39 protein-coding genes, 1 tRNA gene and 1 riboswitch (1 of these 41 running past the window's edge) are annotated in these 57,671 nt (G+C 61.5%); of the genes, 23 read left to right on the forward strand and 17 right to left on the reverse strand.

Annotation, left to right across the window (positions count from 1 at the left end; genetic code table 11):
* From KJB29_RS16465 to KJB29_RS16475, 3 genes are all read left to right on the forward strand, one after another.
* A partial coding sequence (locus KJB29_RS16465) for a PP2C family protein-serine/threonine phosphatase (RefSeq protein ID WP_246561796.1) occupies nucleotides 1–1,803 on the forward strand: 1,803 nt, incomplete at its 5' end.
* Between the two features lie 65 nt (nucleotides 1,804–1,868).
* The gene (locus KJB29_RS16470) at nucleotides 1,869–2,204 is read left to right on the forward strand and encodes an STAS domain-containing protein (RefSeq protein WP_215735438.1); all 336 of its coding nucleotides are present in this window, start codon (nucleotides 1,869–1,871) and stop codon (nucleotides 2,202–2,204) included.
* Between the two features lie 9 nt (nucleotides 2,205–2,213).
* Entirely contained in the window at nucleotides 2,214–2,648 is a 435-nt protein-coding gene (locus KJB29_RS16475; protein ID WP_004512141.1) for an ATP-binding protein, read from the forward strand.
* Between the two features lie 9 nt (nucleotides 2,649–2,657).
* Here the strand turns inward: KJB29_RS16475 and lgt are convergent, their stop codons facing one another.
* From lgt to KJB29_RS16510, 7 genes are all read right to left on the reverse strand, one after another.
* Complete coding sequence (gene lgt / locus KJB29_RS16480; RefSeq protein ID WP_215735439.1) at nucleotides 2,658–3,443, reverse strand: prolipoprotein diacylglyceryl transferase; 786 nt, start codon at nucleotides 3,441–3,443, stop codon at nucleotides 2,658–2,660.
* A 596-nt stretch (nucleotides 3,444–4,039) separates the two neighbouring features.
* Nucleotides 4,040–4,579, reverse strand: coding sequence for a DUF4124 domain-containing protein (locus tag KJB29_RS16485; RefSeq protein ID WP_215735440.1), 540 nt, complete (start codon nucleotides 4,577–4,579; stop codon nucleotides 4,040–4,042).
* 52 nt (nucleotides 4,580–4,631) lie between these two features.
* The gene (locus tag KJB29_RS16490) at nucleotides 4,632–4,976 is read right to left on the reverse strand and encodes a histidine triad nucleotide-binding protein (protein ID WP_215735441.1); all 345 of its coding nucleotides are present in this window, start codon (nucleotides 4,974–4,976) and stop codon (nucleotides 4,632–4,634) included.
* Nucleotides 4,954–7,125, reverse strand: a complete 2,172-nt coding sequence (locus KJB29_RS16495) for an ATP-binding protein (protein WP_215735442.1) — start codon at nucleotides 7,123–7,125, stop codon at nucleotides 4,954–4,956. Before KJB29_RS16495 ends, KJB29_RS16490 begins: the two co-directional genes overlap by 23 nt.
* Complete coding sequence (locus tag KJB29_RS16500; protein ID WP_215735443.1) at nucleotides 7,125–8,255, reverse strand: metallophosphoesterase family protein; 1,131 nt, start codon at nucleotides 8,253–8,255, stop codon at nucleotides 7,125–7,127. The genes KJB29_RS16495 and KJB29_RS16500 overlap by 1 nt, the downstream gene beginning before the upstream one ends.
* Nucleotides 8,256–8,277: 22 nt before the next feature.
* Entirely contained in the window at nucleotides 8,278–9,060 is a 783-nt protein-coding gene (locus KJB29_RS16505; RefSeq protein ID WP_215735444.1) for a TlyA family RNA methyltransferase, read from the reverse strand.
* 5 nt (nucleotides 9,061–9,065) lie between these two features.
* Nucleotides 9,066–9,497: a helix-turn-helix domain-containing protein gene (locus KJB29_RS16510; protein ID WP_215735445.1), complete on the reverse strand. Its 432-nt coding sequence runs from the start codon at nucleotides 9,495–9,497 to the stop codon at nucleotides 9,066–9,068.
* A 224-nt stretch (nucleotides 9,498–9,721) separates the two neighbouring features.
* On the opposite strand from KJB29_RS16510, the gene KJB29_RS16515 reads away from it, so the two are divergent.
* Together KJB29_RS16515 and KJB29_RS16520 are read left to right on the forward strand one after the other, a co-directional pair.
* Nucleotides 9,722–10,162, forward strand: coding sequence for a response regulator (locus tag KJB29_RS16515; RefSeq protein ID WP_215735446.1), 441 nt, complete (start codon nucleotides 9,722–9,724; stop codon nucleotides 10,160–10,162).
* A gap of 90 nt (nucleotides 10,163–10,252) precedes the next feature.
* Nucleotides 10,253–10,339 (forward strand) — tRNA-Leu (locus KJB29_RS16520).
* 146 nt (nucleotides 10,340–10,485) lie between these two features.
* On the opposite strand, the gene KJB29_RS16525 is transcribed toward KJB29_RS16520, so the two are convergent.
* From KJB29_RS16525 to dnaE, 6 genes are all read right to left on the reverse strand, one after another.
* Entirely contained in the window at nucleotides 10,486–11,676 is a 1,191-nt protein-coding gene (locus KJB29_RS16525) for a sensor histidine kinase (protein WP_215735447.1), read from the reverse strand.
* 1 nt (nucleotide 11,677) lies between these two features.
* Nucleotides 11,678–14,482, reverse strand: coding sequence for a PAS domain S-box protein (locus KJB29_RS16530; protein ID WP_215735448.1), 2,805 nt, complete (start codon nucleotides 14,480–14,482; stop codon nucleotides 11,678–11,680).
* Nucleotides 14,483–14,757: 275 nt separating this feature from the next.
* A complete protein-coding gene (locus tag KJB29_RS16535; protein WP_215735479.1) occupies nucleotides 14,758–14,916 on the reverse strand; it encodes a hypothetical protein in 159 nt (52 codons plus the stop codon).
* A 251-nt stretch (nucleotides 14,917–15,167) separates the two neighbouring features.
* The gene (locus tag KJB29_RS16540; protein WP_215735449.1) at nucleotides 15,168–15,944 is read right to left on the reverse strand and encodes a pseudouridine synthase; all 777 of its coding nucleotides are present in this window, start codon (nucleotides 15,942–15,944) and stop codon (nucleotides 15,168–15,170) included.
* Nucleotides 15,945–16,057: 113 nt separating this feature from the next.
* Nucleotides 16,058–17,014, reverse strand: coding sequence for an acetyl-CoA carboxylase carboxyltransferase subunit alpha (locus KJB29_RS16545; RefSeq protein ID WP_215735450.1), 957 nt, complete (start codon nucleotides 17,012–17,014; stop codon nucleotides 16,058–16,060).
* Between the two features lie 53 nt (nucleotides 17,015–17,067).
* On the reverse strand, nucleotides 17,068–20,535 hold the full coding sequence (gene dnaE, locus KJB29_RS16550; protein WP_215735451.1) for a DNA polymerase III subunit alpha: 3,468 nt from the start codon (nucleotides 20,533–20,535) through the stop codon (nucleotides 17,068–17,070).
* A 281-nt stretch (nucleotides 20,536–20,816) separates the two neighbouring features.
* On the opposite strand from dnaE, the gene KJB29_RS16555 reads away from it, so the two are divergent.
* Both KJB29_RS16555 and KJB29_RS16560 read left to right on the forward strand, forming a co-directional pair.
* Nucleotides 20,817–21,476: a hypothetical protein gene (locus KJB29_RS16555; RefSeq protein WP_215735452.1), complete on the forward strand. Its 660-nt coding sequence runs from the start codon at nucleotides 20,817–20,819 to the stop codon at nucleotides 21,474–21,476.
* Nucleotides 21,473–25,723: a DUF4062 domain-containing protein gene (locus KJB29_RS16560; protein ID WP_215735453.1), complete on the forward strand. Its 4,251-nt coding sequence runs from the start codon at nucleotides 21,473–21,475 to the stop codon at nucleotides 25,721–25,723. Before KJB29_RS16555 ends, KJB29_RS16560 begins: the two co-directional genes overlap by 4 nt.
* A gap of 114 nt (nucleotides 25,724–25,837) precedes the next feature.
* Here the strand turns inward: KJB29_RS16560 and KJB29_RS16565 are convergent, their stop codons facing one another.
* The 3 genes from KJB29_RS16565 to KJB29_RS16575 form a co-directional block, all read right to left on the reverse strand.
* Nucleotides 25,838–27,283 carry a glyceraldehyde-3-phosphate dehydrogenase gene (locus tag KJB29_RS16565; protein ID WP_215735454.1) on the reverse strand — a complete coding sequence of 482 codons (1,446 nt, stop codon included), beginning with the start codon at nucleotides 27,281–27,283 and terminating at the stop codon, nucleotides 25,838–25,840.
* 302 nt (nucleotides 27,284–27,585) lie between these two features.
* On the reverse strand, nucleotides 27,586–27,771 hold the full coding sequence (locus tag KJB29_RS16570) for a hypothetical protein (protein WP_215735455.1): 186 nt from the start codon (nucleotides 27,769–27,771) through the stop codon (nucleotides 27,586–27,588).
* Entirely contained in the window at nucleotides 27,768–29,129 is a 1,362-nt protein-coding gene (locus KJB29_RS16575) for a cytochrome-c peroxidase (protein WP_215735456.1), read from the reverse strand. The genes KJB29_RS16570 and KJB29_RS16575 overlap by 4 nt, the downstream gene beginning before the upstream one ends.
* A gap of 388 nt (nucleotides 29,130–29,517) precedes the next feature.
* Here KJB29_RS16575 and KJB29_RS16580 point away from each other — a divergent pair, with 388 nt between their 5' ends.
* The 14 genes from KJB29_RS16580 to KJB29_RS16645 all read left to right on the forward strand — a co-directional run bounded on the left by KJB29_RS16580 (nucleotide 29,518) and on the right by KJB29_RS16645 (nucleotide 51,037).
* Nucleotides 29,518–30,807, forward strand: coding sequence for a clostripain-related cysteine peptidase (locus KJB29_RS16580; protein WP_215735457.1), 1,290 nt, complete (start codon nucleotides 29,518–29,520; stop codon nucleotides 30,805–30,807).
* Between the two features lie 49 nt (nucleotides 30,808–30,856).
* The gene (locus KJB29_RS16585) at nucleotides 30,857–31,096 is read left to right on the forward strand and encodes a GlsB/YeaQ/YmgE family stress response membrane protein (RefSeq protein WP_215735458.1); all 240 of its coding nucleotides are present in this window, start codon (nucleotides 30,857–30,859) and stop codon (nucleotides 31,094–31,096) included.
* Nucleotides 31,097–31,401: 305 nt separating this feature from the next.
* Nucleotides 31,402–32,595, forward strand: a complete 1,194-nt coding sequence (locus KJB29_RS16590) for a Fic family protein (protein WP_215735459.1) — start codon at nucleotides 31,402–31,404, stop codon at nucleotides 32,593–32,595.
* A 69-nt stretch (nucleotides 32,596–32,664) separates the two neighbouring features.
* Nucleotides 32,665–33,468 (forward strand): bifunctional DNA-formamidopyrimidine glycosylase/DNA-(apurinic or apyrimidinic site) lyase, encoded by an 804-nt coding sequence (gene mutM / locus KJB29_RS16595; protein WP_215735460.1) that lies wholly within the window; start codon nucleotides 32,665–32,667, stop codon nucleotides 33,466–33,468.
* Nucleotides 33,469–33,516: 48 nt separating this feature from the next.
* Nucleotides 33,517–33,885, forward strand: coding sequence for a CidA/LrgA family protein (locus KJB29_RS16600; RefSeq protein ID WP_215735461.1), 369 nt, complete (start codon nucleotides 33,517–33,519; stop codon nucleotides 33,883–33,885).
* On the forward strand, nucleotides 33,882–34,601 hold the full coding sequence (locus KJB29_RS16605) for an LrgB family protein (RefSeq protein ID WP_215735462.1): 720 nt from the start codon (nucleotides 33,882–33,884) through the stop codon (nucleotides 34,599–34,601). Before KJB29_RS16600 ends, KJB29_RS16605 begins: the two co-directional genes overlap by 4 nt.
* A 23-nt stretch (nucleotides 34,602–34,624) precedes the next feature.
* Complete coding sequence (locus KJB29_RS16610) at nucleotides 34,625–35,308, forward strand: MPN domain-containing protein (protein WP_246561805.1); 684 nt, start codon at nucleotides 34,625–34,627, stop codon at nucleotides 35,306–35,308.
* Between the two features lie 205 nt (nucleotides 35,309–35,513).
* Nucleotides 35,514–37,061 (forward strand): pentapeptide repeat-containing protein, encoded by a 1,548-nt coding sequence (locus tag KJB29_RS16615; protein ID WP_215735464.1) that lies wholly within the window; start codon nucleotides 35,514–35,516, stop codon nucleotides 37,059–37,061.
* 30 nt (nucleotides 37,062–37,091) lie between these two features.
* Nucleotides 37,092–43,508 (forward strand): DUF7379 domain-containing protein, encoded by a 6,417-nt coding sequence (locus KJB29_RS16620; RefSeq protein ID WP_215735465.1) that lies wholly within the window; start codon nucleotides 37,092–37,094, stop codon nucleotides 43,506–43,508.
* A gap of 43 nt (nucleotides 43,509–43,551) precedes the next feature.
* The gene (locus KJB29_RS16625; RefSeq protein ID WP_215735466.1) at nucleotides 43,552–44,898 is read left to right on the forward strand and encodes a DUF3300 domain-containing protein; all 1,347 of its coding nucleotides are present in this window, start codon (nucleotides 43,552–43,554) and stop codon (nucleotides 44,896–44,898) included.
* 49 nt (nucleotides 44,899–44,947) lie between these two features.
* On the forward strand, nucleotides 44,948–45,925 hold the full coding sequence (locus KJB29_RS16630) for a DUF2950 domain-containing protein (protein ID WP_215735467.1): 978 nt from the start codon (nucleotides 44,948–44,950) through the stop codon (nucleotides 45,923–45,925).
* A gap of 290 nt (nucleotides 45,926–46,215) precedes the next feature.
* The gene (locus tag KJB29_RS16635) at nucleotides 46,216–47,397 is read left to right on the forward strand and encodes a cytochrome C (protein WP_215735468.1); all 1,182 of its coding nucleotides are present in this window, start codon (nucleotides 46,216–46,218) and stop codon (nucleotides 47,395–47,397) included.
* A gap of 166 nt (nucleotides 47,398–47,563) precedes the next feature.
* Nucleotides 47,564–49,258 carry a hypothetical protein gene (locus KJB29_RS16640; protein WP_215735469.1) on the forward strand — a complete coding sequence of 565 codons (1,695 nt, stop codon included), beginning with the start codon at nucleotides 47,564–47,566 and terminating at the stop codon, nucleotides 49,256–49,258.
* A gap of 15 nt (nucleotides 49,259–49,273) precedes the next feature.
* Nucleotides 49,274–51,037, forward strand: a complete 1,764-nt coding sequence (locus KJB29_RS16645) for a PASTA domain-containing protein (protein ID WP_215735470.1) — start codon at nucleotides 49,274–49,276, stop codon at nucleotides 51,035–51,037.
* A gap of 68 nt (nucleotides 51,038–51,105) precedes the next feature.
* Here KJB29_RS16645 and KJB29_RS16650 read toward each other — a convergent pair whose 3' ends face one another.
* Nucleotides 51,106–52,662: a S8 family peptidase gene (locus tag KJB29_RS16650; protein ID WP_246561807.1), complete on the reverse strand. Its 1,557-nt coding sequence runs from the start codon at nucleotides 52,660–52,662 to the stop codon at nucleotides 51,106–51,108.
* 91 nt (nucleotides 52,663–52,753) lie between these two features.
* Nucleotides 52,754–52,830: riboswitch (cyclic di-GMP riboswitch) on the reverse strand.
* Nucleotides 52,831–53,103: 273 nt separating this feature from the next.
* Between KJB29_RS16650 and KJB29_RS16655 the strand changes: the two genes are divergently transcribed.
* Nucleotides 53,104–57,606 (forward strand): outer membrane channel, encoded by a 4,503-nt coding sequence (locus tag KJB29_RS16655; RefSeq protein ID WP_215735472.1) that lies wholly within the window; start codon nucleotides 53,104–53,106, stop codon nucleotides 57,604–57,606.
* 12 nt (nucleotides 57,607–57,618) lie between these two features.
* Nucleotides 57,619–57,671, forward strand: partial view of a hypothetical protein gene (locus tag KJB29_RS16660; RefSeq protein WP_215735473.1) — the 5' end (the start) only. It continues 3,706 nt past the right edge of the window; 53 of the gene's 3,759 nt are visible here — the first part of the coding sequence; its start codon is at nucleotides 57,619–57,621; the stop codon falls past the right edge of the window.

Genomic DNA, 57,671 nt, shown 5'->3' on the forward strand with positions numbered 1-57,671 from the left:
CTGCTGCTGTTTCATGTTTACCTCCCTCTCGGTAGTTTACCAAGCGGGAGTGTCCATCGTCATCAGGATACCTCACTCCTCCCCCAGGGCGACAAGGAACGGGACCAGGTACGGAAGTTCGTCGACGTCTTCACTTCAGATCGAAACGGCGTCCCCTGGGAAACCAAGCGGATGTCGAAGCCGGTCACGATCATGCAGTTCGTGAACCTCATGTCAAAGTTCATTGGCGAGAAACAGGCCAACACGGCCATTGCCGAGTATTTGGGGAACCGGGAGATCACTGCGCAGGGAGGGGTGTCGGAGTTCGAACTGCCGAAACTGAAGCGCTTCACCGAAAAGACCCTGGCGGGGTCGGTGGGTGCTGCGGCTGCAGGAGCCATTGTGGAGAGCTACCTTTCGGATCTGGGATCACGGATGGAACCGGTCTACGACATCTTCAGCACGGTCCAGGCGTCGCTCGCCGAAAGCCGCGAGGCCCTCTACGTGCGCCTCAAGGCATCGGAGCTCATCAACAGGACCCTGGACCTCCAGATCATCATGGACGATCTGCTGGCGCTTATCCTCAAAGAATTCAAGCTCGATCTGGCGGTTATCAGACTTATTGACGAAAAGGGGATCCTGCGGGTCAGGAGCTACCGGGGGAAGGGAATAGCCGCAATCATCGGCAAGGACTGGGACCCCGAAAGCGAAACATACATCGGCGAGGCATTCACGGCCAACCGGATCCAGTTCGTCAACGATACCCAGTACATCACCAAACCGCTCTCACGGGACCTGATGGCGCGGGAAGGGATCAAGTCCTTCGCCCAAATCCCCATCGCCCGCAAGGGAGAACACCCGCTCGGGATTTTGTCGGTCTTCTCCAAGAACATCGTTGGTCTCTTCAACGAACCGTTCCTCGACCTCCTGGAGAGCCTGGCGGGGCAGCTGGCCCAGGCAGTGAAAATAGTCACGGAAATGGAAGCAAGGGAGCGGGAGCGCGAGGAAAAGGAACGCATTCTCCTGGAAAACGCCCGGGTTCTCAAGGAGATGGAGATTGCGAAGCAGATCCAGCTTTCGCTCCTCCCCTCCAGTCCCCCCGTTATCCAGAAAATAGAGATCGCGGGGCGCTGCAAACCGGCAACCCATGTGGGGGGGGATTACTACGACTTTTTCCTGCATGGCGCCAACAACATCGACATGGTCATCGCCGACGTGTCGGGACACAGCGTGGGAGCAGCTCTCATCATGGCTGAAACCAGGAGCGTACTCCGGGCACAGGCCCGCTCCGACAAGACTGCGGGAGCGATCCTCGCAACCCTCAACGAGCTCCTCCACGACGACCTCTCCGCCGCCGAGCTTTTCATCACCATGTTCTATGTCCGCTACGACACAGAACGCGGCGTCCTCGCCTACGCCAACGCCGGCCACAACCCTCCGCTCATCTTCCGCGAGGGACAGCGGTCCTGCGTGGAACTGGATGCCGAGGGACTCATCCTTGGCGTCAAGCGGGACGTCCAGTTCGAGGAAAAGACCATAACTCTCCGGCAAGGCGACGTGGTGCTTCTCTATACCGACGGCATCACCGAAGCCCAGACCCCGTCGGGAGAATTTTTCGGCACGGGGCGTCTCTGCGATATCCTCACCCAAAACCATGCCCGACCCGCCGAGGCCATTATCGAAAGCATCCTTGCAGAGGTAGAAAGCTTCAGCGCCACTTCGGTCATCAACGACGACATTTCCATGGTCGTCTTCAAGGTATTTCCGTCCCGACAGTTAATGAAGCAAAATCAGAGCGCAGCGGAACCAATTGGTGTACAATAACAAAAGTTGAACATCATACAATGACGGTCGTTTTTTCGAGAAAGCCTGACCTCAAGGAGTGGACCATGAACCTCAAAACGGAAGAAAAAAACGAAATCCTGATCATCTTCGTAAAGGAAGAGCGGCTCGATGCCCATAACTCCAACGACTTGAAGGGAAAGATGCAGGAACTCTTCGAACAGGGGAAGAAGAACATCCTCGTTGACCTTACCGATATCCGCTTTATCGACAGTTCGGGCCTGGGTGCCCTGGTTTCCGGATTCAAAAACGCCATATCCCACCAGGGGAGCCTCAAGCTATCGAGCTTGCAGCCCCAGGTCAAGTCCATGTTCGAACTGACCCGCCTGCACCGGGTCTTCGAGATATTCGGCTCAACGGCGGAAGCACTTGAAAACTTCTAGGGGTGAGGGATGGACAGGAAAGAGATCGAAGTTGATATCAAAGTGCCGAACCAGACCCGTTACCTGAGCCTCATCGGGAGGATCGGCGAAGACATCGCCAAGGAACTCGACCGCTACGACGGCGACCGGGACATGCTGGCCTACCATATCAACCTTGTCCTTACCGAGGCGATGGTTAACGCGATCAAGCACGCCAACGCCAACGACCCGGACAAGATGGTCCACGTCTACATCAATATCACTGACCAGGACCTTCTCATCCGGGTCTTCGACGATGGCCAGGGATTCAACATCAACAGCATCCCCCCGCCCGACTTCGACCAGCTTGAAGACCGAGGCCGGGGGATTTTTATCATCAAGCAGCTGATGGATACGGTGAAATACGAGAAGATTAACGGCGGGAATATGCTGGAGATGACCAAGTGTCTGCGCTGCTGCCCGTGAGTTCGCCTGTCATTCGGTGCGTTTCCCCTTCTTCGTGATGATCAGCACCATCGCGAGTCCGAGAAGAAACATGGGAAAACTGAGCAGTTGCCCCATGGAAAAGGGACCCATAATAAAACCCAGCTGAGAGTCGGGCTCCCGGAAAAACTCGACAAAAAAACGGAACAGCCCATAGCAGGAGACAAAGGTCCAGAAGGCCACCCCTGCCGGGCGCTCCTTCCTCCCTACTACCATCAGAATTACGAACAGCACCGGCCCTTCAAGAATCGCCTCGTAAAGTTGAGACGGATGCCTCGGCATCGGGCCTCCCTCACGGAATACCACCCCCCAGGGCATATCGGTGACACGCCCGTAGAGTTCCCCATTGATGAAATTGCCCAGCCTCCCCAGACCGAGCCCCACCGGAGCGGTAAGGACACAGAGGTCTGCCAGGGTAAAGAACCCCAGCCTCTTTTTCCGTGCCACCAAAAGCCCAGCCAGCACTACGCCGATGAGCCCCCCGTGGAACGACATTCCCCCTTCCCAGACGGCGAATATCTTCAGGGGATGTTCGAGATAGTAGGGGGCATTGTAGAAAAGGATGTATCCCAGCCGACCGCCAAGAATCACACCCACTGCCAGATAAAAGATAATATCAGCCACATCGTCCGCTGAAAGGAGAAGGGAACGCTTCCGGACCCTCCGGAGAACGATAAAATAAGCTGCAATGAACCCCAGGATGTACATCAGGCCATACCACCGGAATTCCAGGGGGCCGATGCGCAGGAAAACCGGGTCTATGTGCGGAAGCTGCATGGTCACTCCTCTCAGGGCGAAATCGATCTACCCTAGCAATAATGCTGCCCGGTGTCAATCGACGCCCGGCTGTCAGGGACAGGTGTTATCGGCAGCAAAAAAATTCTTCTCCCCCCGTTGACAGCATCATCAACGGAGATACACTTCAGCCAAAGGTGCTGCTCTTTGAAAATTGCTCTGGGAATCAGGTAACGACCGGTTGAGGGACCTGACGGTTAACCCATGACACCAATACGGGTTCAGGAGCGGTGAGCAAGCCCGCAGCACAGGGAAGCCTGAAGCGCCTTCCCGACAAAAAGTTTACCAATGGTCAGAGGGTCCAGCGGTTGTACGGTTATCCCGGAGCAACGTAACTAATTGACGTCCAGGGAATGGCGCAGTAAGCGTACGTCTCTTCCGTCAGGCGCGTAACAACCGCCACCAAAAGGGGAAACGACTGCGAAAGCCCTGGCCCGACGGTCGCAAAAGAGCGTCCTGCCTGGCTTCACGACCGCTTCTACCGACGGATACGAGAAAGCATCCCCGCTGGGCGTCAATTACAAAAAAGCCCGGAGGTTTACCCCTCCGGGCTTTTTCTTTACTGAAACTCCTTTGCCCTACTTCCGCAGTTCCAGCGGCACGCCGGCCCGTTGGGCACTCTCTTCAAGGGTGTTAAGCTTGGTATTCAGGCCGGTCAGCGTCTCCTCTATCCTCTTTGCTTCCCTCTGGACCCCCAGAAAATCGCCACGGTTCATGGTGCCGGGATTGGCCAACCGGCCACGACGCGCGGCAAGTTCTGCCTCGTTGGCTTTGATCTCACTCCTCAGCGTCCTGAACTCGGTTTTCCAGGCATCCTCATCCTTGCCGCCGTAGACCATCTTCTTTTTTTCCTGTTTCGGCGCCAGTGCGTTTTCAACTTCCTTCTGCCCGGTTTCCGGCTTCTTCTCTTTGCCTCCCCGCTCGACCGTTTCCGTCACCTCGGCCGCAGGCGCCCCACCTTCGGGAATAACCGTTACTTTCTTCCGGTATTTTTTGGGAACCTTGCCAAGGTCTTCAGTGTAGTTGACCGTCCCTCGCTGGTCCACCCACTTGTATATGTCGGCTTGGGCCGCCACGGCCAGAGCCAGGATCATCACGGTGCATACGAAGCGCGTCATGGGTTACCTCCTGCATATCTCGTTGGTTCGGCACAGACAGGACACAATGAGGCTATCCTGGCGGCCACCCCAGATGCCGTCCCGCAAGGAGATGGAAGTGGATGTGAAAGACCGACTGGCCGGCATCGGCATTGGTGTTCTGAACAATGCGGAATCCCCGCTCGTCCACCCCACGCTCCCGGGCAATGGCTGCTGCGGCCCGAAAAACGCGCCCGACAAGAGCGTCATCCCCGGCGGTCAGGTCAAGGGCGTTCACGATGTGCTTGCGGGGAATGAGCAGAAGATGGTGCGGTGCGACCGGGTTGATGTCCTCGATGGCGACGAGGTCGTCGTCTTCGTAGACCTTCCTGGCGGGAATGGTCCCGTTGATGATCTTACAGAAGATGCAGTTGTCCATCCGGTTTTCCTTTCATGTCGATTCGGATTCGATGCCAGAGGTCTGCCCCCTTGAGCCGGAGATAGCGTTCGTCATGAACAAAGAGGATGACCTGGTGACCTGAAGCAATGAGGTTAAGTGTAGCCAGAACGGCAGTTTTTCGCTCGTCATCAAAATTTACCAAAGGGTCGTCGAGAAGAAAAGGCAATTTTCTCCCCCGGGAGAGTATCCCCCCCAGGGCAAGCCGCGAGGCAAGATAGGCCTGGTCCTGGACTCCGCAGCTATAGGCCTCTGCCGGCCTGAGCTCACCGTCGGCACCGATAGTGAGGTTGAAATTGTCGTCGAGACGGGCCTCGCGATACCTGCCGGCCGTAAGGTTATAGAGCTTCCCATTGATCTCCGAGGAGAGCCGTGCCAGGTACGTGGCCCGGTATTCGTCGAGGGTTTCCCGCAGAAGCTCCACGGCGAGCCGCAACGCGCCGGTCCGCCGCACGAGTCGCTGCTCACGGGACTTGAGTTCTTCTCCCTCCTCGGCGATGGCCTCAAGGTCGAGCCCCCCCGTGCGAAGCACCGCCAACTCCTGCTCCTTGACAAGGGCGGCTCGATCCTTCTCCTTCAGCTCCCCGGCTAGCCGCTGCATCTTCGCCTCGGCGGCGGTGAACTCCTCGTGTGACATGACCGGAAATCCCTTGCCGACAACGCTTTCCATGGTTTCCCGCACCACGGCCAACTCCCGGGCAAGCTCCGCTCCCTGAGCCTTGAGATCGTCCGAAGGAGAGAGCACCTTGAGGGCGCTTGCCACCTGGTCACGCTCGGCAACGATCTCCTCGACTCCTTCCATCTCCTCAAGAATCCCCCGGGCGCTGGCCGGGTCAATGTCGCCAAGATGCTCCGCAACCGCTCCCCCGTGACGGGCTGCCTCGCTGCGTAGCCGGTCGATCTCTACAGCAAGGCCGTCGATCCTCCCCTGGCGGCGGGATGCATTGGCATTGCCCGCGCTGTTCAACCGGGCGGCATAGACAACAACGGCCAGGGTCGCCGCAAGGGCAATGCCGGTCACCACGTAGGCAGTCGCGGGCACGAGGAACCAGGCCGCAACAGCCGCCCCCCACGCGAGAATGGGTGACAGAAGCAGCCCGAGAGGCACTTTGCGAACATCATCTGACTCCGCGGTCAGCCCTGCCATCTCCTCTTCAAGCTGCTCTAGCCGCTCGCTGGCGGCGCAGTAGGCCTCGATGGTCCTGTCGAAGCCATCGGGCAATTCCGTCAGATTCCCCAGGGGGGCAAGCCGTGCCTCAATGGTCCTCCGCTGCGACTCAAGGGCCTCCACCTTTTCCCGCTCCGCCTGGATACGGTCGAACTCCTTGCGCAGCGCCGCTTCACGGACCGTGGCCTCATGGTACTTTTTCACCCGCTGGAGGTACTTCTCCCCCTTCTCCAGGTCGGCCCGGCTGGCGTCGATGAAGCCCCGTAGCTCCGCCAGCTCCGCTTCCACCCTGCCGACTTCCTCCATGGTCCGACTGGTCGAGCGCCAGGCCTCGGCCAACTCGGCCATCCGAGCGCGCACCTCTTCCAACTCGCGATCCTTGGCCCTCCCGCCGGGGCGTCTGGTCAACTCGTAGAGCTCCTTTTCGAGGCCGTCCACCACCGCGTCGTAATCCATTTCGGAGAACCCCGAGAGGAGCTGTTTGATCCGGGTGGTGAGAGCGCCGTCCCCCTCGATCTTCAGGTCCCGTTGGCCCACGAAGACCGAGTTCCGAAAGATATCCCCCTCGGCGAAGCCCCAGACCTCCTCGATCTTCGCCAGGTACTCCTCCCGCTCGCTGCTCCGCCCCGCCGGAGAGACCTTTCCCTCGAACCGCCACAGGAGCCTGTCTCCGGAACGCTCCACCGCCTGGACCCGGTCGGTCAGGAAATCGCGGACGATGGTCATTTCCCGGTCGTCATAGGCGAAGCTCACCCGGGCCTCGCAACGTTCACCACCGCCCCAGGGGACGAACCGGTCCTTTTCTCTCCGGAAGCCGAAGATGGTCCCGGCAATGGCAGCCAGGAGCGTTGACTTCCCCGCCTCGTTCTTGCCGCACACCAGGTTCATACCCCGGCGGAAGGTGAACTCCTCCCCCCCGAAACGGCCAAAGGCGGGGAGTTGCACGGAGGTTATCCAGAGCATCAGTCCCCCCCCCCTCGCATGAAGCGGCCCATGACGAGCTTCAGGGCATCGCGGCAGAGTTCCTGCTCGGCCTCGGATTCCGCTTTCTCGAACCGGGCATGGACCTTCCGGATGAAGAGCCCCCGGATCGAGTCCTCCCGTTCCATCCGCTTCACATGGTCGCTGTTGTAGATCTCGGTCTCGTCCAGAAGCTCGAGCCAGGCGTACTTCCCCTGGAGCCGGCCCGCCAGATTCGCGATGTCGAGGGGGTCCTCCACGGTGCCCGCGAGCCGGATGCGGGCAATGAGATCAGGAGAGGCGAGCCGCGCAAGTTCTCCCTCCAGGGCACCCGCCTCGGGGAAGAGGGAGGCGTCAACCGTCAACTCGTCCATGATGCGGCTCTGCACCGGCACCTTCTCGACAACTGCGCTCCCCTCCCCCACCTCGACAATGAGGACGTGGCGCTCGCCGTTCTCGCCGAACTTCTTTCCCTCGGGGGAGCCGGGATAGCAGGCAACGACCCGTCCCTGATCCTCCAGGCACCCCACGTTGTGATAGTGGCCGAGGGCGATATAGTCGAGCCCCAGTGCCGCCAGTTCCGCCGTCGTAAACGGGATATCCTTCTTCCGCATCTCCCACTCGGGGCTTCCCTTGAGAGAGCCGTGGAGGAGCCCCACGTGAATCCCCCCTCCCTCGCGGCGTCGCATCGATTCCAAGGCCTCCCGGGAGCGGTCGGAGCGGTAGGCGAACCCGTAGAAATGGACCGTCGCCCCCCGAATTTCCAGCGCGAAGGGGTCCGTCACCACAGGATCTTTCAGGATATGGGCGCCGGCGAAGGTAGTACGGTTGTAGACGCTTTCGGCTGAGACCACGTTGTCGTGGGTACCGGGGATAAGAACCACGCTGATGCCACGTCCCGAGAGGCGTTCAAAGCCGTCCTGAACGCGCCCCACGGTTTCGGCGTCCACCTGTGTGGCATCAAAGAGATCGCCAGCCACCAGGAGGCAATCGACTTCGCGCTTGATGGCGAGGTTCACGATTCGGTCGAAGGTCTTGAGAAAATCGCGCCGGCGTTCACGGGCCAATTCCCCGAAATTCTTCAGGGAAGAGCCCAAATGGAGATCGGCGGTATGGAGAATACGAATGGTCATAATCGATGTGATGGGTTTGAGGTTATGAATTAGGGGAGATGTGCCGTTTAATCAGATGGATCAGAAATTCCCGGTTCCCCTTCGGCCCGAGAATCGGCGATTCGGTTATGCCCCCCACCTGAAGATCGAGGGATTCGGCCAGGGCAACGACATTGTCAACCACCTCCCGGTGCTTCCCTTCATCCCGCACGACCCCTCCTTTCCCCACTTCGCCCTTTCCCACCTCGAACTGGGGCTTAATGAGCGCGACAACGGCGCCGCCGTCACGAATGAGGCGAAGGGTCGAGGGGAGCACCTTGTCCAGGGAGATGAACGAGGCGTCGATGACTGCCAGGTCAGGAACCTCAGGGAGTGCGTCCGGTTCCAGGTACCGGATGTTGGTCTTCTCGAGGTTCACCACGCGCGGATCCTGACGGAGTTTCCAGGCCAGCTGGCCGTACCCCACGTCAACGGCGTAGACCTTGCGGGCCCCTCGCTGGAGCAGGCAATCGGTGAAGCCGCCGGTGGAAGCCCCCACGTCGATGGCAACCATGTCCGACACGTCGAGGCCGAACTCGTCAAGTGCCCGGGCAAGCTTGAGCCCGCCCCGGCTCACAAAGGGGATATCCTCACCCTTGAGGCGGATATCGGCGTCCAAGGGCACCTGGGTTCCCGCTTTGTCCGCCAGATGGTCGTTCACCACCACCTGGCCAGCCATGATGAGGGCGCGGGCACGCTCCCGGGACTGAACGAGCCCCCGGTCCACCAGGAGCTTGTCGAGGCGCTCCCTGTTTCGGATTCCGGATGGAGATGCGGGAGAGGTCATGGAGATCAGAACTTTCTGTAGGACGGGCCATCCTCTGCCGCAAGAGGGAGCGCTTCGGTTGCAGGTTGATAGGCTCTTTTCCGTTCGGCCTTTCGATGGCGGTTCAGCACCCTGACAATGTCGACCACCAGGGGGATATCGTCAGGATGGAGCTGGCGCAACTCCTTGTGTAGCTCCATGGACTTCACGTCGGAGTCGGCCATACGAAGCGAAGAGTTCGTTGCCGGCGATTCCTCCTGAAAAAAATGACTGACAGGCACTCCGAGCGCGACGCTCAACCCCATGAGCATTTTGAGGGACGGGAGTTGCTCCCCCCGCTCGATCTTCCCGATATAGGTATAGTCGAGACCGCCATCCACCCGGGCAGCCAAATCCTTCTGCGTCAGTTCCCGGTCTTTCCTCAACCTTTTAAGTTCTCGCCCGATATCACAGCTCAACGGCAACTCCCAGGGTTTTCTTCTGCAACGCGACAAGCATCGGTAATTCCAGAGCGACGCAGGTTTGACCCAGCGCGTAAATAAGCTCATATACCCCTTTCTCCCCCCGGTGTCAACGCGATTAAAAATATGACAATTTGTCATTTTTAACGTTGACAAATATGACAAATAGTCACACATTAACACAGCACGCCACACCACCCATACGATCACAAGGAATCCCCATGAACCCGACTCAAGGACACAGGACTGCCACTGTCCGGCCAACAGACACAGAACGCATCCTCGTCGTTGACGATGACCGCGATATCCTCATTTTCATGAAACTGGCCCTGGAAAGCGAGGGGATAGACGTCACATGCGCCGAAAGGGGCGAAGATGCCCTCAGGCTGCTTGCAGAAAGATCCTACGGAGTCCTTCTCACCGACCAGATCATGCCGGGGATGGATGGATTTGAACTGGCCCAGCACGCCAGGCGCCTCCAACCGGAACTGATAATTTTCATGGGAACCGGGCACCTCTACCTGGGAATCGAAGAACGGGCAACCGCCGTCGGAATCCGTGAGGTATTTGGCAAGCCATTCAACTTCCAGCGCCTCTTTGAACAACTCCTCGAAGCGCTTTCCCACAACAAAGGCCATCAGTCTACACGTCGAGCAGAGTGACCATCACCAGAAACCCATAACCACGACGATCGGCAGCCTAAAAATTCCTTGCAATCGATTAACGACGATGCTATAGATTTAAGTCCTAGCGCCGAAGTGGTGGAATTGGTAGACACGCAAGATTCAGGTTCTTGTGCGGGCAACCGTGTGCTGGTTCGAGTCCAGTCTTCGGCACCAGAAAATCAAGGGGTTAGCAACTGCGGTTGCTGACCCCTTTTTTCATTGCCTTAATATATCTCCTTAATATATCTAAATGCCCACCTCTGTCCGTTCTCCTGCCTCGATTATCACCCTCCCCCTCCTTACACAAATGCTGCAGCAAGCTAACTTTCCACGAGGGCCCCGGTTGCTGGACGTCTGAGGCTGAAATAGAACGTCGCGCCCTTTCCCGGTTCGCCCTCGGCCCAAATCCTACCGCCGTGCCGTGAGATGATCCGTTGCACCGCAGCCAGGCCGACGCCGGTCCCTCCGTACTCGCCCATACCATGCAGCCTCTGAAACGGGATGAAAAGCTTATGGACGTAGGCCATATCGAAACCGATACCATTGTCGCTGACAAAATAGACCGTTTCGCCATTGGTGATACATGTCCCAAATTCGATTCTGGGACTGGAAACCCTGGTGGTGTATTTCCATGCATTGCCAAGGAGATTTTCCAGTGCCAGCCGGATGAGAATCGGGTCGCCTTCGTCCATAATGTTTTCGGCAATGATGACTTCAGCCTGGCGGTCTGGATCATGCTGTTGCAGATCCATAACGATACGGTGAGCAAGATGACTGAGGTCAATCTTCTCCCGATGCAATTCTCTGCGCGTAACCCGAGAAAGCTCGAGAAGGTCGTTGATCAACTGCCCCATCCTCTCGGCCGCCGCCCCCATCCGTTCGAGATAGCTCTTGCCCTCATCATCGAGCCTGTCGGAATACTCTTCAAGGAGGATGTTACTGTAGCCGTTTATTCCTCGCAGGGGAGTGCTCAGGTCGTGGGCGACCGAGTAGCAGAAAGCCTGGAGTTCGCGGTTTGAGGCCTCAAGCTCGGCGGTGCGATCCGCAACGCGCTGCTCCAGTTCTTCATTCAGTCGGCGAATCAACTCGTTCTGCGCCTTGACCTGACGTCCGTGAATGATTCGGGCGGCGCAGTCGTCGATAGCCTCAAAGAGCAGCTTGTGGTTAATGGGTTTCAGCACATACCTGTTGATCCCCATCTTGATGGCCTCCAGCAGGTAGTCCGTTTCACTGCAGGCAGAAATGATGATGACACTTACTGCCGGGTCCTCTTCCAGTATCCTGCGGGTCATCTGGATACCATCCATGACCGGCATGCGGATATCGGTCAGAATGATATCCGGCCGTTGTTCCCTGAACAGCTCCAATCCGGCCATGCCATTTTCTGCAGTCTGGATATCCACATTGGGAAATTTCCTTACCAACACACTCCTGAGAAGCTCCCTGATTTCGGGTTCATCCTCCACGTAAAGAAGTGACAGACGAACATCCGGGTATTGCTGGAATTCCATTTCAGACCTCTATCCTGAATTCCGCTCCTTCGCCGCTATTGCGCACGGTGAGCGTACCACCCATGTTCTTTTCGATAATGGTCTTCGCGATGAAGAGCCCGAGCCCTGTACCGCTGCTCGGTCCCTTTGAGGTGAAGTACGGATCGAATACCTTTCCAATGATCTCCCTATCAATACCACCACCATTGTCCGCAATGGTGACCACAGCACGGTTATCTTCCGCGAACAGGCGCACCAAGACACGCGGGGCCTCCACCTTCCGCTCCTGGAGGACATCCCGGGCATTCATGAGAATATTGAGGAGTGCTTGGGAAAATTCATTGGGATATCCGGCGATAGACATGTCCTGTGCGGAGTCGAACGAAACCACTATCCCGAGACTCCTGAAGTTATCTTCCATAAGGGAGAGAGCGTTGTTGATCGCCTGCTTCATTTCAAACCGTACCTTTTCCTTGTCGGGCCTGAAGAAATTCCTGAAGTCGTCGATGGTCTGGGACATGTGATAAATCAGCTGCATGGCCCGGTTAACTCTTTCATCAAGGTGGTCTTTCGTGAGCTCGCCCAACTCTTCACTCATGGAGAGCCCCTGAATGATGAGCCCCAGCGTATTCAACGGCTGCCGCCACTGGTGCGCGATATTGCCGATCATCTCCCCCATGGCCGCGAGACGCCCCTGATGGATGAGGAGCCGCTCCTGTTCGCGGAGCGCCTCCAGAGCCTGGATACGGTCCGAGCTCTCTTTTCGCAAGTCATTGAGCGTGGTAGCGAGCTCCCAGGTTCGCTCCGCAACCTTCTGCTCCAATTCGTTGCGGATAGACTGCAAAGCTTCCACGGCCCTCTTGGCTTCGGTGATGTCTTTGGCAATGCCGGTCGTGCCGATGACCGTGCCGTTCTGGTCAAACCGGGGTGCCTTGAACGTTTCAAACCACCTCTCCTCTCCATGCTCAACAACCTGTTGTTCTTCGATTAATTTTCTCTGGCCGCTCCTCATGACGTCCTGATCGTCGGCGCAATATGCCTCGGCCATGTGCATAGGCCAGAGGTCCATGTCCGTTTTCCCGACAACCTCTTTCGGCGATGTGTAGCCGCAGAATGTAGCGAACTGCCAATTCACCTTCACATAGCGACCTTCCGTGTCCTTGAGCCAGGCATTAAAGGGGATGTTGTCAAGGATGGCATAGGTGTCGAGCTGGCTCTTGATGACAACATCCTCCAACTCCTTGCGTTCGGTTATATCCATAAAGGCACCGACGGCCCCGCATGGCTTTCCTTCATTATCCCGCAGCGTTGCTGCGGAGCAGTACAGATTCAGACCGGTCCCATCCTCCCGTACGATGTCGAGGGTTTCTCCGGAAACGGGTTCACCGCGGGCAGCCCGTTGCATGGGCAATTGCGATGGAGCAATCGCCTCCCCATTCTTGAAAACCCGATAACCTGCCGAGTTGAACGCATTTTTGGAAAGTTCGCTGCCGGCCGTTACTCCAAGCAACTTTTCCAGGGCCGGATTCCCCCGAATCATGACGCCTTGGGGATCGTTGGCAATAGCCAGGCCGATGGGCGAGGTATCGAGGATAAGCTGCGACTCGGCTGCCCGCTGTTCCAATTGCTGGTTTAACAGTAAAATCTTTTCCTCTGCCTTCTTACTCTCGGTGATGTCTTCGGAGAAAATAACAATTCCAGCCACTTGGTCCGACGAATCGTGCCAGGGATGAATCTCCCACCGTATCCACTGCAGCGAGCCGTCGGCCCGCATGAAACGGTCCCCTTCCGAGCGCAGTTCCTCCCCGGCCAAGCCGCGACGATGGGCCTCCTTCCACCCGTTGGAGATCTCCGGAAAAACCTCGTAGTGGCTCAATCCACGGAGATCACGGTCGCCGAGCCCGTAGTCGCTCAACCAGCGCCGGCTGACATACAGATAACGCATGTCGCGATCAAACATCGCGAGGGCCGCGGGAGCGTGCTCGATGAAGAGTTGAAGCCGTTCCTCGTTTGTCCGCAATGCCTTCTCGACCTGCCTGATATCGGTGATATCGTGGAGATAGATACGCACGACAGGAAACTGGGGAGTCAGAAAAATGGTCTCCCGGAAGACCCTCGGGCCGATGGCAAGCTCGCGGATGGTGCTCGCTTCGCTTTTTCCGTCCCACCCATGGAGAATAGTGCCCAGATCAGCAGGGACAAACAGGCCGGGGTCTCCTCCGGCGCCGATACTCTCAAGAACCTTGTGCGTGGCCGGATTACAGATGGTTACCCTTCCGGCGTAATCGGTCTCGACAATCGGATTCGGGTTGAACCGGGGGAAATAGGAAAGACGACTTATCCGCTCATCGAGTCTCTTGCGCTCGGTTATGTCGGTTATGAAGGAGTAGTAATAGAGGGGGCTGCCTGCTTCATCCTTTTTGACATGGACGAGAAGTTCGACCGGGATCCGCGCGCCATCTTTCCGGATGTATTCCTTTTCATACCTAATGGACTCGCCGGTGCGGCAAATCTCCTCCCGTATCGCCCGTTCCCTGTCCAGCCATTCCGGCGGAGTGAGAGAACTGCTCCAGTTCATGGTCCGCAACTCTTCCCTGCTGTAGCCGGTAAGCCGCTCGAAAGCGCCGTTCACGTGACCGATTCTTCCGTCCGGATAACCAATGCCAAAGGGCTGATTGGAGCCTTCAAGCAAATCGGCAAGAAAGGAAATTTCCTCCTCGCTCCCCTTTACCCTGCTGCTGTGCTGTTTGTTCCGGCCCGTCGACCGGGTATCTTCACCTATCCGTAACTTTTTGCCTTCCCCCTTCAACGGCTCCCCCCTCTTCATCCGCTTATGACGTCACTAAACAGTATCGTGTAATCATTAATATTCAAGCGGAACTTATGCGGAACGGAGAGCGTTCCCGGACTATCTGATTCGAACCCCGAAAGCGGCATGCCATCGCCACGACCTGCGATCCTTAACAAAAAAAAGGACACCCATTGGGATGCCCTTTCTCTTCATCGGTCTTAGCGGCAAACGCCCCGTTCACGCCGAGGGGTCAACCTATATTTTACAGCAAGTCGGTGTCATGTCGCATCCGCCCGCAATTGAGCAGAAGGTCAGTACCTCACCACCGCCCCTTCGGGACAGGCGGTAACACTCCAGTGGTCCACAAGGTCATGCTGGCTATAGATGTGATTTCCGAGCCTCTTGGCCTCGACGCCTTCCTTGAGCGTCACTGAAAACAGGCAGATTCCATACCCATCGTAGCAGTTCACAAACATTGGCAACCTCCTTCTTCCCTTCCTGGAAAACATCTCGAAGAGCCAGCCTCTTATCAACTATCATGCAATGAACTTGCCAATGATCAAATTAAAAAATATTCTTTCAGAACCTCTCCGGATGCCTGATTTGTCGCCCGCAGGGCCTCCCTGCGTGCCGAAGCACTCTTCGTCACAGCCATGTAATGCCCACAAAATGTGCACCCCTGTCCACGAATCGTTACACTGGTTACGACGGCGCTACACAGTTATCCTTTCCGTGGCGGAGCAGAAGGCCCCCGGCGCCGCGGCGCCCCACCGCGTGCGCCGATCTTCCCGTCTGCCAGTGCGGCCACTTCTCCGGACGTGAGATGCCGATATTCGCCGATCTTCAGGTCTCCCATGGAGAGGGCGCCGTAGCGCACCCGCCGGAGCCGCACCACGGAGAGGCTGACCGCTTCGCACATCCGGCGGACCTGCCGGTAGCGCCCCTCGTGGATGGTGATGGAAACCCAGGTATTGTTGTCGCTCTGCTTGGTCACCGAAACCCGTGCCGGCGCGGCCTTGCCGTCCTCCAGCTCAATCCCCTGCTCCAGGCGGGTGATCTGCTCCCGGGCAACCGTCCCCCTCACCCGAACGAGGTACTCCTTGTCCACCTCGTGTCGCGGATGGGCAAGGCGGTTGGCCCAAGCTCCGTCGTTGGTGAGGAGAAGGAGCCCCTCGGTATTGTAGTCGAGGCGGCCCACGGGAAAGACCCGCACTCCGAGCCCCTTCAGGAGGTCGGTCACAATGGGGCGTCCCTCGGGGTCCTTGAGGGTGGTCACATACCCCACCGGCTTGTTGAGAAGGATGTAGACCCGCTTCTCGTCCACGGTGACCGGCTTGCCGTCAACAGTGATCGCGTCGCGGGAGGAGTCAGCCTTGGCGCCAAGCTCGATGACCGGCTTGCCGTTCACCGCCACGCGCCCGTCGGTGATCATCCGTTCAGCCTCCCGGCGGGAGGCGATGCCGGCCTGGGAGAGTATTTTCTGCAGCCGTTCTTCCATATTATCCTCCTGAAAAGACTGAAGGCTAAAGGCTGAAGGCTGAAGGCAAAAACCTTCCACCCAAAACCCCTAGCCTTCAGCCCCCGTCTTCAGCCTTCAGTCTTCAGCCTGCTCTATTCCGCAAACCGGCTCATCTTCCTAAACTTCTGGTACCGCCCCTCAACGAGTTGCTCCACGGAAAGTGCCTTCAGTTCCTTCAGGTGCCGGGCAAGGGCCTCGTGGAGGTTCTTGGCCATGGTCTCGTGGTCCCGGTGGGCACCACCCAGGGGCTCCTTCACGATCTCGTCGATGACGTCCAGCTCCTTGAGGTCGGGGGCGGTCAGCTTCAGGGCCTCGGCGGCCTGGGCCCCCTTGGTGCCGTCGGACCAGAGGATGGCGGCGCACCCCTCGGGGGAAATGACGGCGTAGATGGAGTATTCGAGCATCAGAACCCGGTCTCCCACGGCAATGGCCAAGGCCCCACCGGAGCCCCCTTCGCCGGTGATGACCACGATGATCGGCACGGTCAGCGCCGCCATCTCGCGGAGGTTGCGGGCAATGGCCTCGGCCTGGCCCCGCTCCTCGGCGCCGATGCCGGGGTAGGCGCCGGGGGTGTCGACGAAGGTGATGATCGGCATCCGGAACCGCTCGGCCATCTCCATGAGGCGCAGGGCCTTGCGGTAACCCTCGGGGTTGGGCATACCGAAGTTGCGGTAGACCTTCTCCTTGGTGTCGCGCCCCTTCTGGTGGCCGATGACCATGACCGGCTCGCCGTCCAGCTTGGCCATGCCGCCGACGATGGCGTGGTCGTCACCGAAAAGGCGGTCGCCATGGAGCTCCACGAAGTCGGTGAAGATGTGGGTGATGTAGTCGAGGGTGAAGGGGCGCTCGATGTGGCGGGCCACCTGGACCATCTGCCAGCGGGAGAGGTTGGCGAAGATCACCTCCCGCATCTTGTCGACCTTTTTCTCCAGCTTGGCGACTTCGGTCTTCAGTTCCACATTGTCGCCGGCAATGTCGGCCAGCTCCTGGATTTTCTGCTCCAGCTCAAACACCGGCTTTTCGAATTCAAGTTGATATTGGGAAGCCATTAACGTCTCCTTTGCACGATTCTTTCTGATGTATTGTCAACGCTGCGAGGCGGTTACTCAAAAGACACGGCATGATAGCCGAAGAGGTTCTTCACTTCAAGGGAGAGTTCCTCGGTGGGGGCCACCTGGTACGAATCGGAAAGGGCGATGGTGGCCCGGCACTGGGCCGGTATCTCGATGGCCAGAAGCGCCTTGCAGCTGCCGGGGTGGCGGCGCATGATCCCCTTAAGGGTCTCCAGGCGGCTCCGGTCGAGGCCGTCGCCCACAAGATTGAAGATCACTCGTTCCGTTTCCCGGCTGCTCACGTCTCGCAGGAGCATCACCTCATTGGCCATGATCTTGATGCTCTTCTCCCCCTTGTCGATGGTGCCCGATATGAGGAGCGGATCGTCGGATTTGAGGTACTCGGACCCGGCGGCAAAAGCCTCGGGGAAGACCACCACCTCCACGGAACCGAGCAGATCCTCCAGGGTGGCGAAGGCCATCCGGTCCCCCTTCTTGGTGATCAGCTCCTTGAGGGAGGTGACGATGCCGCAGAGCTTAACCTCGCTCTTGTCGGCGCGCTCGTCGAGGGTGGCGGTATCCACGTTGGCGAAGCGCTTGATTTCCTTCTCGTAGCGCCCCAGGGGGTGGCCGGTGATGAAGAAGCCGAGGGCCTCCTTCTCCAGACCCAGCTTCAGCTTGTCATCCCACTCGGGGATATCTGGGAGTTGCGTCTTCCCTTTGCCATTGCCGTTGGTGCGGATAATCTCTTCGACACCGAAGAGGGAGACCTGGGCGCTCTCCCGCTCCTGCTGGATCTTCTGGCCGATGGCCATGGCATCCTCCAGGGCCGACATGAGCTGGGAGCGGCGGCCACCCGTGGAGTCGAAGGCACCGCACTTGACGAGGGATTCCACCACCCGCTTGTTGACCTTGTGGAGATCGACCCGCTCGCAGAAGTCGAAGAGATCCTTGAAATTCCCCTCTTTCCGCGCTTCGATAATCGCCTCGATGGCCCCTTCGCCCACATTTTTCACGGCCCCGAGGCCGAAACGGATAGAGTTCCCCATAACCCGGAAGGAGAGATGGGAATCGTTGATGTCGGGGGGGAGGATCTCGATCCCCATCTCCCGGCAGTCGGAAATGGTCTTCACCACCTTGTCGGTGTTTCCCATGTCTTCGGTGAGTAGGGCAGCCAGAAACTCCACCGGGTAGTGGGCCTTGAGATAAGCGGTCTGGTAGGCAACCAGAGCGTAGGCGGCCGAGTGGGACTTGTTGAAGCCGTATTCGGCAAACTTGGCCATGAGGTCGAAGATTGCCCCCGCCTTCTGGAGATCAACCCCACCGTTCTTGGCCCCTTCCAGGAAGATGTCCCGCTGCTTGGCCATCTCAGCCGGGTCCTTCTTACCCATGGCGCGGCGCAGCAGGTCGGCGCCACCCAGGGAGTAGCCCGCCAGGGTCCGGGCGATCTGCATAACCTGCTCCTGGTAGACGATTACCCCGTAGGTGTCCTTGAGGATCGGCTCCAGTTGCGGCAGGTCGTAGACCACCTTCTTGCGGCCGTGCTTGCGGTCGATGAAGTCGTCCACCATCCCCGAGCCGAGGGGGCCCGGCCGGTAGAGGGCGCAGGCGGCGATGACGTCCTCGAAGCAGGAAGGCTTCAGCTTTACGAGCATATCCTTCATGCCGCTGGATTCCAGCTGGAACACGCCGGTGGTATTGCCGGCGGAGATGAGGTCGTAGCTGGCCCGGTCGTCGTCCCGCAGGGCCGCGATGTCGAAGTCGGGGTCCTTGCCGGCCCGGATGATCTTCACCGCGTTATGGATGACCGTCAGGTTCTTGAGTCCCAGGAAGTCGAACTTCACGAGGCCGATCTTCTCCACGTACTTCATGGAGTACTGGGTGGTGAGGGAACCGGTCTTCTGGTCCTTGTAAACGGGGCAGAACTCTTCGAGCACCTTGGGGGCCACCACGACGCCGGCCGCGTGGGTGGAGGCGTGGCGCGCAAGACCTTCGAGGCAGAGGCCGATATCCAGGAGCTCCTTCACCCTGGGATCGGCCTCGGCCGCTTCCTTCAGGCGGGGTTCCTGGGCGATGGCGTCCTTCAGCTTGATGCCGAGGACTTCCGGCACCAGCTTGGCAATCCGGTCCACCTCGCCGTAGGTCATGTCCAGGGCGCGCCCCACGTCGCGGATAACGGCCCGGGCCGACATGGTCCCGAAGGTAATGATCTGGCAGACCTGGTCGCGGCCGTATTTCTCGGTGACGTAGTGGATAACCTCCTCGCGGCGGTCCTGGCAGAAGTCCACATCGATATCAGGCATGGATATCCGTTCCGGGTTCAGGAAGCGCTCGAAGAGGAGATTGTAGGGGAGCGGATCCAGGTCGGTGATCCGGATGGAATAGGCAACCAGGGAACCGGCCGCCGAGCCCCGGCCCGGACCCACGGGGATGCCGTGGTCCTTGGCCCAGTTGATGAAATCGGCCACGATGAGGAAATAGCCGGGGAACCCCATCTGCGTGATGCAGTCCAGCTCGATGCGCAACCGCTCCCAGTACTTCTGCTCCTGCTCCGGAGTCATGTCGGGGATTTTGAGCCGGATCTCCCTGAGCCGGATCTCAAGACCCTTGCGGGCCGCATCCTCCAGCATCTGATCGAGGGTCTGCCCCACGGGGGGATCGAATTGGGGGAAGTAGTAGGTCTTGAAATCAAAGTCGAGGTTGCACCGTTCGGCAATCTTAACGGTATTGGAGACGGCCTCCGGCGCATAGTGGAACGCGGCGGCCATCTCCTCCGGAGTTTTCACGTAAAACTCGTCGGTGGAAAAGCGCATCCGCGCCGAATCGTTCATGGTCTTTCCGGTCTGGATGCAGAGGAGCACCTCATGGGCGCGGGCATCCTCCCGGTTCAGGTAGTGGCAGTCGTTGGTGGCCACCAGCGGCAGCCCAACCTCCCGCGCCACCTCCAGGAGCCCCTTGTTGGCCTTATCCTGCTCCGCAAGACCGTTTTCCTGAAGCTCGATGTAGTAGCGGTCCGGAAAGAGGTCCGAGTACCAGCGGGCCACCCCAATCGCCTCCTCCATCCGGTCCCGCTCACAGAGGTAGGCCACCTCACCCTTCAGGCAGGCGGAGAGACAGATGAGCCCCTCGGAGTACTGGGCAAGAACCTCCTTGTCGATGCGGGGCTTGTAGTAGAAGCCCTCCTTGAACCCGACGGAAACCAGCTTCGACAGGTTCCGGTAGCCGGTCATGTTCTCACAGAGAAGGAGCAAGTGGTAACCGGCGCCGGCCTCTCCCCCCTTCACCTCCTTCACGAAGCGGGAGCCGGGGGCGATATAGACCTCGGAGCCGATAATCGGCTTCACCCCCTTGTCCTTGCACTTGAGGTAGAACTCCATGGCGCCGAACATGACCCCGTGGTCGGTGATGGCCACGGCGGGCATATCGGTATCCTTGGCTTTCTTTATCAGATCGCCGAGGCGTATCGCGCCATCGAGGAGGGAATATTGGGTATGGAGATGGAGGTGCACAAAACTCATGGGGTACCTGTGTGATGTTGCAGAGGAAGGACAATTTTACTTTGACTAAAAAATTCTGACGATTATGGCACGAAAGAGCGGGAAGTGTCAACATGGCAGACGCATCGTGAAACCGTGCCACGCACAAGCTAACCCATCAATTTAACAGCAGCTAATCCCATTTTAACAACATCTTCCCCGAGCAAGCGTGCCGCACTTTTCCAACTTCTGGTAGCAACCCTCCAATTTTCCATTATAATGAAAGACGACACACGCGACCCTTCGCACACACGGGAGCCCCCATGCCCCTTCACGCCTTCGGGCACAACCGCAAAACAAGCCCACCCCCCACACCGTGGGAGCCGCGGCAGGTCTTTCTCTTCAGCGGCCACATGATCGACGCCCCCGACCGCCCCGAGCCCCGATTTCCTGCCGACAAGGAGACTGTCGCCGCAGCAGCCATCGCCGCCAAGCTAGACGAACTGGGTGCCGGCCCCGACGATCTCGCCCTTTGCAGCGGCGCATGCGGCGGCGACATCCTCTTTGCAGAGGCATGCCTCGCTCGGGGGGTTCGGGTGGATATGGGGATACCATTCGGGATTCCCGAGTTCCTCACCCGCTCCGTCACCTTCGCGGGAGAAGAGTGGCGCGACCGGTTCTTCGCCATAAAGAACAATCCCCTCGTCACCCTCTTCGTCATGCCCGACGAACTGGAGCCGTGTCCCGCCGACCTGAGCCCCTACGTCCGCACCAACCTCTGGCTCCTCTACACGGCCCTTGCCTGGGGGGAAGAGAAGGTCCACTTCATCTGTCTCTGGAACCGCAAGGGAGGTGACGGCCCCGGCGGCACCGAGCACATGCACGACGAGGTCAACAAACGGACCGGCCAGGTCCATGTTCTCGACACGAACAAACTTTTCACCCACGAAGGAACACCTTTAGCCGAGAAGTTGGATACATGAAAATCATCCGCCTCTTCATATCCTCCACCTTCCGCGACATGCACGCGGAGCGGGACTGGCTGAACCGGGTCGTCTTTCCGGAACTGCGGAGCCGCTGCCGGCGGCGGGGTGCGGAGTTCGTGGGGGTGGATCTCCGCTGGGGGGTGACGGAGGAGGAGTCCCGGCAACGGGGGGCACTCTCGGTCTGCCTCGACGAGATCGGACGATGCGATCTTTTCCTGGGACTTCTGGGGGATCGGTACGGCTGGGTACCGCCTCCGGAGGAGGTGCCGGCGGAGCTCTTTGCCGCGGTGCGGGACGGTGGGCAGTTGAGCGAGGAGGAGATCACCCTCGTGGACACCTGCTACCAGTGGGACCGGACCACGCTGCCGGCCCGTTTCCGGCTCCGGAGGGACGCGGCAATCTCCCCGGAAACAGCCGATACCCTCACCCGCCTCTGGCAGCGAGCCGGACTCCTCGGCGCCGGGGAGTCGGTGACGGCCCTTGAGATGAGGCACGGCGCACTCAGCCGCAGCCTCCCCCAAGGGAAAGCCCTCATCTTCCTGCGCTCCGAGGGAATCCATCGCCACCCCGCATTCCCCCCAGCCTGCATTCCGATCTTTGCGGAGGCCGACACCGAGGCTCAACAGCGGCTGTCCCGCCTGCGGGAGGAACTCCGCGCCGCAGCCGGACCAAACCTGATCGTGCGGCAGTACCGGGCCGGCTTCGGCGGATTCAGGATCGACCCCCTCTTTCTGCCGGCAGCGGAGGCTGGCAGCGCACTGCAGGACGGTGTCATCAAGCCGGAAGAGTGGGGCATAATCAGCGAGAAGGCCCGCCAGGCGGTGGCTGACCACGGCACCATTGCCCTTACGGGGATGGAGGAATTCGGGACCAGGGTCCTCAACGATCTCTGGTGGGCCATTGAGCCGCTCCTGAAAAACGGGAAGCGCCCGGAGATCACGGGACAGTCGTGGCACACGCGATTCGCCCGGGAGCGGGCTGCTCGCTGCCTGGGCCGTGACGACGGGATAGCCTTGGTCATGGGGTACATCCAGGACCAAGGCGACCAATCGCCATACATACTTACCGGTTTACCTGGTTGCGGCAAGTCGACACTTATGGCAGCCTGCGTCGAACGCTTGCGGGAAAAATCCCCCGACATGGTGGTGATCCCCTGGTTTGTGGGAGCGGCCCCCGGATCCACGGAGGTCACCGCCATGCTCCGCTCCCTCTGCGAGCAGCTCCGCCGCGCCTGCCGCCTGGATTTGGAACCATCTCCCGACCCCGACAAGCTGCGACTCCAGCTCCCCGCCTTCCTGGCCGCTGCCGGGGCAGTGCGGCCGGTGGCGCTTTTCATCGACGCTCTCAACCAACTGGACCCGTTGGGGGGGAGCCACGGGCTGGACTGGTTTCCCCGAACCCTGGCGCCAACGGTAAAGGTAGTGGCCAGCACCCTTGCCGGCCCCTGCCTCGACCGACTGACGGAGCGCCTGCCGGCCGATCACCTCGTTATCCTCCCCCCGCTACCGGCCGACTCTCGCGCCACCCTCACAGAAGAGCATCTGGCCCGGCGGGGGAAGAGGCTCTCCGCCACCCAGCAGGCCCTGCTCCTGGACACCGCGGCCCGGCCAGACGCGGCCCTCCCCCTCTACCTCGTGGCGGCCCTGGAGGAACTCTGCTGCCACGGCGACTTCGAGACCCTTCCGGAGCGGATCGCGGCCTTGCCGCCGACGGTGACGGAGCTCTTCGACCAGATCCTCGAACGGCTTGAGCGGGACCACGGCGCCGATCTGGCCGCTGCAGCACTGTCGGCCGTGGCCGTTTCCCGGGACGGACTCCTGGAGCCGGAAATTATCGACCTCATCAGGGATGGGGGCGAGGCCACATCACCCCTCTTCTGGACCCGCTTTTACCGCGCCCTGGAGCCTTTTCTCCGCCCGTCCGGCGAGGAGGGGGGCGGAGGGCTCATCGGCTTCTTCCACGAGCAGCTCCGCTTTGCCGCCTTCCGGCGCTACCTGGCCATGGATCCCCCTGTCGCGCTGCCGAGCAGCCAGTTTCGGCAGGCCCACGAACGGCTGGCCGGCTACTTTCGGGCAGGGGCCCGGAAAAACGGTGCCGACGGAGAGTGGAATCCGGAGCACCCCCGTCCCCTGGCCGAACTCCCCTTCCACCTGGCCGGCGCGGGCAAGGAAGCAGTGCTGCGGTCCCTTATCTTCGATTTCGTCTGGCTCCAAACGAAGCTCCAAGCCCTCGACGTGGCCGCGCTCCTGGCGGATCTGAATCTTCTCCCCCCCGAGCCGGCCATCGTCCACCTGGCCCATGCCCTGCGGCTTTCGACAAGCGTCGTGGCCGTGGACAAATCCCAGTTCGCCGGCCAACTGACGGGTCGGCTCCTGTCGCGGCAGGAACCGGAACTCCGGGCGCTCATCACTCAGGCAGGAGCCCACCGGGGCAATGGGTGGCTGAAGCCGGCAACCCCTTCCCTCTATCAGGCTGGGGGGGCCATCGAGCGGATCCTCGGCACCCACACCCATCCGGTGCGGGGTGTCGCCATCACCCCCGACGGCAGCCGGGCCATCTCTGCTGCCGACGACGCGACGCTGCGGGTCTGGGACCTGGCGAGCGGCGCGGAACTGATGGTTCTCAAGGGGCACGAGTCCGAAGTGTTGGCCGTGGCGGTCTTTCCGGACGGCAGACGGATCGCTTCCGGCTCCCGGGACGCCACCGTCCGGCTCTGGGATACGGAAACCGGCGAATGCCTCCTGATCCTACGGGGACACACCCTGCCGGTCAGCTCCCTGGCAGCGGCGCCCGACGGCAGTTGGCTGGCCTCGGGCTCCTGGGACAACGTGGTGCGGCTCTGGGACCCGGAAACCGGCCAGGAGCGGGGAATCATCTGGGGACATACTTACGGGATAAACGCCCTGGCCGTCACCCCCGACGGCCAGACCCTCCTCTCGGCCTCCTTCGACCGGACCATCAAGGCCTGGAACCCTGCAAACGGTGAGCTTCGCCGCGCCTTCGAGGGGCACAGCCGGCAGGTGCTGGCCGTGACAGTGACCCCCGATGGCCGTCAGTTCGTCTCCGGCTCGGAAGATTGCACCCTGAAGCGGTGGGATTTGGCGGAAGGGACCGAGCTCTGGACCTACTACGGTCATACCGATGGGGTCAGTTCCGTCACGGTCTCCCCGGACGGACGGGAGATCGTCTCGGGCTCCTGGGATTTCACCCTGAGGCGCTGGGACCTGGAGCAACCCCGGGCGCGGGAGGTCCTGCGGGGACACACCTTCAAGGTGAGCGCCGCGGCCATAACGCCCGACGGCGCCACCGCCGTCTCCGCCGCCCAGGATACCACCCTCAAGGTCTGGAATCTGGCCGGCGCCACTGCCTCGCCGCCACTCACCGGCCACGGTGCCACGGTCACTGCCGCGGTCTTCACCCCTTCCGGAAACCGGTTCGTCACCGCCTCCTGGGACCGAAAAATCAAGGTCTGGGGAGCCGCCACCGGCGCCGAGATATTTTCTCTCACCGGCCACGAAACCTGGGTACGCGACGTGGCCATCACCCCTGACGGCCGCCGGGCCGTCACCGCCTCCCACGACCGCACCGTGCGGGTCTGGGACCTGGAGGAGCGGCGGGAACTCTGGGTTTTCCGGGGCCACGACGCGGAAGTCTGGTCGGTGATAGTCACCCCCGATGGCCGGCGTGCCTTTTCCGCCGGCCAGGACTCCACCCTGCGGGAGTGGGATCTGGAAACCTTCCACCCACTCGGCGTCACGGGTCTCCCTTCCCCGGCCCGGGTTACCGATGTCTCCCCCGACGGCACGCTCCTGGCCCTTGTGGCCCACTTCCCAACCTTCATCATCCGGGATCTCCGCGCCGGAAGCCTTCGCCCCTACCCTCCCCAGCACCGGGACCAGGTGAACGACTGCGTCTTCCTCCCCGACGGACTCCGGGTTCTCACCGCCTCCAGCGACCGGACCCTGAAACTCTGGCACCTCACCACCGGCCAGGTCATGTACACCCTGCGGGGCCACAACAGGGAGATCTGGAGCGTCTCCGTCACCCCCGACGGCCGCCGGGCCGTCTCCGCCTCCGACGATAGAAGCCTTATCCTCTGGGACATGGAGGCACTTAAGCCCCTTGCCACCTTCACCGGCGACGGTGCGCTGGTACCAGCCGCCATCACGCCCGACGGCAAAACTGTCGTCACCGGTGACGAGGCCGGGGCGGTGCATCTGCTGCGGGTGGAAGGGGTGCGGTAGCGTTCTGTGCGGGAAAGGGTATGTGGGAAGGGAGGAACGAAGGGAACTGAAAAAAAGCGGCAAGCGAAGGGATGTCAACTCCCTCCGATTGCCGCTTTTCATTTTATGCGGTTCTCAGTTCGGCACGGACGGCAGCTCCACCCCGGCCATCTTCTGGACCATCCGGACCACCTGGCAGCTGTAGCCGAACTCGTTGTCGTACCAGACATAGAGGACGCAGCGGTTCCCCTGGGAGATGGTTGCCAGGGAATCGACCACACCGGCGTGGCGCGAGCCGACAAAATCGCTGGAAACGACCTCGGACGAGTTGGTGTAGTCGATCTGGTTCTGGAGCGCTGAATCAAGAGAGATTTGACGCAGGTAGCCGTTGATCTCCGCAACGCTTGCCTCCTGCCCCAGTTCCAGATTGAGGATGGCCAGGGAGACGTTGGGGGTCGGCACCCGGATGGCGTTGCCGGTCAGCTTCCCGGTCAGCTCCGGAAGCGCCTTGGCCACGGCCTTGGCAGCGCCGGTCTCGGTGATGACCATGTTGAGGGGGGCGCTCCGGCCCCGGCGGGACGCCTTGTGATAGTTGTCGATGAGGTTCTGGTCGTTGGTGTAGGAGTGGCAGGTCTCCACGTGGCCACTGACGATGCCGAACCGGTCATTGACCGCCTTGAGCACCGGGACGATGGCATTGGTGGTACAGCTGGCGGCGGAGAAGATATGCTCGTCCGGGGTGATCAGCTCGTTGTTGATGCCGGCCACGATGTTGGGGATGTCCCCTTTGCCCGGGGCGGTGAGAATGACCTTGTCAATTCCCTTGGCCTTCAGGTGCCGGCCGAGGCCGTCGCGGTCGCGCCACTTGCCAGTGTTGTCGATGAGGATGGCGTTCTTGATGCCGTACTGGGTGTAGTCCACGTTCTCGGGCGCGTCGGCGTAGATGATGCGGATCATGTTGCCGTTGGCGATGATGGCGTTTTCCTGCTCGTCAAAGGTGATGATGCCGTTGAAATGACCGTGGACCGAGTCGCGGCGCAGGAGGCTCGCCCGCTTGGCCAGGTCATCGGCGCCCCCCTTGCGGACCACGGCGGCCCTGATCCGGAGCTTCTCGCCGCTTCCCGCCTTCTCCACGAGGATTCGGGCAAGGAGGCGGCCGATGCGGCCGAAACCGTAGAGGACGACGTCGCGGGGCTCGCTCAGGATGGGGCTGCGGCCGGTGTTGACGGAGGCCAGCTCCCGGCGCACGAAATCATCCACGCCGATCCCGCTCCCCTCGGCCTTGTAGCGGACGGTCAGCTTGCCGATGTCGACCCGGGCCGGGGCCAGGTCGAGCCGCGTCATTGCCTCCACGATGGGAAAGGTGTCGAGCACGGAGAGTTCGTCATCGAGGATCAGCCGGGCAAACCGATGGGATTTGAGAATGTCGATGGTGGTGCTGTTGACGAGCGTACGGCCGTAGACCGTGGTCACGACGTTATGCTCGCGGTAAAGCTTGCCGATCAGGGGGAGCATGCATTCGGCACACTCCTCCAGGTGTTGCCACTCCTTGAGGTAGGTCACCTGCATCTGATTGTTCATGCAACAACTCCTTCTCCGTTGGTTTCCTGCAGCGGATTGCCGAACAACCCGTGCAGGGCGCCCCTAGTATTACAAAATTCAGGCACAGTAAACAACAGATATTCTCATGTTCGCAACAGCCCGACAATCAGGCGTCAAACAGCCTGAACTCACGCACCAACACACTCCACCAGCCCCCAGCAGCAGGCAATAGGTATGTTAATTTTAGTTAAAGTAAATTTCAAGGGATTTAAAGAAGGAATGTTCACATTGTGTCGGCGCATGGGGGAGGGGCGGAGCTCTCGCTCCGAAGCGATCCAGCGTCACCAGCCGGTCTTCGTGGCACGTGAACAGCTGTTCCCGGGGCTTTCCCTCCGCTCATGCCTGAGGTGGTTTTTTGCGGGGATCGCTTCTCCGCGAGAGCTCCGCCCCTCCCGGGAACCAGTGGCGAAAAATGCGCCGACGTGGAGCCCCGACAGGGACTCCACGTCGGTTGCGGAATCGCTCACTGAGAGTCTTGATTAGACTGCCGGTAACCGTCCGAGAGGGTCTTCATGAACGCGACGATGGCGTCCTCTTCCATGTCGCTCAGGCCGAGATTTCCCAATTCGGTCTTGTTCACGTTGTCAGACACTTCCGGAGCCGGCCAGCAGGTCATTTTCTCCCCGGGGTCACCCGGGTTGCAGGTGGGAAACTTGTCCCTGGTGTTGTAGAAGTGGACAATCTCCTTCAGGCTCTTAAAGTAGCCGTTATGGCCGTAATCCTTGACGAACATGGGATAGGGACGCTTGTCCACGTTCCGCAGGGTCGGCACCTTGTGCTTGCCGTAGTTCTTGTCGGCGTACATGGCGAAATCCATGCGGCTATTGAGGAAGCCGCCCAGCCCCGGATCGATCCAGCCCGGTCCGCCTTCAGGCTGGCCGTAGAACGGGTTCTCCGGGTTTTTCGGAACTCCCAGGTTATCGAAGGTGTAATCCGTGAAGATAGGATTCGACTTCCCGCAGTCATCGGCAACGTCGGGGCATCGTGACGAGCCGCAATCAATGCCGCTGGCGCATTTCCGTTCCACGGTGCTTATGTGGCAATTGGCGCACTTTCCCTTACCGTTGAAGAGAGCGAGACCCCAATTTTCCTTGTCCGACAGCCTGGCCTTCCCTTTCAGGTACTGGTCATACTTGGACGAGAAGGCGTTCACTTCTTTGGAATCCTCGAAAGCGGCAATGGAGTATGCGACGTCGTTGTACGCCACATCAACCTTCGCCCTGGTCATGGCATCCAGGCTGAATGGCCCCTGGGACGGATTTGAACAGGCGCTCTCGAAATCGATGGTGGTTGGCCAGTCGATATCGCACGCACCGGGCCAGACCTGCTGGAAAAGCATGCCGTAGTCCGGTGAATTGCACACCCGGTACACCACACATGCGGCATCCGGAAGTGCCTGCTCCTTCGGGTTTAGGAACGGCCCCTGGGCTTGGTCGGCGGCCGGGTTCCCCAGTTTCGCGCCGGGGGCCCTGCCGTCCCAGAAGTTTCCGCCCTCAAACGCCGCGTCGGAAACGTTCACCAGGCGGAAGAAGGGGCTCGTTGTGGCATAGGCCGAGCTGGGGGGCTTGCGGTTGCCGAACTGTCCCGCGATTGATCCTTCGTAGACCGCGCCATGCTTGTTGATTTCCTGGTCGGGGCCGGTCCAGCCGACCTCCGGGGCGTGGCACGCGGCGCACGCCTGGTTCTTGTTCACGGAAAGCCTCTGGTCGAAGAATATCTTCTTCCCCACCGCTTCCTTGCACGTCAATTCCGATGTCCCCGCCGCCGCTCCGCCGGCGGTGAGAAGCAGAGTCGCTGCCGTAGCCAACAGTCTCGTTGTAACCATCCCTGGTCCTCCTTCTGGGTTCGAATTTCCGGACCGCCAACGGTGCATCCTCACCGCCATGGCAGGTCAGCTCACCTTCCCTCTGTCGTTGATCCACCTCCTCCCCAAAGAAACGATCGGCAAAAATAAGCCCCAATCCACAAACAATTCCCATTCCCGCTGAAGCCGGCCCTATTGTCGCTCGTGGAAGCTTCAGCGATCCGGCATTAACACCACCCAATAGTACTTCGAAACAGCCACGTGTCAAACGGGGAGGCAGCCGAAGCAATTGATGTAATTTCACCCTCTTCCCTTGTCGCTGCGCCCATGGCGGCTATACTCTAACAAACCATAATATTCCCCAATGAACAGACAACTCGCTGCCAATCACAACCATGAGGAGGACACCATGACCACGAAAGCGAATACCCAAAGGAACTGGACCATCATGGTCTATCTCGCCGGCGACAACAACCTGGACAGCGCCGGCGTGGTGGACCTGAAGGAGATGAAAACGGTGGGGACAACCGACAAGATCGCCGTCCTTGCCCAGTTCGACCGGGCCGGTGCCAAGCAGGCAACCATCCGCTACTGCCTGAAACAGGGAACGCCGCTGGCCAAGGATGCGGTGCAGTCCCTCGGGGAGACCAACATGGGAGACCCGAAGGTGCTGGAGGATTTCGTCACCTGGGGGGTCGCCAACTACCCGGCCGACCACTACCTGCTGGTCCTCTGGAACCACGGCGCCGGGTGGGACGACGCTAACCTCTACCAGGGGGATGTCTTCAGCGGGGCCGCGCCCCCTGTCTCCCGCAAGGCCCAGCCGGTGGCCACCCGAGGGGCAACCGCCGGAGCCAAGGCGATTCCCCTGGCCCAGGCCCGGGCCGGCATCAGGCGTGCCCGCCGCGCCCTCTTCAGCACCACGGTGGAAGCCGCCATCAAGCAACGGGGAATCGCCTTCGACGACCAGGCCCAGGACTTTCTCGACAACATCGAGCTAAAGAAGGTGCTGACCGCCATCAAGAAGAAACTCAAGAGAAAGATCGACATCGTCGGCATGGATGCCTGCCTCATGAGCATGGCCGAGGTGGCCTACCAGATGCGCGACGTGGCCGACTACAGCGTCGGTTCCGAAGAGACCGAGCCCGGCGACGGGTGGCCCTACGACCGGATCCTCAAGGCCCTGGCCGCCAAGCCGGCCATGACCCCGGAAGAACTCTCGAAAACCATCGTCGCCCAGTACCTGGCCTCCTACAAGGCCAATGAAAACGTCACCCAGTCGGCCATGAAGCTCCTGGCGCTCAACCCCCTCGCTACAGCAGTGGACGGTATGGCAAAGGCCCTGACAGGAATCCTGGGCGACGCAGCATCCCGCACCGCCCTCGTCAATGCCCGGTCACAGGTGCAGGAGTACAGCCGCCCCTACGACGACTACTGCGACCTCCTCGACCTCTGCGACCTCATCGGCAAAGGGGTCGCAAGCCCGACGGTCAAGACCGCCTGCGCCAAGGTCAAGGATGCCGCCGCCGCTGCCATCGTCGCCGCCGGCTACAAGGGAACGGGCGTGGACAACTCCGGGGGGATCTCCATCTACTTTCCCAAGAGGAAGCTCTCGCCCCTCTACAAGACCCTGGACTTCACCAAGAAGACCGCCTGGGACGAGTTCCTGACGGCCTATCTGGCGGGGCTGGGGCGGTAGCACCGTCGCCCGTAGTCTGAGGGGGCGGCGTTCCCCAGGAGGAAGAACAATGAGCATACTCTGGTTTCTGCTGATCGGAATAGCCGCCGGCTGGCTGGCCGGCCAGATCATGAGAGGTGGTGGCTTCGGCCTCGCCGGAGACCTCATCGTCGGTGTCATCGGCGCACTTCTTGGCGGTTTCCTGTTCGGTCTTCTCGGCCTCTCCGCCTACGGAATGTTGGGTCAACTCGTCACCGCGACGGCAGGCGCCATCGTCCTGCTGTTCGTGCTCCGCCTGATCAAGCGCTGACTGACCAGTCAGACCAGTGTCGCGTGCCCCTGCCTTTACGGGAGGGGCACGTGGTATCCGGCATTCCTGAAAAATGTTTCCAAACCCGCTGTTCCCCCCTGTTCTCCCTTGAATATTCGCCTTTGACATGAAAAAAAGGCCGTCATATAGTGCCGAGTCAAATGGAAAAACTCTTGCATGGGCCTCTTCCGGCAGCATCGCTCTGTTGTCCACCTACTGAACAAATCCATTGATACCACCCTTGCCTATTCAGGATAAGACAGCTATCCTTTAATAGCACCAAGCATTATTAAAGGATCTCGCTTATGAAAACTACGGATCTGAGCCCCGATCGGCAAAAGCTGCTTGTCCCCCTGAAGGAGCATCCGGGGGCTTTCGCGCTCATTCCCCCTCCTGCCCCTCGCACGCTCGGGCTGAAGGATGTTTTCGCCGATGTAGTCAAGGCCCATGAGGCTCTAGGAGCAGTACAGGCTGCCACATCCCGCCTTCCAAACCCGAACCTTGCCACCAGAACGCTCGACCGCCGGGAAGCCGTCCGGAGCAGTCAAATCGAAGGTACGTTCTCGGACGTCGACCAAGTCCTTGAGTATGAGGCAACCGGCAGCGACGACGGACTTCCGCGGGACGTGGTGGTAACCCTCAACTACGTCAAGGCGTTGCATTACGGGCTGCAGCAGGTGGCAGCCAGAGGGTCCGCCGCTCTGGATCGCACGCTTATCGAGAAGCTCCACTGTCACCTGTTGGAAGGGACCGACTACAAGGACACGCCCGGCGAGTTCCGGCAAAGGCAGAACTGGATTGGCGGCCATAGAAACATCTACGATGCGAAATTCGTCCCGCCCCCCCATGAATATGTTGGAGATTGCATTGCAGACCTGGAGGAGTTGCTGCGCTACGCTCCGTCAGACGAAGACCAGACAGAGATATCCATTGTCATCCGCATGGCGATCGTCCACGCACAGTTCGAGACGATCCACCCCTTCATCGACGGAAACGGCCGCGTAGGGAGGCTCCTCCTGCCGCTCATGCTGTCCGCTGAAGGCTACCCCCCGGTTTACCTGGCCGGTTTCCTCAAGGAAAATCAGCAGGAATATTATGACACGCTAGGCTCGGTGCAGTTGCGCGGCGAATGGGTACCGTGGGTCCGGTTTCTCGCCGAAGGGATACAAGTGGCCGCACGGGAGACAATACAAACGGCGGAACAGCTGACCGACCTGCTCGACCAGTGGCAGGCGCGAGTCCGTGCCAGCAACGTCCGGAGTGACGCCCTGCCCCACCGGCTGCCTGAACACCTTATCGCTCACCCGGTTGTTACGGTTCGCTCGATTCAGGAGGCGTTCAACACGTCATTCCCGACGGCAAATGCCGCATTGAGCGTCATGCGCGAGATCGGGATCGTCACGCCGCAATCTGAACGCAAACGGGATCGGACCTTCATCGCCACGGACGTGATCAGCATTCTTAATCGGCCACCAGGCTCCAGACCAACGAGCAGCTAATGGTAATCCGGAGAAGATTATGGAAGGGTTATTTCGAAGCTTGCTCGGCATGAGCAACAGGAGAAAAACGTGCCTGAACTCCCCGAGGTAGAACTGACCCGCCGCAGGCTTGAGCGGGAACTGACCGGCAAAAGGATCGAGCGGGTAGTGGTGCGGGCGCCGAAGCTCCGCTTCCCGATCCCCTTGGAGCTGCACGCTTCCCTGCCGGGGCGGACGGTGCGTTCCGTGGGGCGACGGGGCAAGTACCTGCTGTTTGACTGTGAAACGGGGTGGCTCATCGTCCACCTGGGGATGACCGGCTTTCTCCGTCTGGTTGCCGGTACGGCGCCCCCGGGCAAACACGACCACCTGGACATCGCCTTTGCCGACGGTACGGTGCTCCGTTTCCACGACCCGCGAAAGTTCGGCACCGTGGCCTGGACCACGGATGACCCCGCAACGCATCCGCTCCTGGCCGCAATCGGCCCGGAACCGCTGACCGCGGCCTTTGACGGCGCCTATCTCTTCGCGGTGACCCGGACGCGCCGGGTCGCGGTGAAACAGCTCCTCATGAACGCGGCCATTGTTGCCGGGGTGGGCAACATCTACGCCAACGAGGCCCTGTTCCGGGCCGGCATCCGTCCCGACCGGCCCGCTTCCTCCCTCGGCCGCCCTGAATGCGAGCGGCTGGCCCGCACCGTCCGAGAGGTGCTGCAGGAGTCCATCGACCAGGGGAGCACCTACCGGGTGGAGGAAGAAATGGTCGCCTACCATCCGCTGAATTTCGACGTTTACGGGCGGGGCACTGACGCCTGCACCCGCTGCGGCGGGGCGCTGAAGGAGATCCGGCTCGGCAACCGGAGCACAGTCTTCTGCCCCCGCTGTCAAACGTGACGGGGCCTATGATTTCGGAGACTTCATGCTAAAGAAAAAAGGAGTTTTATGCTCGGCTCTCTAACCCTCATTCTCATCTGCCAGTTGATCGGAGAGATCATCACCCGGCTTACCAGGATTCCCGTGCCTGGTCCGGTAATCGGGATGATTCTCCTTTTCTGCGGCCTGGTCTTTTTCCCTCGGCGGATGCCCAGCGAGGTGGAAACCGTCGGCGGGTTCCTGCTGCGTTACCTGGCCCTGCTTTTCGTCCCTGCCGGGGTAGGCGTCATTACCCACCTCGACCTTCTGATGAAGTCATGGGCGCCGCTCTCCGGCGCCATCATCGTCGGCACCCTTGCGACAATCGGGGTAACCGGCCTGGTCATGCAATTGCTCAATCGCCGGTTCACCGGCACACAAGGGGAGCATCGACAATGAGCCTTGAGATGCAGCAGGTCTGGGTTTACCTGTCGACCTCTCCCCTCTTGTGGCTGACGTTGACCCTGATCGCGTACCAGATCGGCACGTGGGTCTTTCGGAGGCTCGACTGCCCTCCTTTGCTGAATCCGGTGCTGACCGCCATCATCCTGCTCGTTGTGCTGCTCAAGGTGAGCGGAATCGATTATCAGACCTATTTCAAGGGAGCCCAGTTCATCCACTTTCTGCTGGGACCGGCAACGGTTGCGCTGGCAATACCACTCCATCGAGAGATCGAAGTAATCCGAAAGTCATTCCTCCCGATTGTCATCACCCTGGCAGTGGGCTCTGTAACCGCCATCATCAGCGCAGTCGGCATTGTCTGGGCGCTGGGGGGAGAATCGATCATCCTTTTGAGTGTGGCTCCGAAATCGGTTACGACACCGATTGCCATGGGAATTTCCGAACAGATCGGCGGCCTGCCGTCGTTAACCGCCGTGGTGGTCGTTCTGACCGGAATTACCGGAGCCGTTGGCGGCGACTTCATTCTGAACCGGTTGAGGATCAATGACGACAACGCCCGCGGCATGGCTCTGGGAGTAGCCTCACACGGCATCGGCACCGCCCATGCCATCCAAAGAAGCAGGGTGGCCGGTGCGTTTTCGGCCCTGGCCATGGCGCTGAACGGGTTGTTTACCGCTTTGCTGCTGCCGGTGCTCGTTCACTTGATGGGGTAGAAGGGATGAGAGAGGTGTCCCCCATGAAAACCGGTTATGTCGTACGCCTGTCCGAGCATGCCCTCATAACGCTCATCCTGAACGGACTCGAGGCCTATTCCGTTGAACATGAACGAAAAACACCCCATCTGGAGACGTGCGGCGCCCTGTTCGGCTACCAGGTGCCGCTGAAGGACAACCGGATCCTCTACCAGATCGAGATTGCCAATGTGGATACCTCGGCCAAAAGAAACAAACGGTCGGTGACGCCGAATACCAATGCCATGAAACTGAAGGCGGACATCATGGGAGCCTTCTGGCCGAACCTCGAATATCTCGGGGACTACCACACCCATGTGTATAAATCCGTCAGCGATGTCTATTCGGTGGAACTGGAGGAAGGCGATCGCCGGGGAGACGACAAGGGCTTCTATATCTCCAACGGAGACCGCCACTGGCTGGAAGCGAATGCGGCGCTGTGCCTCAGCTACGGCTACCGGATCGGGCTGGTCGTCACCATTGCGGGGATGAAAAGAACGGGAGGCGTGGGGGCCAAACCCGCCAACTCCAGATCCCAGGCGATTGAGTTCAACCTGGGGAAAAAGAAAGTATGGATATCGGCGTACTATGTGTACGAACAAAACGGCACCGTCAAATACTCAGCCAACAACGACCGGCTGATTACCATCGAGTGCCCTTCCCTCCTGGGTTTTCGGGGTGAGATCTGACCCGGATCCTCACCCGGCAATCCTCCCCTTCACTATTCAAACAATTCCAGCCCCTTCCCCCCAACACACTTCCCTAGAGACCCGCCTCTTCCCTAAAAATAATCATTCATTTCAGTTCGTTTCCTTGAAGCGGTGCCAGACAGCCCTATACTGTTAGCAGCGAACGAGTTCGAAACCCGCAGTTCCTCCCCCCGAGGGAAACAACATGAATCCGTCCACTCCAGCATTTTCAGGCAACACTGAGCATCTCAGCGTCCTGCTGAGGGCAGTTGAACAGTGCGACATATCAATCTGGAACAACTGGAGAACGACCAATCCAGCAATACGCCCCGCCCTGACAGGTGTTACCCTTGAAGGAGCAGTTCTGTTCGATGCGAATCTGGCAGAGTCAAACATCGGGAACGCAAATCTTCGCAACTGCCAGATGATGGGGGCCAATCTGCGGGGCGCCATCCTTGCCGGCACTGATTTGGACGGTGCCAACCTTTTCGGTGCAAACTGCCAGGGAGCAAATTTCTGCAACAGCAGTCTTCGGGGAGTAACTCTTCGCTGCAGCATGCAAGGGTGCATTCTCGAAGGTGCGAACCTTGAGCGCGCCGATATGATCGGGACCGATTTCACCGGTGCACGACTGGCAGGAGCATCGTTCCGAAATGCTGAAGCCTTTGGCGCCCGGTTCCGGAACGCGATCCTCACAGGCGCTGACCTATCAGGAATCAACTTGGGCACTGCAGACCTGTTCAAGGCAGAGTGCAACGAAGCTGTATTTTCCGATGCCAGCCTCCTCGGCGCAACGTTTAGCGAGGCGAGCCTCCGTCATGCATCCTTCTGCCGGGCAGACCTCTCAAATTCCTATTTCAATAGCGCAACACTCATCGCCGCCGATCTCAGCGGAGCTAAACTTGCTTTTGCGAACCTCATGGAAGCCGATTTACGCGACGCTATCTTCCGAGGAACGAATCTCCAGGGGGCTGTGCTCATGAATGCGAAACTGACTGGCGCCGACCTTCGCAACGTCAACATGAGTCTATCTAACCTCACAATGGCCGATCTTGCGGAGGCCAACCTCACCAATGCAAATCTGACGGGCGCCCTAATGGTTGGCACCGATCTGAGACGCGCCACCCTCAGGGGATGCCTGATCTTCGGGATTTCACCGTGGGAGGTACTCGCGGAGGATGCCGACCAACAGGATCTGGTAGTCACTAAGTTGAACCACCCACAGATTACGGTAGACGACATCGAGATGGCCCAGTTTATCTATTTGCTTCTTAATAACGCCAAGGTACGCCGAGCTGTAGACACTATAACCTCGAAAATTGTACTCATCCTCGGCCGTTTCTCTCCAGAGCGAAAATCGGTGCTCGATGCCGTGCGAGATCAGCTTAGAGCCTGCAACTACGTACCTGTACTCTTTGACTTCAATCGGCCAGAGTCCCTCGATGAAGTGGAAACCGTTACACTCCTTGCACGGATGGCCAGATTCATTATTGCCGACCTGACGGAGCCTCACTGCGTTCCCGATGAACTACGCTCAATCGTTCCCGATGTAGAAGTGCCTGTTCTGCCAATAATCGAAGGAGATACCCCCTACGGAACATTTGGAACTCTCCGCAAATATCCGTGGGTGCTGGACATACATCGATATCGGGGCATTGAAGACCTGCTTGCCTCCTTTGACGAATCGGTCGTCGTCCCTGCCGAGAACATGGCTCGGGAAATTGGATCGCGTAAAGCACTTCGAAATAATTGAACAAATAATAGCTCCACGGAGGGAAATACCATGGCCGAAGATAAATCCACCATCAAACTCCGCATCCCCGGCACGGAAATCACGGGAGCGCTCCCCCCCGGAACCACCGGCCAGATCACCATCAAAGAGGTGCGCACCTTCCAGATCAGCGCGGCACGGTCCGGGGGGACGGAGACGCCGGTGATTGAGAGCCGCTCCGACGACATCGTGGAGGTGGAACTGGAGGACGGGACCCGGTTCTGGACCTCCCAAGAGCGGCTGCGGACCGAGGTGCTCGGCCTGGCCGGCACCAGGGGGGCGGACGGGGTGGTGGAGCTGCCGGCCACCATCGACCGGCGGGGCGCCTCGCGGGGGCTCATCGGCAAGATCGTCATCAAGACCCTGAAGTTCTTCAACATCGACGTGGCGGAGAAGGCAGCACGCTTCATCGCGGAAAAGCTGGAGAACCACCTCCTCGGCACCAAGGATGAGAACCGGGGCCCCGGGCTCTACCGCTTCCTGCCGGGAGACGAGCTGGCGATCACGCCGGTTTCCGAAGCGGTGCTCGACCTCCCGGCGGACCGCCCGTCGCTCCTCTTTCTCCACGGCACCGCCTCGTCCACGACGGGGAGCTTCGGGAAGCTCTGGACCGACAAGCGCCGCCCCCAGCGGCAGCAGCTCCTCACCCCCTACGAGGGGCGGGTCTTCGGCCTGGAGCACGAGACCCTCTCCAAAAACCCCATCGACAACGCCATTGCCGCGGCCGAGCGGTTGCCGGCCGGGGCGCGGCTCCACCTGGTCTCCCACTCACGGGGGGGGATGGTTGGGGAACTCCTCTGCCGGTCCGGCATGGAGGGGGGGCGCGACCCCTTCGACGATGCGGACCTGGCGTTCTTCGCCGAACGCAACCCCGACAAGGCGCGGGGAGACCTGGAGCGCCTCAACACCCTCCTCAAGGAGAAGCAGTTCAAGATCGAGCGATTCGTGCGGGTGGCCTGCCCCGCCCGGGGGACCACCCTTGCGTCGGAGCGGCTCGACATCTACCTGTCGGTCCTCTTCAACCTCCTGGAGGGGTACGGTTTTATTGCCCAGCTTCCCGGCGGGATCTTCACCAGCATCTTCAGCGAGCTGATCATGGCCGTGGCCAAGGAGCGGACCGACCCCACGGTGCTGCCGGGGATCGAGGCGATGATCCCCTCCTCACCCCTGGTGGCGCTCCTGAACCGGCCCAAGTCCCCCGTTGCCGGGGAACTACGGGTGATCGCCGGGGATATCGAGGGGGACAACGTCCTGAGCGCCATCGGCACCCTTCTGACAGACCCCCTCTACCAGGACGACAACGATCTGGTGGTGAACACCGAGGCCATGTTCGGCGGCTGTGAGCGGTCCGGCGGGTCCGGATTCATCTTCCGGCGCGGGCCCGATGTGAACCACTTCAGCTACTTCGAGAACGCCGACAGCGCCGACGGGCTCGCCCGGACCCTCTCCCGGAGCGGCTCGGAGGCGGACGGGTTCGAGCCTTTCTCGGTGCGGGCCACTGACAGCGGCACCCCCCCCTACGAGAAGCGGGACGTGGCCGACGGCGCCCCGGTGGTCTTCGTGCTGCCGGGAATCATGGGAAGCCACCTGGCCATCGACGAGAACCGGATCTGGCTCGATCCCCTCGACATCGCCCGGGGGAAGTTGCAGCTCCTGAGCTACGGCACGCCGAACCTGGTGAAACCGGACGCTCCCATCTGGCTCTTCTACGGCGACCTGGTGAAGCACCTGGCGATAACTCACCGGGTGGAGCCCTTCCCCTTCGATTGGCGGCTTTCGATTTTCGATGAGGCGAACCGCCTCGCCGACGCCATCACCAAGGCCCTGGACGCCACCGAGAAAAGCAGACAGCCGGTGAGCATCGTGGCCCACTCCATGGGTGGGCTCGTGGCCCGGGCCATGATCGCGGCCCGGCCAGAGGTATGGGAGCGGATGAAGGAACGTGCCGATGCGCGCCTCATCATGCTCGGCACCCCCAACGGCGGCTCCCATGCAGTGACCCAGGTACTGACCGGGCGTGACAGCCTCATCCGCAAGCTGGCCCTTCTGGACGTGACTCGCAAGAAGCGGGAGCTGATCGGCATCGTGGCCCAGTTCCCCGGCCTCCTGGAGATGCTCCCCGCCTTGTCCAGCTTTGACCTTTTCAGCGCCGCGGCGTGGCAGAACCTGGCGGACGCCGACCCGGAAAACGACACCTGGCAGCCCCCGACCGCCGCCGCGCTGGCAGCGGCCAACGCCAACCGGCAGAAGTTGGCCGCCTCCCCCATCGACCCGCAGCGAATGCTCTACATCGCCGGCTGCGCGCCGGCCACGCCGGTGGATCTGACCATCGAGGATGCGGGGGAGAAGAAGCGGTTGGTCTTCCACGCCACCCCCCGGGGCGACGGCAGGGTGCCGTGGGAGGGCGGCATTCCGGACGGCGTCAAGGCCTGGTACCTGCAGGCCTCCCACGGCGACCTCCCCAGCGCCGAGGAAGGGTTCGACGCCATCACCGACCTGTTGCGGCGCGGCACCACCGACCTACTGCCGACGGCCCCGCCCGAAACCCGCGGCGTGCCGGAGCGTTTCGAGCTTCCGGCGGAGAAGGAGCCCCTCTACCCCGACTTCACCGACCTGGCCCGGACCGCGGTAGGGGCCGGGCGCACAAAGCGGCCCCGCCGCACCGAGCGCAAGATCCGGATCAGCGTCCGCCACGGGAACCTGGCCTTTGCGGGCCATCCGGTCCTCGTGGGGCACTACAAGGGAGACACCATCATCAGCGCCGAGGCCTACCTGGACAGGACCCTCGACGGCCGGCTGAGCGCACGGCACAAGCTCGGGGTATACCCCGGGGCCGACGGCACTGCCGAGGTGTTCCTGAACCTCTCGTGGGAGGAGTCGCAACGAAATGACGGCAAGCCGGCCGGAGCCATCGTCATCGGCCTCGGCAGCGTGGGTGAGCTCTCCCCGGGACAACTCTTGCGGGCCGTCTCCCGCGGAGCGCGGGCCTATTCCGTCGCGCGGGCCGAATGCCTGCCGGTCAGGAGCGGCACGCCCGGTCCCGCCGGCATCAGCGCACTCCTCGTTGGAACCGGCGCCGGCGGCGTCTCGGTGCAGGATGCGGTGACCGCCATCCTGCGAGGGATCATCGACGCCAACCACGCCATCGCCGATTCGGGGCGCACCGACTGCGCCCCCATCGAAGAGGTGGAATTCGTGGAACTGTACGAGGACCGGGCCATACAGGCGGCCAGAACCCTTGCGCGGTTGCGCAGCGACCCGGACATCTCCCGGGCCTTTGACATCGACGCCACCCCCCTTGTCATCCCCCTGGAAGGAGGGATGCGCCGGGCCAGCTTCTTCGAGGAGGACCCCTGGTGGCAGCGGCTCCAGATCACCGAGGACGAGGAGGAGCGCCTCTCTTTCAACCTCCTCACCGACCGGGCCCGGGCCGAGGTCTACCTGCAGCAGTCCCAGCGGAGCCTGGCCGACCGGTTCATAGAAGAGATGTCGGAAACCACCGCCAGTGAAGAAGGGGTTGCCGTGACCCTCTTCGAGATGCTGGTCCCCAACGAGCTGAAGGAGTACACCCTTGACCGCCGGGACATGGTGCTGGTGCTGAACGACACGGCGGCCCGCTATCCGTGGGAGATGATGCAGGAGCGCAGGCGGGGTGACAGCACCGCCCGGGCCGAAAAGCCCCTGGCCGTCCAGGCCGGGATGGTGCGGCAGCTCCTGGTGGAACGGTTCCGCGAACAGGTGGTGATGGCACGGGAGGCCACGGCCCTGGTCATCGGCAACCCCACCACTCCCTTCACCAACCTCCCCGCCGCCGAGCAGGAGGCCCGGGAGGTGGTGAAATCCCTCAAGAACTACGGCTACTCCATAACCCCCCTCATCGGCCCCGATGCCACGGGGCCGGCCATCATGACCGAGCTCTTTGCCCGGGATTACCGGATCGTCCACCTGGCCGGGCACGGCGTGCTGGACTACCGCCCGCCGGTGCCGTGCGGCTCCTGCCACCAGCAGACCGAGGGGAATCCCGTCACCGGCATGGTCATCGGCGAGAACCAGTTCCTGACGGCGGCCCAGATCCGGCAGATGCGCACGGTACCGCAGCTGGTATTCGTCAACTGCTGCCACCTGGGGAAGATCGACGATAGGCAACCGCCCCGCAACCTGCCGAACCTGGCCGCCAACGTGGCCACCGAACTGATCCGGATGGGGGTACGGGGAGTGGTGGCCGCCGGATGGGCCGTGCAGGACGATGCGGCGTCCCTCTTTGCCGCCACGTTCTACCGGGGGATGCTGACCGGCAGCAGCTTCGGCCAGGCAGTGCTTGCGGCCCGCATCGCCACCTACGCCGCCCATCCCGAAGCCAACACGTGGGGCGCCTACCAGTGCTACGGCGACCCCGACTTCACCCTCGGCAAGGGGGACGGGGCCACTGTTCCCCGCAGCCGCGGAATCTCCTACACCGCAATCTCCGAGGCGATCGTCGACCTTGAGAACATCGCCGCGGCGGCAAAGACCTCCCGGGGGCCTGCCGTTGACGGGCACCTGAAGGCCATCCGGGGCATCGAGCAGAGCGTTCCGCCGGCATGGCTCGCCTGCGGTACCCTCCAGGAGGCGCTGGGACGGGCCTACGGCGAGCTGAAGCAGTTTGCGGAGGCGGTGGAGCATTACCGGAGGGCCACCGACGACGACCAGGGGCTTGCCACCATCAGGACCGCGGAGCAACTCTGGAACCTCCAGTCGCGGTGGGCCCAGGAACTGGCCGCCGCCGACCCGGCCAAGGCGCTTCACCTCGTAACCGAGGCGGAAGAGAGGCTGACGGGGCTGAACAGCGCCCTGGGCGAAACCGTGGAACGGCTGTCGCTTCTGGGGAGCGTTGCCAAGCGGCGGATGATGATCGCCACGGAGGTCCCGGAAAAGCAGGCGGCCCTCCATGCCATGGCGGATCACTACTACCGGGCGTACGCCCTCGGCCTCGAACGGGGTAAACCATCCTACTATCCCCTTGTCAATCACCTGACGGCCCAGACCCTGGCCCACCTGCTGGACGGAGAGGAACAACTCCCCCCCGATTTCGAATCCGCCGTGGACAAGGCTGTGGAACTGGCGGAGGGAGAGCACAATGCCAGCCCCGATTTCTGGAACACGGCCACGCCGGTGGACTGCCTCCTCCTCAGGCACCTGGCCGCCGGGGACCTGGCCGATTACACCGGGGAGATCATCGCGGAGTACGCCTGCGCCAAGAACCTGGGGTCACTGCGGGAGTTCCAGTCGGTGCTGGACCAGTTGGAGTTCCTGAAGAACGTACTCTCATCGGCTCCGGAAACTTCCCGAATGCAGGGCCTCATGACAGCCCTGCAGGAGATCCGGCAGGGGGCCGAAACGGCGGGGAGCGGTGAAGAGAAACGCCCTGTCGAATCCCGGACTACTCTCTCTGTAGGAACCGGATTTCCCATCCGTCTGAAGAGCTCAGCCCCCTCCCCGGCAGAACCGTCGCGAGGGGAGCCCCCACCTGTCGGAGCCGAGCCCCCCCCAACCGTCGGGGGGTGGCCGCCACCGGCACCGGCGCCCAAAATGTCCGGCACCGTGCCGAGTGCTGCCGAAGAGTTGCAGCCAGTCCAGTTGGGGGCCTCGGCCCCCCGGCAGGCGAAGCCGGGAGGGGAGTTCACCGCCCGGTTCGTGGCCTACGAGAAGGCCCTGGAGCAGGAGGTCCGGGACCTCCTCACCAAGCTGGCCCCCTCCGCCGAGCCGGTGCTCGGCATCCAGGAGTGCCGCTGGAAGCGGGATACCCGCGTCACCGTGAAGCTTTCGGGCCGGGGGCTCACCGTCGATCCTCCCGAGCAGGAATTCACCTGGCAGGGGGGGCGGTCCCTCCTGGAGTTCGACGTGACCGTGCCCAAGGGCGCCGAGGAAGGGACCATCCCCCTCAAGTTCGACGTGGCCATCGAGGGGATCATCGTGGCGCGCCTGCGGCTCGACCTGGAGATAACCGCCGCGCCGAAGAGAAAGAGAGTCGCCACCGCCAGCGGCGAGCCGGCAAAAACCGCCTTCGCCTCCTACTCCTCAAAGGACCGGCTCCGAGTCCTGGACCGGGTGGACGCCATCAAGATCGCGGCGGGGATCGATGTCTTCCAGGACTGCCTCGACCTGAACCCCGGGGAAGAGTTCAAGCCGCGCCTCGACAGCGAGATCAGGGAGCGGGACCTTTTCCTCCTCTTCTGGTCCAAGAGCGCCAGCGAGTCCCGATGGGTCGGGTGGGAACTGGAAACGGCCCTGACGGAAAAAGGGGAAGAGGCACTGCAGCTCCACCCCCTCGACCCGGGAGTGGATCCGCCGCCGGGTCTGGAGAAGCTGAACATCGGGAGTAACGCCATGTGGGTCCGCAAGGGGTATGAGGCGGTAGTGACGGAACGCGGTAACGCCGGCCCGCCGTGAAGGTGTGTGCTGGATGGACGGGAAACGTAACCGAGGAGAGCTTATGAAAGCGACAATCATGACTATCCTGAAGGCGGCATGTATCGTCATCGTCATGCTCGCGATGCCGGTGGGCACAATGGCGCAGGATGAAGGGGAAGCCGATCAGGCGGCCAAGTTCAGCAAGCAGGAGCTGACTCAGATGCTTGCGCCGATAGCCCTGTATCCCGATTCATTGATCGCCCAGGTGCTGATGGCATCCACGTATCCGCTTGAATTAGTGGAGGCGGAGCGATGGCGGCGGGACAACATGGGGCTGAAAGGGACCGAACTGGACAATGCCCTCCAGAACAAGACGTGGGATCCCAGCGTAAAATCCCTCTGCCATTTTCCGGACGTTCTCTTCGCATTGAGCGACAAGCTCGACCAGACGAGAAAACTGGGGGACGCCTTCCTGAGCCAGGAGGGTGATGTCATGGCCACCATCCAGGAATTGCGCCAGAAGGCCGAGCGACAGGGGAATCTCAAGACAACCAGCCAGCAGAAGGTTTTCGAGGATCAGGGAGAGATCCAGATCGAGCCGGTTGACCCGGAAGTCATCTATGTGCCGGTCTATGATCCGTCATATGTCTATGGCCCGTGGTGGTATCCCGACTACCCCCCCTACTACTGGTATTACCCGACCAGTTACCCCTTCGGTCTGAGCTACGTCGCCTTCGGCCCTCCCTTCTATTTCAGCTTCAACATTTTTTCCTGGGCCTGGTGCGACTGGCGTTCCCATCGTATCCACGTAGACTTCGACCGGGCGAGACGGTTTCACCATTTCAACGCCAGGAGGGATATTACCAGCCCTATCTGGCGCCATAACCCCGTCCACAGGAGAGGGGTTGCCTACCGGGACATAGGAACGGGCGAACGCTTTGGACAAAGACCGACACGCGTGTCGCCGGCCGGACCGGAAACACGCGGTTATCCGGTCAGGGGTCAAGTGAGGCCGGGATTGACAGGAACACAAGCGCCTGCTGAACGCGGAATCAGGCCGGGTGTGCCGCAGGCGGGACAAAGACCCGCAGTCCGGCAGGCTCCGGTCGAGCGGCGGGGAAGCACCGTTGTAACGCCAGGAATACAGGCACCGAGGGAACAGGTACAGCGGCCGGCAGGCCGGGATACCCCCTTCAGGGGGGTCGGCGAAGGAACCTTCGAACGCCGGGCGATCAATCGCGGCGAGATGAGCATCCGGAGTGGTACGCCTCCGACGGGAAGGTCCAGAGGCGGTTTTGTGGGAGAGATCAGGCAGCCTTCCGGTGGCTTCCGCGGCGGCGAAATCAGACAGCCTGCCGGCGGCGGCTTCCGGGGTGGCGAGATACGACAGCCTGCCGGCGGCAGCTCCCGGGGTGGCGGAAGGCGTTGATACAGACTGTTTTGATTATAGCAGGGTTGCACGCACACAGGGAGGCACCATGAAAGTAAGCGCATCGAATCACAAGGGCGGCACGGGTTGGGTGATGTGGGCCTGCGTCGTGGCCGTTGCCATAATCTTTTCAGTGATATCCACACCATCTTTTGCGGCGCAAACACGGCAGAAGAAATTCGCATCGCCCGACGACGCGGTAAAAGGCCTGGTTGCCGCCGTGAGGGAGGGTAACGAGAAAGATTTGACGCTCATCCTCGGCCCCGGCAGCAAGGAGCTGATATCGTCCGGCGATGAAGTTGCCGACAAGACAGATCGGGAAAAATTTCTTGCGGCCTATGACCGGATGAACAGCCTGGAGCGGAAGTCCGCCACGACCATGATCCTGCACGTGGGCCCGGATAACTGGCCCATGCCCATACCGATCGTAAAGAAGGGAGGAAAATGGGCCTTTAATATCGGGACGGGGAAAAAGGAGATCCTGAAACGGAGAATAGGCAGGAACGAACTGCACGTCATCGACGTGCTCGACGCCTATGTGGATGCACAGCAGGAATACGCGGGCAAAGACTGCCGGGGCGGCGGAAAGGTTGAATTCGCCCAGAAGCTCATCAGTTCCGAAGGGAAACGGGATGGCCTGTACTGGGAAGCGAAGGAAGGCGAACCCGAGAGCCCCCTCGGCCCCCTGGTGGCGCGGGCGGCGAAGGAAGGGTACGCCAAGGAAAGCAACCTTTCCCCCTTCCATGGCTACTACTTCAAAATCCTCAAGGGGCAGGGGAAACATGCCTCCGGCGGGGCATACCAGTATGTGGTCAAGGACAGGATGATCCTCGGCTTTGCGCTCGTTGCCTATCCCGCCGAATATGGCAACTCGGGGGTCATGACCTTCATCGTCAATCAGGCGGGAACCGTGTACGAGAAAAATCTCCGCCAAAATACACGACGCCTGGCAGAGGCCATGGAGTTGTTCGATCCCGACAAGACCTGGAGGCCGGTCAAGACCGGAGAAACATCCAAGCAGAAATAAACGCGATCCATAAACCGGCAGAAACGAGGCTGCCGGGCACCAGGGTGTCGAGCCTCTTTCACTGTTTGGTGGAGGCCCGAATTTTTACTTGCACATCCATCGCAGTACGTTAAAATCACCAAATATTTATCGAACCCAGGAAGGCATCCCCCAACTCCGCCCCTCCTTCCCTGTTCAAACACACCCTCACATGCCTCTTCGACTTCTGTGACTGCAATGCGATGGATAGTGAGCTTGACCGGCATTAGTGCGCGGACCGGCTCTGAAACCTCTATGGAAGGAGATCATCTATGGAAGCTCGCCGACTAGCGAAACGGATGTACCAAGGGTTCTGTCTTTTTCTCCTGGGGGCCGGGACGGCAGTTTCGTTCCTCACCCTCGAAACCGCCACCGGCCTCCCTGCCGCCCTGGCCCTCACCACGGCCGACTGCCGTGTCTGCCACGCGAGCGGCAACAACGTCGACCGTCACCACAACCTTATCATCACAAAAGGCCTCGATTGCCTGAACTGCCACAAGCAGGTGCTCGACCCTGTCACCAACACCTATGTGTTTGCTCCTTTCAGGGATTGCACCAGCTGCCATTCAACCACGGTCCACTACGACAAGCACGGCCTCTACATCGCCAACTGGCCGACCATGTCCGGCGTCGCCCCGGGAACCGCCCCCCTCTGGACCCAGGTCATGACCTTCTCCCTCGTGAATCCCGCCAAGTATCAGTATCAGGTCTGCTACAAATGCCACTCCTACAATGCCTTTGGCGCGGCACCGACGGGGGTCAGCCCCGTTGTGAGCCACTCCGTCATCAATCTCACCGACCAGGCCATGGAGCTGAATCCCTATAACCGATCGGCCCACCCCATCCAGGTTTCCCTCAATTCCCAGACCGGCTCCTATGCCCCCAAGGCGCTGGTGTCGAATCAGATGTCTCTCGGCTGGACCAACGTGGGTACCCAGAAAATGGTCTGCTCGGACTGCCACGCAGCGCCGGCCAGCGGAAGCACGGGAGCGACCAGGTATCTCCTCAAGGGACCGCGCACCTACTGGCCCTACAACCGGAACGGCAAGCTCTGGACCCTCAGTGATGTCAGAAACAACACCAACAACTGGTCAACCGATCTCTTCTGTGTCAACTGCCATCCCATGTATTCGGGGGGATCATGGAAAAACAACGTCCATGGTGATGGCGACCACCTCGGAAGCTCTTACACTATCGGCGGATTACGCCTCAATGGTATCCCCTGCGTCTCCTGCCATGTGGAGGTTCCCCATGGATACCGCTTAAGCCGGCTCATCGGCTACGAATCAGATCCGGCCCCCTACGGAACCATCCAGTCGAACGGAACAAAAGCACAGGTGCTCAAAGGTTTCAAAAAAGCGTCCTCACCGTTCAGCTACAGCGAGGGGAACTGCTACTCTACGGCCGGCGCCTGTGGCGACCACAGCAGCCCCAAGATGACCTACGACTGGTAGGGGCTTACTTATTACGCAGCAGAGCAATTGAAGCGGGCCGTCAGGAAACTGGCGGCCCGTTCCAATTCAGCCTCGGCAATTTCAACCCGTTTCCTTGATGCCGCGCGAGGCTGGTTTATACTTAATGAACCAACCTTTAGCGATACGCAGTGACAAGGAGCAGGCCATGCCCGCCACCGACCCCACCACCGTAGCCCTAACCGGACAACTGCCGTTCATCCTGAGTACCGGGGCCATCCTGTCACTCCCCCTCTCGTACCTCTTGCTCCGTCTCTATCGCCGGGCTCTGCTCAGGGGGATGAACCGAAGGGGGAAGAAACCGGTCGAAGGAGGAGAAACATCCCGTGCCGGACGTTCAGAACCGACGCCCCTTCCGGCCGGCGAATTCAAGCTGACGGTGCTCGATGCAACCTCCCCGACGCGCACTGGGGAGGCCGGTGCGCTCTTCCACCGCGCCCGATCCGCACCCTGGCGGGCCGGGATGATCCACGGTGCCGGAGCAGTCGTCTTCGCGGCGGTCATGGCCTTCTGCTTCCTCAGATCCAGCAACACTGAAATCCTCCCCCTGCGCTACCTGATCCTCTTCTGGGTCTACACTTGGCCCATCGTCCCGACCCTTGCCCTGGTGGCCGCTCCCCGGCGGCGAACCAAAATCCTCCTGGCGGTGGCCCACGGGGCGGTGTTCGTCGCCCTTGGCGCGGCGGCCCTGGCACGGAGCCCCGAATCATCCATCGGGCAACTGGCGGTTCTCTGGCTCAGCACCAATCTTCCCCCGACCCTCCTTCTTCTCGTCTTTCTCATCCGCAGGGTGCGGGCCGTGGGTCCCCTCGTGGTGACCTTCATGGTCATGGCCCTCACCGGCTCGAACCTCCTCCTCTCGGTGCTGGATCGCCACCAGGCGCTGCTGCGGTCCGTGGCCGAGGCTGGCTTTGCCCTGGGACTCGGTGGAACCGGAGTTTTCTGGGGGCTCAGCCTGATCGGCTTTCTCTTTTTTGCCATTCCGGGATGGTTTGCGCTGCAGTGGATCCGCCGGCGCTACCGGGCAAAGGGGATGAACGACCAATCCCTGATCCTGGACGCTCTCTGGCTCCTCTTCGGAATCACATACTCCGTCGGCCTCGTCTTTGAGGGGGCGGCCTGGATTCTCTCGGGACTGGCGGCATTCGGGGCCTACAAGGCAACGGTTCTCGCGGGGTTTCGCGTGGGTGGCGGCGTCGACGCTCCGAACCGGGATGCCCGCCTGCTCGTTCTGCGGGTCTTCTCCCTGGGAAAACGGAGCGAAGAGCTCTTCGACGCAGTAACCAGACACTGGCGCTACCTGGGCGACGTGCGGCTCATCTCGGGGCCGGACCTGGCGGCGACCACGGTGGAGCCCCACGAATTCCTCGACTTCCTGAGCGGCAGGCTCGACCGTCAGTTCATCGACGGGACGGAGGCTCTGGAGCAACGGCTCAAGGAACTGGACACCCGCCCCGACTTCGACGGCCGTTTCCGGGTTAACGACTTCTTCTGCCACGACGACACCTGGCAGATGACCCTCAGGCGGCTTGTGAAGGCATCGGACGTGGTGCTCATGGACTTGCGGGGGTTCTCTCCCCAAAACGCCGGCTGCGCCTACGAGCTGCACGAATTGGTCGGCACCGCCCCCCTGGAGCGGGTGGTCATTGCAACGGATGCAACAACCGACGCCGGTTTTATGGAGCAAACGTTACGTAACGCCTGGAGAGCGATGCCCCCCGACTCGCCCAACCGCTCTGCAGAAGCCCGAGCGCAGACCGTGCGGCTTCCGTCGTCGGCCGATCAAGGGCTGTTTACACTGCTGGGGCTTCTCTGCACGGCGACAGAAGGGACCAAAGCCTGACAGGAGGAAACCATCATGGAAGGCATATTCATCAGCTACCGCCGCGAGGAAAGCGCCGGCCACGCCGGAAGGATTTACGACCGGCTGCGGGAACGTTTCGGCAGGGACCGGGTTTTCATGGATGTCTCCGCCATCGAGCCAGGGGTGGATTTTGTGGAGGCCATTGATCGGGCCGTGGGCTCCTGTGCCGTGCTGCTGGTGATAATCGGCCGCCAGTGGCTTAATTGCACCGACACCGCGGGCCGGCGCCGGCTGGACGACCCCCATGATTTCATCCGGCTAGAAGTTGGGACGGCCCTGCGGCGGAACATCCGGGTGGTTCCGGTGCTGGTTCAGGACGCGGCCATGCCGGGGGAGGCGGATCTCCCCGACGACCTGAAGCTCCTGGCCCGCCGCAACGCCATCGAGATCAACGACACTCACTGGGACTCGGACCTGGCGCAACTGGTGGATACCCTGGGCCGGGTTCTGGAGGGGACGGCCGGAGCGGCTGCGTCGGGCGGCACCGGCGCCGTGCCGGCGGTACGGAAGAACCGGCTCGCCTGGCTCATCAGCTCCATCACCGCAATCGTGGTGGCGCTGGCGGGACTCTTCATCGGCGTCGAATCGTTGCGCACCAGCTTCGTCAAGCTGTTCAAGGGATCGCCGCCCGTTACGACCACGACGACCGGCACCACCACCCCTTCCGGCCAGGGGCAGACTGAACCGGTAGCCATCACTGTGCCTCGGGTTACCGGCATGGAGGAGCAGCAGGCCGTCGAGGCCCTCCGCGTCAAGGGATTGCACCCCCAGGTGGTGCGGCAGATTGTGCCCGAAGCCCCGCCGGGGACAGTGACTCAGCAGGAGCCGCCGGAGGAGACGAGCGTCACCGCCGGAGCGATGGTGAATCTCGTCGTGGCGGTCCCCCCTGAGCGGCCGAAGGAACCGCCGCCCGGCGGACAGCAGGAACCCCCTCCGCCGGAGCTCGTCACCGTGCCGAAACTGGCCGGGAAAACCCTCGGTGACGCCAAGGCTGCCCTTGCAACAGCCGGCTTGAGGGTGGGAACGGTGGAAAAGCGGAAAACCGACACGTCAGAGCCGGGCACGATCATCGGCCAGGCCCCCAAGGCCGGCTCGAAGCTGGCACAGGGGAGAAAAGTCAGGGTGGTGGTAGCCGTGAAGCCCCCGGAACCGGAACTGGTGGCGGTGCCCAACGTGGTGAGGCAGCCCCGGGAACGCGCCCTGAAGATGCTGGTGGATGCGGGACTGCAGCCGGGGGCCGAGACCCGGCGACCGACGACCCGGGCGCGTCCCGGAACAATCCTCGATCAGAAGATCAGGGGTGGAACCACGGCAAAGCGCGGGACACGGGTGGATCTGGTGGTTGCCGCGCAGCCTGCGGCAGGAGGGGGAGAAGAAAAGCCGCCTGCAACGGGGAACGTGATCACCCAGGGAAGGGGCGAAATTCGCCAGACCTATCTGTTTGACCTGGATGCAGGGAGCATTGCCCAGAACGGTGACGCGGACATCTGGTTCGAGGCTGAAACGGAGACAGAGCGTTACCTGACGCCGCGCAATGGGGCCGCCATCGGCATCACCCGGGAAAAACCCACCTATGAAAACTGCTCGAAAGTCAAGATGACACAGCGGCGCATCCCCATTCAGAGGATACCGGAGAACGCCAACGTCTGCGCCCGTACCAACCGCGGCAACCTGTCCGTCTTCAAAATCAGGGAACCGGTCGGCCCCAGCCCCGGCGTCATGAAGATCAGCTACATCACCTGGGAGGGGGTACGCTAGGGTAGCGTCGGAGCAAACGGATTGCATTGGGAAGGTGGCGCCGTTGGGCGGCGCCACCTTCATGCCGGTTACTTGCCGACGGTTACTGTCTCGGCACCGACGGGCGATGAAAAGTTGAGGGTTTCGGCGGTACCGGTGGGGGTCCACGAGCCGGTGAATATCCCAACCCCTGCTGCCAGATCGGGGTAGACACCGTCATCGCGCATGGTCAAGACCCCACCGTTGCTGAGGGAGACCGTGACAGGTCCGGCAGGCTTTGAGCAGTTGATGCTCAGGGCGGAAAGCGTCGTTGCCACACCAGGCTGGAGGGTGGCTGGATATGTCAGGGCGGAGAAGGCGCGGCTGTCAACACAGGTGAGGGAGCCGAAGGCATTTATCCGCCTGCCGGTGACACTTTTGCCGGACAGTGATGACTGGAGGTCGCCGCCGGAAAGGATGAGGTTTCTGATCCCCCGCCAGTCCATGGTCGGATACTTGGCCTTGATGAGCGCTGCCAGGCCGGTGACATGGGGGGTCGCCATAGAAGTGCCGGAGAGGTAGGCATACTGGTTATTGGGATAGGTGCTCAGAATGGAATAGCCGGGCGCTCCCACCATGACGGTCCGGCGGCCGTAATTGGAGAACGAGGCTAAGCCGTCCATCGACGTGGTGGCGGCAACGGCGATGATGTTCGGCAGATTGTAATCGGCGGGATAGGTCGGGGTCGTGTCGTTGTTGGAGGCGGCGTTGCCGGCGGCAGTGATGAAGAGGATGTCACGCTGGCTGTTGATGGCGTCGTAGAGAGCCTTGGAATAGCTGCCGCCCCCCCAGCTGTTGTTGGTGGCGACGATGTTCACCCCGCGGGATTTCATCTTCTTGACGTACTGGAGGCACTCGATGGCATCGGAGGTGTAGCCGGAGCCGTTTGCATCCAGGAACTTGCAGGCCATGATCCTGACTGTCCAGTTGACCCCGGCCACGCCGATGCCGTTATTGCCCACAGCCCCGATAGTGCCGGCCACGTGGGTGCCGTGACCGTTGTTGTCCATGGGGTTGCCGTTGTTGTTTACGCCGTTGTACCCGTAGATATCGTCCACCACGCCATCCCCGTCGTCATCGATTCCCGGTTTGCCGTTCAGTTCCGCCTGGTTGGTCCACATGTTGGCCTTTAGGTCCGGATGGGTGTAGTCGACGCCGCTGTCGATCACCGCCACCACAACGCCGGCGCTCCCCGTGGTATTGTCCCAGGCCGCCGGGGCGTTGATCTTCGTCATCCCCCAGGTACTGTAAAACTTCGGGTCGGTGGGGACTTTCACGGCCTTCAGCACGTAATTCGGTTCGGCATACTCGACGTCGTCGTCCGCTTCAAATTCTTTTACGGCGTTATCCACGCTTTGGCCCGGCCTGATCTTCACCTGCTCCATGTTCAGGTCACGGAATCCCTTCTTCTTCTCCGAGCCGTGCCTGCGGTGCCCCTCCGCCTTCCCTTCCTCGGAAGCACCCTCCCGGTACTTCACGATCAGCTCCCCCTCCTTGTAAGTGGGGGGACCAGCGGCCGGAGCCATCGTCACCCCGGCATTGCCGTACCCTGAAAAGAGCACAACCATCAGCAGTGACCAAACGAAGCGTTCCCATCGTCTCTTCATCATCCAACCTCCCCTTGTTTCACGGCTCCCGGAGCCGCTTTTTCGTCCGGTCCGGCACAAAAAAAGCCGGGGCGGAATATCGATGCGATATTTCGGCGACCCGGCTGTCTCGGGGAGACCCTGTAGGCTTTCCGTCCCATCCTCGCGGATGGTTTAGTATTGTCGTCTATCTGTGATTAAAAGCTGGTTGTTTCAAAATCAGGCACCCCTACAATCGCTTATCGAAATATCAGGCGTCAAGAATAAATTCAAAAGGTTAGAGAGCAATAACATTACCTTTTTTCGCGGCATCACCCCTTTTGACAAACCCAAAACCAACAGTACACTTTGTTAATTAGAACGCTATCCATCCCCGCCACTTCGCCCGCGGGGATGTCTGCTTCCGGTTGCCAACTATTCACTCTGCTATGTTCAACGTGCGGAACGCCAAGGAGGGCACGCATGAAGACCACTCGACTTACATTCGAAACGCTTTCCGAACTCCAGATCCCCCGGCTCGACCCTGTCGAGCTTTCGCTGTCCGCCCTGCGCCGCGACCCGACGACCGCCGCCTTCGACTGGCTCGCAAGGGGGGAGGAAGCAATCCTCGGCCCACGGGCCGCCCGCATCAAGGCGGCTCCGCCGAAACCGGCCGCCAAAGGTCCGCCGCCAAAGTTCATCACCATCGGTACCTTTTCACTGGTCTATGACCAGCTCCAGATGACCCTGCAGGAACAGGGGAGTAGCCGGTTCTGGCACCTGGAGACCGGCTGGTTTGGCGGCACACCCAAAATGACGGTGAGCCAGAAGGACGGCGGCGTGGACATTGCTCTGTCCGGCGCCTTCTACCCCGGCACCACCATCCCCGCGTCCCTCAAAGCCGCGATCCGCCTCGTCAACGGCACCTGGACCCTGCGGCTCCGGCTGAAGTACGGGAGCTTCGACGCCACCCTCCCCCTATCGCCGTGGCTCGCGCGGACCCAGTGGGCCGTGTCGCCGGTCCACCTGGACCTGGAATGCGCCCCCCTGGGTCCGGCCTCGGCCCTGGGGGCCAAGGGGGGTGGGATCGCCGCCTTCACTCCGGACTGGCTCCTGGGAACCCTTACCATTGACGGTTTCCGATTACCCGGTTTCCCCGGGAGCGTAACTGCCGACGCGGCCCTCGTGGGGCTCCTGCCGCAGGGTGCGCCGGCCTTCTTTCTCCCGAACACCCTGCGGCGGACCGGCATCCTCTTTGCCGCGGACCAGCAGTTTCCGCTGCAGCCCGAATTCGCCGCTCCCGGCCCCACCATCCATTTGGGAGCGTTCCGCTTCGACGGGCTCTTCCTGGAAACGGCGCTCCTCCCCGACGGCCAGGCCATCCGCTTTCTCTTTGCCCAGTCAGTGGCCGACCCGACCCCGGCCGGGCTCGAAACAGGCGGCGATCTTTGGGGAAGTGACGGCGAGCCGTTCCGGATACCGCTCCGCAACCCGCGCTACGGCCAACTCTTCGACGACAGCCGCCAGCGGACCGTGGCCGGGCTCGTGGCTCAGGTGGACGAGGCCCCCTTCTGGCTCCACAGCCCGGGGGTGAGCCTCCTGCTGGCCCAGTCTCGCCAGGTTCCCTCCACGGGCATCCTCCAGATGGGGGCAACGCCGCCGGTCATGGTCTGCCGCCTGAGCCTCATGAAGAGCGCCCCCCGGGTGGAGGGGATGCTGGTCCGCCCCGAACCGGCACCGCCCCGGTCCGAGATCCTCGTCACCTGGCGGCCCCTTCCGGGCACCCTCCAGCCCACCTTCGGCCATGTGGAGATCGACGCGGCGGCCGGCACCGCCACGGTGCGGCTCCCCCGCAACACCTCCCTGGCCGTGGTCCGGCGCGACGATTTCCTCCACCTGGGGTATCGATGGACCAACCTGCGGCTCGTGACCGAAGGGGCGACGCGGCGCCTCCAGCCGCTGACCACGGGCCCATCCTACCTGGCGGTGGTCTTCCCCCCCCAGAGCATCGGCGAGGAGACCTTCTTCGAGGCGGACCCCAGCTACAAGGTGAGCGATTCGGACATGCCCCCTTCCCAGCAGGTGAAGGAAGGGCCGAGCATCGCAAACCCGCCGTCGCCGCCGGTGAAGGCCCTCATGGCCAAGCAGAGCCGCCTCGTCTTCTCCCTTCCCCAGGGGGACCAGGCGTTTCTCCTGAACGGCACGACCATCCTCGACTGGCAGTCCCTCACCCCGTCCCTGGCCCCCACGGCCCTGCCGGGAGCGGTGCGGCTCAAGCGGCCGGGACTGCCGCCCATTATCCTCCCGGGCCCCGAGCCGATCTTCAAGGTGGCGGCACCACTCTGGAACCGGCCCCCGGCGCCACTCTGGAACCGCGCCGCGCCGGTGCAGCGGGCAACGGCACCCTCCGCGCGCCAGACGGTCCTCGGGAACCTCCGCCCCATCGACACCATCAGCATCCTGCCGGGACTGCTCCTGAAGCCTGTGCCCCCCTCGGCCACCACGACCCAGATCGAGCTCCCCTTCCGCCTGATCCTCTCCCCCAACCACCACGGCACCTGGGTCCACGCCAACGCCCCGGTGACCCGGAACGGCCGGACCGAGCTCTGGCACACGCGGTTGGCGGTGCGCGCCGGTGAGGCAGTCACCGAGGAACCCCACCAGTACCGGACCGTGCGGGCCATCTGGTCCCGTGACCACGACATCCCCACCGACTTCGACAAACCGTTTCTGATGCCCATGGACCAGGACGACCGGCGCCAAATCGTGGACCTGACCGCCGACTTCACCATCGGCACGCCGACCCCGGTCTCCATCAACAAGCTGATGCTCTCATCCCTCGGCGGATGGCTCGACAGCAACCTCCAGCTGGAGCCGCCCGTGGGATACTCCGTGGAGCAGTGGCGGCACCGGGCCACCATGGGGCGCGACCACTTTGTGCGGGTGGTCTACAAGGGGTTCCTCTTCCCCTTCGGCCACCGGGCGTCGCTGGTGAAGATCAGCGAGCGGAAGGTGGAGCTCTCCCCCACCGGCGACCCGGTGGCGTACATCCGGCAGCGGATGTTCATCATCGTCCGGGAGCGGGAGCGGACCTACGGCGGCAGTGCTTACGCCTTCAGCGGCCGCGAGACCCCCTTGCGGCGGGTCCGGATAACCACCCTCGTCACCCCCAACCTGAACCCGCCCCAGGAATCCCCCCTGGGTGCCGATCCGGGGCAACGCCCCCTCGGGGGACCGGTGGGGACGCCACCCATCGCCGCCTTCTGGCCCCGGGTGGGGCCGGGCGACTTCCTCTTCCACCTGAAGGGGTGGGACTGGGAGGATCACGAGGTGGATTTTGTGATGCCCCTGGCCTTTGTCCGCTCCGACATGCTCGACAACGCCGCCGAGATCAAGGTGGCGGTGGATGCCTACAACGCCCCCAAGGAGAAGGACCGGCGCACAACCACCCTCGGCGGCCAGCAGGTGGCCATGGCCGAGGCGACGGGATATGCCGGCAAAACCACCTTCGACACGGCGGCCCTGAGCTTTGTGGCCCTCTCCCCTGCCGACAGCACCCGGGAGCCACCCTGCTACCCGAAGCTGGACCAGGCCCGGATCGCCATTGCAGCCCTGCGGCAGATGACCGGCAGCAACGACCCGGCCACGGTGGAGCTGGCCCCCCGATACCTTGAGCACAGCTTCGACCCGGTGAAGAACAAGGCGGGTCTCTTCGCCCAAGTGCCGGCCACGGCCGCCGCCCCCTCCCTGGACTACACGGCCGGGAAGAGCTCCGACCGCTCCGGCGGGGTCGCCACCCCCAACATGGCGATCCGCGGTCTCTCCCGGGAACTGGGAGCCGTGGGGGACACGGCCGACAGCTTCGCCGAAGGGAATTTCGACCCGCTCCAGTTCTTCGCTGGCCTCAACGCCCAGCTCCTGGGGGGGATCACCCTGGCCGACATCCTCGACGCCCTGATCCCTGGCGACTTCCTGGACCAGGCCCCGAAGCTCGTCACCGCCAACAGCGCCACCGAGATCACCACGACGCTCCACTGGGAGACCACCAGTCTCAAGGCGAGCGGCCCCTTCGTGAAGGGGGCCGCCTCGAAGCTCACCCTCGACAGCCTCCTCAAGACCCCCAAGGCGGGCGGAGGCAAGACCTTCCAGCTGACGGGAAAAATCGTCGACTTCACCATCAACCTGGCCGATGTGGTGACGGTGAAGTTCGACCAGTTCTCCTTCACCTCCGTGGACGGCAAGAAGCCCGACGTCCACGTGGAAATCGCCGACATCACCTTCACCGGCGCCCTGGAGTTCGTGAACGAGCTGCGGAACTACCTGCAGCCCGCCAACTTCGCCGATCCCCCCTTCCTGGACGTGACTCCCCAGGGGATCACCGCCGGCTACTCCCTCACCATCCCGGCGGTCTCGGTGGGGGTGGTTTCCATCGCCAACATCGCCCTCGGCGCCCGGCTCACCCTCCCCTTCACCGGGGAGCCGATGCGGCTCCGCTTCAACCTCTCGGAACGGCAGAGCCCCTTCACCGTGTCGGTGGCCCCCTTCGGCGGTGGCGGGTTCTTCGCCTTGGCGGTGGGGATGGACGGGGTGGAAACCCTAGAGGCCTCTCTGGAATTCGGAGGCTGCGTGGCCATCGACCTCGGGGTGGCCAGCGGCGGCATCTCCCTCATGGCCGGCATCTACCTCAAGATCGACGTGAGCACCGACCACTCGCAGCTGACCGGCTACGTGCGGGCCAACGGCGCACTGGAGGTCATCGGCCTCATCACCGTGTCGCTGGAATTCTACCTGGGGCTCGACTACGACTTCGGCTCCGGCAAGGCGTGGGGCGAGTGCCGGGTTTCGGTGAAGGTGGAGGTGCTCCTCTTCAGCGCCAGCGTCACCGTAACCATGAGAAAACAGTTCGCCGGGTCCAGCGGAGATCCGCCCTTCGGTGTCATGATGCCCCAGCCGCGCTGGGAAGCCTACGCTGCGGCGTTTGCATAGGGGGTTACTGCAATGAAACAGACAATCATATGGACCGCTCTTCCGAAAGGGATGAGCGCTGACGG

It is taken from the genome of Geobacter grbiciae, from assembly GCF_018531165.1.
In the GTDB taxonomy this organism is placed as follows: Bacteria; Desulfobacterota; Desulfuromonadia; order Geobacterales; family Geobacteraceae; genus Geobacter; species Geobacter metallireducens.

Coding starts and splice junctions, on each gene's coding strand:
- KJB29_RS16470 (WP_215735438.1), top strand. CDS start 1,869: ATGAACCTCAAAACGGAAGAAAAAAACGAAATCCTGATCATCTTCGTA.
- KJB29_RS16475 (WP_004512141.1), top strand. CDS start 2,214: ATGGACAGGAAAGAGATCGAAGTTGATATCAAAGTGCCGAACCAGACC.
- lgt (WP_215735439.1), bottom strand. CDS start 3,443: ATGCAGCTTCCGCACATAGACCCGGTTTTCCTGCGCATCGGCCCCCTG.
- KJB29_RS16485 (WP_215735440.1), bottom strand. CDS start 4,579: ATGACGCGCTTCGTATGCACCGTGATGATCCTGGCTCTGGCCGTGGCG.
- KJB29_RS16490 (WP_215735441.1), bottom strand. CDS start 4,976: ATGGACAACTGCATCTTCTGTAAGATCATCAACGGGACCATTCCCGCC.
- KJB29_RS16495 (WP_215735442.1), bottom strand. CDS start 7,125: ATGCTCTGGATAACCTCCGTGCAACTCCCCGCCTTTGGCCGTTTCGGG.
- KJB29_RS16500 (WP_215735443.1), bottom strand. CDS start 8,255: ATGACCATTCGTATTCTCCATACCGCCGATCTCCATTTGGGCTCTTCC.
- KJB29_RS16505 (WP_215735444.1), bottom strand. CDS start 9,060: ATGACCTCTCCCGCATCTCCATCCGGAATCCGAAACAGGGAGCGCCTC.
- KJB29_RS16515 (WP_215735446.1), top strand. CDS start 9,722: ATGAACCCGACTCAAGGACACAGGACTGCCACTGTCCGGCCAACAGAC.
- KJB29_RS16525 (WP_215735447.1), bottom strand. CDS start 11,676: ATGGAATTCCAGCAATACCCGGATGTTCGTCTGTCACTTCTTTACGTG.
- KJB29_RS16530 (WP_215735448.1), bottom strand. CDS start 14,482: ATGAAGAGGGGGGAGCCGTTGAAGGGGGAAGGCAAAAAGTTACGGATA.
- KJB29_RS16540 (WP_215735449.1), bottom strand. CDS start 15,944: ATGGAAGAACGGCTGCAGAAAATACTCTCCCAGGCCGGCATCGCCTCC.
- KJB29_RS16545 (WP_215735450.1), bottom strand. CDS start 17,014: ATGGCTTCCCAATATCAACTTGAATTCGAAAAGCCGGTGTTTGAGCTG.
- dnaE (WP_215735451.1), bottom strand. CDS start 20,535: ATGAGTTTTGTGCACCTCCATCTCCATACCCAATATTCCCTCCTCGAT.
- KJB29_RS16555 (WP_215735452.1), top strand. CDS start 20,817: ATGCCCCTTCACGCCTTCGGGCACAACCGCAAAACAAGCCCACCCCCC.
- KJB29_RS16560 (WP_215735453.1), top strand. CDS start 21,473: ATGAAAATCATCCGCCTCTTCATATCCTCCACCTTCCGCGACATGCAC.
- KJB29_RS16565 (WP_215735454.1), bottom strand. CDS start 27,283: ATGAACAATCAGATGCAGGTGACCTACCTCAAGGAGTGGCAACACCTG.
- KJB29_RS16575 (WP_215735456.1), bottom strand. CDS start 29,129: ATGGTTACAACGAGACTGTTGGCTACGGCAGCGACTCTGCTTCTCACC.
- KJB29_RS16580 (WP_215735457.1), top strand. CDS start 29,518: ATGACCACGAAAGCGAATACCCAAAGGAACTGGACCATCATGGTCTAT.
- KJB29_RS16585 (WP_215735458.1), top strand. CDS start 30,857: ATGAGCATACTCTGGTTTCTGCTGATCGGAATAGCCGCCGGCTGGCTG.
- KJB29_RS16590 (WP_215735459.1), top strand. CDS start 31,402: ATGAAAACTACGGATCTGAGCCCCGATCGGCAAAAGCTGCTTGTCCCC.
- KJB29_RS16600 (WP_215735461.1), top strand. CDS start 33,517: ATGCTCGGCTCTCTAACCCTCATTCTCATCTGCCAGTTGATCGGAGAG.
- KJB29_RS16605 (WP_215735462.1), top strand. CDS start 33,882: ATGAGCCTTGAGATGCAGCAGGTCTGGGTTTACCTGTCGACCTCTCCC.
- KJB29_RS16610 (WP_246561805.1), top strand. CDS start 34,625: ATGAAAACCGGTTATGTCGTACGCCTGTCCGAGCATGCCCTCATAACG.
- KJB29_RS16615 (WP_215735464.1), top strand. CDS start 35,514: ATGAATCCGTCCACTCCAGCATTTTCAGGCAACACTGAGCATCTCAGC.
- KJB29_RS16620 (WP_215735465.1), top strand. CDS start 37,092: ATGGCCGAAGATAAATCCACCATCAAACTCCGCATCCCCGGCACGGAA.
- KJB29_RS16625 (WP_215735466.1), top strand. CDS start 43,552: ATGAAAGCGACAATCATGACTATCCTGAAGGCGGCATGTATCGTCATC.
- KJB29_RS16630 (WP_215735467.1), top strand. CDS start 44,948: ATGAAAGTAAGCGCATCGAATCACAAGGGCGGCACGGGTTGGGTGATG.
- KJB29_RS16635 (WP_215735468.1), top strand. CDS start 46,216: ATGGAAGCTCGCCGACTAGCGAAACGGATGTACCAAGGGTTCTGTCTT.
- KJB29_RS16640 (WP_215735469.1), top strand. CDS start 47,564: ATGCCCGCCACCGACCCCACCACCGTAGCCCTAACCGGACAACTGCCG.
- KJB29_RS16645 (WP_215735470.1), top strand. CDS start 49,274: ATGGAAGGCATATTCATCAGCTACCGCCGCGAGGAAAGCGCCGGCCAC.
- KJB29_RS16650 (WP_246561807.1), bottom strand. CDS start 52,662: ATGAAGAGACGATGGGAACGCTTCGTTTGGTCACTGCTGATGGTTGTG.
- KJB29_RS16655 (WP_215735472.1), top strand. CDS start 53,104: ATGAAGACCACTCGACTTACATTCGAAACGCTTTCCGAACTCCAGATC.